Here is a 43,494-nt window from a genome sequence, read left to right on the forward strand (position 1 = left end):
CTCCGGATCATCCACATAGACCTCATCCGGGCCGTCGCGGTTGTCGAGACGGTAACAGGAGGGGCTGGCGCCGAGGTGCTTCTTGAAGAGGCGGGAGAAGTAATAGGGATCGGAAATACCGACCATGGCGGCCACTTCCTTCACCTTGCGGCCCGAGGACAAGAGGTTCATGGCCATTTCCATGCGTTTGCGCTCCTGGAACTTCTGAGGCGTCTGGCCGATGCGGGCGCGGAAGGCACGGCGGAAATAATCGCTGTTGAAGGGTACGGAGCCGAGAGCCTTTTCCAGCGCCGCCTCGCTCAAGGGATCAGCGGCAATGCGGGCCGCAACCAGCATGATCTGCACCGACAGTTGATCGGGACTGTCCAGCGCCCCGCCCGCCCCTTCCTTCCAGCCAAGGAACGCGCTCTCGATATAGGCAAGCAGGATCACCATGAAGAGATGATGCTGCGCCAGCGTCGTCATGGAAAGCGGCGCCATCTCGCGGTAATGCGCCACCATGGCGCTGATGGCGTGCCATTCCCGGAAGGCTGCGACAGGCTGAAGGTTCATCTGGCCAATGAGATCCACCGAGCCGAACAGCGTCAGCGTGAAATGCTGGGCAACGCCAGTGTAAAGCTCGTCCGAAAGGGATTCACCTACAAAGCGGCTGCCCGCCGGGATCAGCATGCCCATGCCCGGAGCCAGAGACTGTTCCACCCCGTCGAGCTCGTAGCGCGCAGACCCGGTCAGGCAAATCACCAGATCATGCACCGCGTTGGACTTGTCGACGCGCCAAGCACGCGAATGCTGCATCTTGATGGCCGAACGGGCCAGAGCCAGCGTCAGCGCGGCGGGCGACAGACCGGCGAGTACATCACCTACGTTTTTGTCCATCTTTTTATTTCAGTCCGTCAATTTCGGCCAGCTTGCCGGTTAGAATATCGTCTCTGTCACAAAATGACTATCGCAACCCTTGCGAGACGCACCATGGGAGGAGGCGGCTTTGCGGGCGGGAGCCCTGCGCCCTTGCGCAGCCTTGCCCCTTCGCCGGATCGGCATTTGAAAACATCAGAAAACCCTATCAAAACGGCCTGTTCCGGCGCGAATCTGACCGCTCTTGCGGCAGCAGATGCAGCGTCAGGTCTTGCAATCCGGGGCACAACCAGAGCGGAGGCCATCTGACATGGGTGGAGAAAACCGCTTCCTCGGCCTGGCCTATGTCACGCCCTATGTCTTCGGCCTGCTGCTGTTCACGGCAGTGCCCTTTGGCGCGTCGCTCTATCTCGCTTTCACGGATTACAATCTGGTCAGCAGTCCCAGCTGGATCGGGATGGACAATTTCGAAAAGCTGCTCACCCGGGACCGCACCTTCACGCGCTCGCTGAATGTCACCCTGCTCTATGTGGGCCTGACGGTGCCGCTGAAGCTGGCCTTTGCACTCTTCATCGCGGTCATCCTCAATTACAAGCTCAAGGCGATCAACCTGTTCCGCACGGCTTACTATGTGCCGTCGATCCTGGGAGGTTCCATCGCCATCGCGGTGCTGTGGCGCTATCTCTTTTCCACCGAAGGCCTCGTCAACATGGCGCTGGCGGTGGTGGGGCTCGGCCCGGTCAACTGGTTCGGCGACCCCACCAATGCGCTCTTCACCATCACGCTGCTGCGCATGTGGCAGTTCGGTTCGGCCATGGTGATCTTCCTCGCAGCGCTCCAGTCCATCGACAAGTCGCTCTATGAAGCGGCGGCCATCGACGGCTCGGGCCCCTGGTCCACCTTCCGGCACATCACCCTGCCGCTCATCACGCCGGTGATCTTCTTCAATCTGGTCATGCAGATGGTCCAGGCCTTCCAGGAGTTCAACGGCCCCTACATCATCACCCAGGGCGGCCCCCTCAAGGCCACCTACTTCCTGCCGCTCTACATCTACGAGCTGGCGTTCAAGAAGTTCGACATGGGCTATGCCTCCGCTGTCGCCTGGGTCCTGTTTATCATCATCATGGCGCTGACCCTCGTGGCCTTCTGGTCCTCGAAAAAGTGGGTCTATTACGCCGGCGACAAGAGGAGCTGAGATGTCCCCGTCCTTCGTCGCCCCCGATGCAGGCGCGGCCGCCTTTGCCGCCCGCCAGCGCCGCAGCCAGCGGATCTCGGCCATCATCCGCTACACCCTGCTGACGCTGGTCGGCGTGCTGATGCTCTATCCGCTGGTCTGGCTCATCGGGGCCTCGTTCAAGCCGAATTCCGAGATCTTTTCCAGCGCCGGATTCTGGCCGCAGAACCCGACCCTTGATGGCTACATCAAGGGCTGGCAGACCTCGACGCCCTACACCTTCGGCCATTTCTTCCTGAACACGGCCTGGATCATCATCCCGAAAGTCATCGCCACGGCGGTGTCCTGCACGGCAGTGGCCTACGGCTTTGCCCGTTTCGACTTTCCGGGCAAGAAGATCCTGTTCGTCACGCTGATCGCCACGCTGCTGCTGCCGAATGTGGTGACCCGCATCCCGCAGTACCTGCTGTTCCGCGATTTCGGCTGGCTCGACAGCTACCTGCCGCTGTGGGTGCCCTCGGCCTTTGCAGGAGACGCCTTCTTCGTCTTCATGCTGATCCAGTTCCTGCGGGCCATCCCGCGCGACATGGAAGAGGCGGCCCGCGTCGATGGCGCCAACTCCCTGCAGGTGCTCGTCTATATCGTCGTGCCCATGCTGGCCCCGGCCCTCATCTCGGTGTGCCTGTTCCAGTTCATGTGGACGATGAACGACTTCCTCGGACCGCTGATCTACCTGTCCTCCATCGACAAGTACCCGATCAGCCTGGCGCTGAAGCTGTCCATCGACACCTCGGAAGCATTCGACTGGAACCGCATTCTGGCCATGTCGGTCCTGGCGATCACGCCCGCGCTCGTCGTGTTCTTCCTCGCACAGAAACATTTCATTGAAGGCATCTCCAGCGGTGGGGTGAAAGGCTAATGGCACGTTTGCAGATCCAGAACCTGGAAAAGGTCTACGGCAGCGGCTTCAAGGCGGTCCATGGCATCAACCTGGACGTGGAGGACGGCGAGTTCATGGTGCTGGTCGGCCCGTCGGGCTGTGCCAAGTCCACCACCCTGCGCATGATTGCGGGCCTTGAGACGGTGACGGGCGGCGCCATCCGCATCGGCGATCAGACCGTCAACGACCTGCCCCCGGGCAAGCGCGGCATCGCCATGGTGTTCCAGAACTATGCGCTCTATCCGCATATGAAGGTGAAGAAGAACCTCTCCTTCGGCCTGCGCCTGCAGAAGAAGAAGACGGCGGAAATCGATGCCGCCACGGACGAGGTGTCCGGCATTCTGGAAATCGGTCAGTTGCTCGACCGGCTGCCGAAGCAACTGTCCGGCGGTCAGGCCCAGCGTGTGGCCGTGGGCCGGGCGCTGATCAAGAAGCCAGAAGTCTTCCTGTTCGACGAGCCGCTGTCCAATCTCGACGCCAAGCTGCGCGCTTCCATGCGGGTGCGCATCACCGACCTGCACAAGCAGCTGAAGGCAAACGGCCTGTCCTCGACGGTGGTCTACGTCACCCACGACCAGACTGAAGCCATGACCATGGGCGACCGGATCTGCGTGATGAAGGACGGCCACATCATGCAGGTGGCCGATCCGCACACGCTCTACAACCGGCCCGCCAATGCCTTCGTCGCCGGCTTCATCGGCATGCCGGAAATGAACCTCTTGCCCGCCACGCTCAGCGGCAGCGGTGATGGGGTGACGCTGACGCTGGCAGGCCAGACGCTCGGCTTCGGGCCGGAGCTTGCCCGCCGTCTGACGGCCAAGGCCGGTCCCGTCACCCTCGGCATGCGCCCGCAGCATCTCGGCCTGCTGCCCGCCGGCACGGAGAATGCCGTAACGGGCACAGTGCAGACCATCGAGTTCCTTGGCCACGAAATGAACCTGCATGTGGATCTTGGCGGCACCACGCTCGTGGCCGTGCTTCCTGCGGCGGAGGTACCGCAGGGCCTGAAGCGCGGCGATGCGGTGGCGGTGCGGCCCATCGAGAGCAACCTGCATATTTTCGATGCGCAAAGCGGCGAGAACATCTCGCTGGCCCCGCTCGGCTGAGGCCGCAGCAAGTGATCAAGCCTTTCTGGAGCGGGGTTCAGACGCCCTGCTCCGGCGGAAAACGGGAGGAGAAAACCATGAGAAAGACAGCAACTGCCCTTGTGAGCCTTGCGCTCGCCTCGACCTTTGCAACGCCCCTGCTGGCGGCGGACCTGCGCATGTCCTGGTGGGGTGGCGACAGCCGCCACAAGGCGACGCAGGAAGCGCTGAAAGTCTGCGGCGAAAAGCACGGCCACACCATTGCGCCGGAGTTCACCGGCTTTGACGGGCACCTCGAGAAGCTGATGACGCAGATCGCCGGCCGCACGGAAGCCGACATCATGCAGGTGAACTGGCCCTGGCTGCCGCTGTTCTCGATCAAGGGCGACGGTTTTGCTGACCTGAACGATTTCAGCGAATACATCGACCTCAGCAACTGGACGGAGGACCAGTTGGCGTCGGGCAGCATGAACGGCAAGCTGAACGGTCTGCCCGTTTCCACCACGGGCCGCGTGTTCTTCTTCAACACCACCTCGTTCCAGAAGGCCGGGCTGCCCCTGCCCGCCACCTGGGATGATCTCTTCGCCGCCGCCAAGGTGCTGAAGGAGAAAACCGGCCCGGACGCCTATCCGATGAACGCCATCAAGGAGACCGCCGTTCTGCTCGTCTCGCTGCGCGCCACTCAGGCGACCGGCAAGGACCTGATCGACCCGGAAACCACGACCGTGGCCTGGACGCCGGAAGAGCTGGCCGCGGCCATCGATTTCTACGGCAAGATGGTCGAAGGCGGCGTGGTGATGTCGCAGAAGGATGCGGCGGCAGAAGGCAACATCAACCTGTTTGAAAGCCCGAAGTGGGCCGACGGCCGGATCGCAGGCTCCTATGAATGGGATTCCACCTATTCCAAATTTGCCGATCCGCTGCAGGAGGGCCAGAAGCTGGAGGCCGTCAAGCTGCTGGCCAGCCCGGATGCCAGGACCGAAGGCGTCTACCGCAAACCCTCCATGGTGTTTGCGATCTCCAAGAACTCGAAGAACCCGCAGGCGGCCGCCCAGATCGTCAACTGCCTGCTGAACGAGCCGGAAGGCATCAAGGCCCTCGGCAGCTCGCGCGGCCTGCCCGCCAGCAAGACGGCGGCCAAGGCTCTGGCTGATGCCGGTTCGACCGAGATGGAACTGATCGTCGCCAACGCGATCGTCACCGCAGGCGCCGGTCCGACCGTATCGCCCTTCAACGAGCACCCGGAAGTCCGCAGCATCTTCATCGATACGCTGGAGGAATTCGCCTACGGCCAGATCGATGCGGAAGGTGCCGCTGAACAGATCATCGAAGGCGTCAATGACGTGCTGAAGAAGTTCCGGTCCTGAGAGGGAATGCCGCCGGGAGTTAGCTTCCCTGGACTGCCAGTCAGGCTCCAACTCCTCTCCCCCCCCTGAGGGGGAGATGCCCCCGGCAGGGGGCAGAGGGGGGTAGCGGACTGTCCATTCATACGCGAGGCAGAGCCTTGTTGAAGCGCTGATACCCCTCTCTGTCTGCTGACGCAGACATCTCCCCCTCAAGGGGGGAGAGGGGGCTGCGGCGAGACGGCAGGCGCTTCGGGAAAAGCTCCGGCCGCCGGTAAAGCCGCGCTCCATCACAAAAACTGCCGGGAGGCATCAGGTCTCCCGGCCGCCACAACGCAGGAATACGCCCGCCATGTCTACCGAACCCGCAACCGGCTCCCTCTGCCTCAGCGCGATTTCCCCGCGGCACATCACGCTGCGCTATCACGTGCCGGGTGCGCGCTATCACCTGCCGGAGCCTGCTGCCTGGGTTCTGACGGACCAGGGCAGCGGCGAAACACGGCAAGGGATTACCGGCAGGGCGGTGTTTTCGATCTTCGGCCTTACACCCGGCGCAGACTATGTTCTTGCCATTGAAGGCGTAGAGCCTCTGGCCATCCCCATGCCGAAGTGCTTCGGTCTGGTCGACGCCCGCGACCATGGCGCCGATCCGGCGCTTGAGGATAACGGCACAGCCCTTGCCCGGGCGATTGCAGCAACGCCCTCCGGCGGCACGCTGCGCATTTCCGGCGGCACCTACCGCACCTCGCCGCTCATGCTGAAGTCCGGCATGACCCTGCAGATCGATGCAGATTCAGGCCTTGCCGCAATCCACGACCGCAGCCACTGGCCCATTCTGCCTGCCCGGGACGAGGATGGCATGCCCCTGTCCAGCTGGGAGGGTGTGCCGGAAGCGGCCTATGCCAGCCTCATTACCGCAACCTCCTGCACATGGCTGACCATCTGCGGCGAAGGCTTTCTTGATGGCGGCGGGGCGGAAGGCGACTGGTGGAGCTGGCCGAAGGAAACCCGCAACGGCGCCCGGCGCCCGCGCACGCTTTTCCTCAGCCGCTGCACCCATGTGACGCTGGCAGGAATAACGGTGCGCAACTCCCCCTCCTGGACCGTGCACCCGCTGTTCTGCAATGGCGTGACCGCGTCTGACCTCAGGATCTGGAACCCGTCCGACTCCCCCAACACAGACGGCCTCAACCCGGAAAGCTGTGAGGATGTCTGGATCGAGGGTGTGCATTTCTCGGTCGGCGACGACTGCATCGCCATCAAGGCCGGCAAGCCGGAGCCGGAAAGCGGCGCGCGCGATCACCTTGCCCCCACCCGTAATGTTTCCGTCCGCAATTGCCTGATGGAACGCGGCCACGGCGGTCTTGTCATTGGCTCTGAAATGGGCGGCGGCGTGCATGATGTGACCGTGGAGCATTGCAGCTTCCGCCAGACGGACCGGGGCCTCAGGATCAAGACCCGGCGCGGTCGCGGCGGGGCGGTCGGCAATGTGCGCTTCTCCGATTGCGACATGGACGGCGTGGACACAGCTTTCGCCGCCAATGCCTTCTACTTCTGCGATGCGGACGGGCACTCGGACCTTGTGCAGTCCCGCAAGCCTTACCCCGTCACCGGCGAAACGCCTTCCATTGGCGCAATCACCATCGAGAACATCAAGGTCACCAACCTGCGTCTGGCGCTTGGCGTCTTCCTCGGCCTGCCCGAAGCGCCGATGGGGCCAGTCCGGATCTCCGGCGTCGAAACCTCCTATGATCCTTCGGCGAAAGCGGACGTGCCGGTGATGGCCGATCACGTGCCCGCCATGCGCCATGAGGATCTGGTGTTCGAAGGCGCGCATGTGGAGGACCTGCGCCCTGCCCGCGCCAGCCCGGCGGCCTAGCTGCCCCTTCCCGCCAGCCCCGCGAAGGCTGGCCACAGATTTCGCAGCGCCGGATGGCCTGCATCACACTTCCAACCGGAAAGACGGACACGGCTTCTGTGCCCGGATGCTTTCCCTCGCAGTCAGGACGGCCCGATGACCCCGCGCTATTTCAAGGAATATCTCGCCCGCTACACCTACGCCAAGGACGGCAGCTGGTGCTACGAGGACGGCTGTGTCTACCGCGGGCTGGCGCTGCTGCATGACCAGCAGCCGCAGGAGATCTGGCGGGATGAGCTGCTGCGGCTGATCGGACCGCAGGTCGGCGAGGATGGCGCACTGGCAGGCTACACGCAGGATGAGTTCAACATCGACCACATTCTGGCCGGGCGCGTGCTGTTCTTCCTCGAAAAGGCAGCCCCCGGCGCCCACTGGAGCCTTGCCATCGAGCATCTCGCCGGGCAGTTGACCCGCCACCCGCGCACGGCCGGCGGCAACTACTGGCACAAGAAGCGCTATCCGCAGCAGGTCTGGCTCGACGGCCTCTACATGGGTCTGCCGTTCCAGATCGAATACGGCCTCTCCCGCAACAAGCCCGAGATGGTGGAGGATGCCCTTGCCCAGCTGAACCGGGCGCTGGACCTGACCCATGTGGCGGCAACCGGCCTCTACGCCCATGCGATCGATGAGGCCCGGGCGCAGGACTGGGCCGATCCGCAAACCGGCCTCTCCCGCGCCCACTGGGCCCGCGCCCTTGGCTGGCTGGCGATGGCCCTGGTGGATGTGACCGGCCTCATCGGGCCGGAAAAAGCCGCCTCATCCGGTCTTGCAGAGCGGGCGTCCGCCCTGCTCACCCGCATCACCGCCCTTGCCCGGCCGCAAAGCGGGCTGTGGCTGCAGGTGATCGACCAGCCGGAGCTTCCCGGCAACTATGAAGAATCCTCCGCCAGCGCCATGTTTGCCTATGCCCTGATGAAGGGCGCCAGACTAGGCCTGGGAGGCCAATTTGCAGCGCCCGGCCTGAAGGCGCTTGCAAGCCTCGAAACCACCCAGCTTTACGCCGGAGATGACGGCATCGTCCGCCTGCAGAATGTCTGCGAGATGGCCGGTCTCGGCGGCTTCGGCGGCCGCGTGCGCGACGGCTCCCCCGCCTATTACCTCAGCGAGCCCCTGCGCCCCGACGACCACAAGGGCACCGGTGCGCTGATGATGGCCTATGCCGAACGGCTGGCCTCAGCCAGCGCCGAAGCGCGGCGGGCCGCGAGCTGACAGGCAGAATCACAAAAGGGCCGCAAGCGATTGCGGCCCTTGAGGTTTTGGGAGAGGTGGCATTGGTCTTGCCGCCTCCTCAGAAGAATATCCACTCACAAGCCTATAATTCTTCGTCATGCCATGACTTGATCATGGCATCCATTCCCTGACCTATCCATAAAGACAGCCTCTGAATATGCATTTCCAGGACCTGGCCTCAATCTCCAGCATGTGAAAAGCGAGAGGTAATGGCATGGATGCCATGATCAAGTCATGGCATGACGGAGTTATGGGGAACGAAATACTGTAGAGAAGAGGACTTACCTCCCCTCACCTGATCCGTCTGCCCGACTCATCTGCCGTGAAATACATCGCCTGCGCCGGATCGAAGCTGATACCGGCCTGATCGCCTGCACGAAGGCCCATGTCCTCGCGCTGCTCGACAATCAGCTTGCTGCCGTTGGCGGCCATCAGATGCACGTAGGAAACGCCGCCCAGCGCCTCCACCATGTCCACCTTGTGCGTGGTGCCGGAGCGCTCGATGCGCAGATGCTGCGGGCGCAGGCCGAAGGTGACCGGGCCATCGGCAACAGACGCCGCCGGACGGGCAAAGATGGCGTCACCAAGCCCCGGAACCTTGAGCCCCTCGCCGCTGACGCTCGCCTCAAGGAAATTCATGGCCGGTGAGCCGATGAAGCCTGCGACGAAGCGGTTGTCCGGGTCGTTGTAGAGATCCAGCGGCTTGCCGGCTTGTTCGATACGCCCGGCGCGCAGAACCACGATCTTGTCGGCCAGCGTCATTGCCTCGACCTGGTCATGGGTGACGTAGATCATGGTTGCGCCGATTTCCCGGTGGAGACGGGCAATCTCGACACGCATCTCGACGCGCAGTTCGGCATCAAGGTTCGACAGCGGCTCATCGAAGAGGAAGACTTCCGGCCCGCGCACGATGGCACGGCCGATGGCAACGCGCTGACGCTGACCGCCGGAGAGCGCCTTGGGCTTGCGAGCCAGCAGCGGCTCCAGCTTCAGGATTTTCGCGGCCGCCGCCACCTTCGCCTCGATTTCCGCCTTGGGATGGCCGGTCATCTTGAGGCCGAAACCCATGTTCTCCGCCACCGTCATGTGCGGATAGAGCGCATAGGTCTGGAACACCATCGCCACGCCGCGTTCGGCCGGATCAAGGGCGGTCACATCACGCGCACCGATCCGGATTGCACCGGAACTGGTGCTTTCCAGCCCCGCCACCATGCGCAGCAGCGTGGACTTGCCGCAGCCCGAGGGGCCGACGAAAACACAGAATTCGCCATGCTCGATGGTCAGGTCCACCCCATGGATGACCCCGACTTCGCCAAACTTCTTGACCACATGCTCGAACGAGACGCCGGACATGGATTTCCTCCCTCAGATCTGCTTGCGTTCCGGAAACCGCCAGGCCTCCACGTCTGCAGCAATGGCGCTGGCGCAGGCCTTGAGCTGCGGGGCCAGTTGCTCCAGCCCGTCGAGGCTGTTCCGGGTTGTTGTGGATGTGACCGAAAGCGCACCCAGCACGCTGCCACCCGACGACAGAACCGGCACGGCGAGGCAGATGATGCCCGGCTCGTGCTCCTCCCGGTCGAAGGCGTGGCCGCTCTTGCGGATTTCCCCAAGCTCGGCGAGAAGCTCCTCGCGCGAGCCGAGGGTCTTCGGCGTGAAACGATAGAAGGACTGGCGCGCAACGGCCTGCTGCTTTGCCGCCTCCGGCAGGAAGGCGAGCATGGCCTTGCCGACACCGGTGCAATAGGCAGGCCCGACCTTGCCGGCCTGGCTGAACATTTCCACGGGCCGGGCGGCGTTGCGCTTGTCCACATAAAGCACCTGCCCCTGATCCAGCTGCGCCAGATGCAGGGTTTCGCCCAGCTCTGCCGACAGTCTGTCGAGCCAGGGGCGTGCCAGAGGTGCAAGAGAACTCTGCGACCAGGCTGCATGGGCCAGCCGCACCAGCCGCACGCCCAGCGCATAATTCTGGCTGTCCGCGTCATAGGCGAGCATGCCCTGATGGGTCAGGGTCTGCAGCAGGCGGTAAAGCGTGGCCTTCGGATAGGGGCTGATCGCCAGAATATCCGTGAAGCGCACCGGCCGGCCCGCCTGCGCCACAAGATCCAGCACGGCCAGCGCCTTGCCGACGGTGCCATCACCGCCCTGCTCCGCATCCGCCCCGCTGATGCCGGGCCCATCCGCCTTTGCCTGTTTCGTGCTCATCGTCTTGCGACCCTTCGCCCGGCCCACCAGTGTGCGCCTGCTGCTTGACAGTCCTAAAGCTTCGCATCATAGTTTTCAATATGCAAGACAGTGTTCCATTATTTGGAACAAACTTGCCAAAGAACGCAGTCCGGGAGGAGACAAGATGACTGTTACACCGCTCAAGCTGGCGGCCTTTGCCGCTGCGCTGATGATGTCCGGTTCGGCGCTGGCCGCACAGCGGACCCTCGTTTTCAACACCGACATGTCGGACCCGGCGCCCAAGGCGGCGCTGGAAGAGCTGATCACCATGTTCGAGGCGGAAAACCCGGACGTGAAGGTGAAGGTCAACATCTTCGACCATGAGGGCTACAAGACCGCCATCCGCAATTTCATGACTGCAGATGCGCCGGATCTGGCCAGCTGGTATGCGGGCAACCGTATGGCGCCCTTCGTCAAGGCCGGGCAGTTCATGGATGTCAGCGATGTCTGGGAGAAGAACGGCCTCGGCCAGAAGCTCTCGGCCTCCAAGGCTTCTATGACCATCGACGGAAAGCAGTGGGGCGTGCCCTATACCTATTACCAGTGGGGCATCTACTACAACAAGGACGTCTACAAGCAGGCGGGCGTTTCCGAGCCGAAGACCTGGGACGAGTTCATCGCCAATTGCGCCAAGTTCAAGGCGGCAGGCATCGATTGCGTCACCACCGGTTCCAAGGCCCTGTGGCCGGTTGCAGGCATCTTCGACTATCTGAGCCTGCGCACCAACGGCTATGAATTCCACATGGACCTGACCTCCGGCAAGATTGCCTGGACGGATGACCGGGTGAAAGCCGTCTTTGCCGAATGGGCGAAGCTGGTGGAGCCGGGCTATGTCACCGCCAATCACACGGCGATTGACTGGCAGGATGCCGTTTCCCTTCTGGTTCAGGGCAAGGCCGCCAACTATGTCATGGGCAACTTTGCCGTCGCCGCCTTCAAGGACGGCGGGATGACCAATGACAACCTCGGCTTCATGGTCTTCCCCGAGATCACCGCTGGCCTGCCGCGTGCTGAAGAGGCCCCGACGGACACGATCCACATTCCGGCAGGCGCCAAGAATGCGGAGGACGCCAAGACGTTCCTCGCCTTCGTCACCCGTGCCGATGTGCAGACCGCCCTCAACAAGCGCCTCGGCCAGCTGCCGGTCAACAACGAGGCCACGGTGGATGCGGCAGATCCGTTCCTGAGCCAGGGCTTTGAAACGGTGTCGACTGCTTCGGCCGTTGCCCAGTTCTTCGACCGTGACGCCCCGGCCGAGATGGCCAAGGCTGCCATGGAAGGCTTCCAGGAATACATGGTCAAGCCCGACCGGCTGGAGCGGATCCTCGACCGTCTCGAGAAGGTGCGTCAGCGCGTTTACTGAGCCCCGCACCGCCGCCAATTGCAGGCGGCACTCCCAGAAACGTCCTCCGGAGCTGATCCGGGGGACATGTACCCGAAAGATCCGAGGCCGAGATGACCGCCTTCTGGAAAGCGCGCCAGCGCATGCTTGCCCCGTGGCTTTTCCTTGCGCCCGGCGCCCTGATGTTCGTTTTCTACGTGATTGCGCCGGTCTTCCAGTCGGTCAGCATCTCCTTCTATGACTGGGACGGCATCGGCACGGCCCGGTGGATTGGCGCTGACAATTACACCGAGCTGCTGGATGACGAGGCCTTCTATGTCTCGCTGAAGAACAACGTCATCTGGCTTGCGCTCTACATGCTGGCCATTCCGGCAGGCCTGATGATCGCGATTTTCCTGAACCAGACGGTCTGGGGCATCCGGGTCTACAAGTCCCTGTTCTTCTTTCCCTTCGTCATCAGCCAGGTCGTTGTCGGCCTGATGTTCTCCTGGTTCTATGCCCCCAATTTCGGCCTGTTCTACAAGCTGATCGAGGCGGTGACCGGTCAGGGCGTTGCCATTCTGGCGGAAGAGAACCTCGTCACCTATGGCATCATCGCTGCGGGCCTGTGGCCGCAGATCGCCTATGTGATGATCCTTTATCTCACCGGCCTCAACAACGTGGCGCCCGACCAGATCGAGGCAGCGCGGCTGGACGGGGCCAAGGGCTGGAAGATGCTGTGGTACGTCATCCTGCCGCAGCTGCGCCCGGCCACCTTCATTGCCGTCATCGTCACCGTCATCGGCGCGCTGCGCTCCTTCGACCTTGTGTCGATCATGACATCCGGCGGCCCCTTCGGCTCCTCCCGGGTGCTCTCCTTCTACATGTACGAGCAGGCCCTGTCCGAATACGGCTTCCGCATGGGCTATGGCGCGGCCATTGCCGTTGTCCTCTTCGCCATCATGATGATCTTCATTTCCGGCTTCATCTGGAAGATGTGGCGCGACGAGAAGGAACACTGAGCATGTTTCCCCGTCCCATCCAGCAACTCCCGGCCCCGGCCCGGGCGCTTTACAAGGCGGCCCTGCCGGTTGCGCTCGTTCTGTGGCTGCTCCCGCTTCTGGGCGTAGCTCTCACCTCGCTGCGCCCCTCCTCCGATCTGGCGTCCGGCAACTATTTCGGCATGCCCTCGTCCATCGCCTTCGACAACTATGTCACCATCTTCCAGAACTCGCCCATCGCCGCCTACATCCTCAACAGCTTCAAGGTGACGATCCCCACTGTCATCGGCGCTGTGGCGCTGTCCTGCATGACGGGCTTTGCGCTCGCCATCTACAATTTCCGCTCCAACCTGCTGGTCTTCTTCCTGTTCGTGGCGGGCAACTTCGTGCCCTTCCAGATCCTCATGGTGCCGGTGCGCGACCTGACGCTGCAGATGGGGCTTTACGACACGATCACCGGCCTTGCCCTGTTCCACATCGCCTTCCAGACCGGCTTCTGCACCTTGTTCATGCGCAACTTCATCAAGGCCCTGCCCTATGAGCTGATCGAGGCGGCGCGGGTGGAGGGCGTGAGCGAAGTGAAAATCTTCTGGTACGTGGTCATGCCCCTGATGCGCCCGGCCATTGCCGCCCTGTCGGTGCTGATCTTCACCTTCATCTGGAACGACTATTTCTGGGCCATGGTGCTGACCACCGGCGCCGACACCCAGCCGGTCACCGCCGGACTCAACTCGCTCAACGGCCAGTGGATTGCCGCCTGGCATCTCGTTTCCGCCGGGTCGATCGTCGCCGCCCTGCCGCCCGTTCTGATGTTCTTCCTGATGCAGAAGCACTTCATCGCCGGCCTGACGCTGGGAGCCGTGAAATGACCGGGAACACCGCACAGCACTGGCGCCTGGACTGCGCCAACCAGAGCCTTGTCCTCACCTCCTCCGGCGGCGTGCCGGAGGCCATCTACTGGGGCCCGGCCCTGCCGCAGGAGGAGGATCTTGCCGCTCTCGTGGCTGCAAGCCGCTCAGACCTCACCGGCGGCATGCTGGATGCCCTGCCCCCGCTCAGCCTCTGTCCGGTGCAGGGCAATGATTGGCAGGGCCAGCCGGGCCTCGTGCTGCGCTCTGCTGAGGGTGAGCTGCTGCAGCCCCGCTTTGCCTTCCATGAGGCCCGACAGAGCGCCGGACGGCTTGAACTGATCTCCACCGCAGCAGGCCTCACAGTTACCCATGAGATCGAAGCGAAAGAGACCGGCGTTTTCGTGCTGCGCACCCGGCTGGAGTCCCTTGCGCCCGTCCGCGTCGGCTGGCTCGCCGCGCCCGTGCTGCCAGTGCCGCAAAGCGCAGAGCGGATCCTTGATCCGGCCGGCAAATGGATCGGCGAATTCCGCATGCAGTCCACCCCCTGGACCACAGGCATCCGCCAGCGCGAAGCCCGCACCGGCCGTTCGGGGCAGGAACACCCGCCCTATGCGCTGTTCACGGAACCGGGCTGCCGCAACACCTCAGGCGAAGTCCGCGCCCTGCATTACGCCTGGCCCGGCGGGCACCGCTTTGTGGCCGAAGAGCTTTACGACGGGCGCAGGCAGGTGCAGTTCGGCCATGCCAGCGGGAGCGAGCGCGAGGCCGGAACCTGCTTTGAAACGGCGGACCTCATCGCCGCCGTCTCCACCTCCGGCCTCAACGGCATAGCCACTCTCTTCCAGCGCGACATCCACGACCGGGTGGTGACATGGCCCGATCCGGCCCGCCCCCGGCCCGTGCATTACAATTGCTGGGAAGCCATCTACTTCCGTCACGAGCTGGGCGCCCTGACCGAAATCGCCGCCAAGGCGGCCGCCATCGGGGCAGAGCGGTTCGTGCTGGATGACGGCTGGTTCGGCCGGCGCGACGATGACACCACGAGCCTTGGCGACTGGACCGTGGACCTGCGCAAGTGGCCGGAGGGCCTGACGCCGCTGATCGAGGCCGTTCACAGACTGGGAATGAGTTTCGGCCTGTGGTTCGAGCCGGAGATGGTGAGTGAGGACAGCGACCTTTACCGCGCCCATCCGGACTGGATTCTCGGCCCGGCGGACCAGACTCGCGGGCGCAATCAACTGGTGCTGAACATGGCGCTGGAGCCGGTGCGCGATCACCTGTTCGGTGCGATCTCTGCCCTGCTCTCCACTTACGCCATCGACTACATCAAGTGGGATCACAACCGCCTGCTTCCCGTGGTGGACGCAGCGCAGGCACGCGGCACACTGGCTCTTCTGGCACGGCTGCGTGCCGCTCATCCGGCGGTCGAGGTCGAAAGCTGCGCCTCCGGCGGCGGGCGGATTGATGCCGGCATCCTCACCCACACCCAGCGGGTCTGGCTGTCGGACAGCAACGACGCGCTGGAGCGGCTGCGCATCCAGCATGATGCAGCGCTGTTCCTGCCCGCCTCCGTCACCGGCAGCCATGTGGGCCCGCGCCACTGCCACACCTCTGGCCGGGTTCTGTCCATGAGCCTGCGCGCCCGCGTGGCCGCCCAGCGCCATATGGGTTTCGAGATGGACCTGCGCGAGCTTGATGCACAAGAAACAGCCGTTCTGACCGCCGTCACCGGCTGGTGGAAGGCCAACCGGGACTGGCTGATGCACGCAGACATCCTGCGCCTTGATGCGGCGGACCCGTCCGTCACCGCCGAACTGCAGCTGGCGCGGGACGGCAGCCGCTTCGTGCTGTCCTCCGGTCAGGCGGCAGCGCCTGCACAGGCCCTGCCCCGCCCGCTGAAGCTGTCCGGGCTGGATCCGGCGGCGCGCTACCGGCTGACGCTGCTCAACCCGGAAGATGTGCCGCCCCAGTCGCGCGGGGCCTGCGCCCTGAAGCACGGGCCGGTGACGCTCTCCGGGGCCGCGCTGATGCAGCAGGGCATCATGCTGCCCGTGGCATGGCCGGGCACACTTTTCACGGTGGAAGGAACCCGTCTGTGAGGCTGGACGGCTTGTCCGGCCGGTCTTTCCTTTCGCATAAAGGCATGGACTGAAATATCAGAGGCGGTAAGCGCAGCAGCGAAGTCCGCCCGCAGGAACCTGAAGGGGCTACATCATGAACGCACAGCCGGTCTTTCCCGATCTCAAGGGCGCATCCGTCTTCATCACCGGTGGCGGCTCCGGCATTGGCGCCAGCCTGACGGAAGCCTTCCTGCGGCAGGGCTGCAAGGTGGCCTTCGTGCAGCGCTCCGATGCCTCCGGCTTCTGTGACGAGATGGAAGCAAAGACCGGCAGCCGCCCGCTGTTCCTGCCCTGCGACATCACCGACATCGGCGCCCTGAAGGGCGCGATTGCCAAGGCAGCGGAAGCCCATGGCACGATCACGGTTCTCGTCAACAACGCCGCCAACGACCAGCGCCACAACACGCTGGACGTGACGCCGGAGTACTGGGACTGGGCCATGGCCATCAACCTGAAGGCCTATTTCTTCGCAGCACAGGCCGTCATCCCCGGCATGCAGAAGGCTGGCGGCGGTTCGATCATCAACTTCAGCTCCATCAGCTACATGATGGGCAACGGTGGTTTCCCGGCCTACACCTCCGCAAACTCCGCCATCAACGGCCTGACCCGCAGCCTTGCCCGCGATTTCGGCCCCGACCGCATCCGCGTCAACGCGCTTGCTCCCGGCTGGGTGCTGACGCAGAAGCAGAAGGACCTCTGGGTAACGCCCGAAGCCCTTGCAGGCCACGTGGAGCGCCAGTGCCTGAAGGACACGCTGGAGCCGGAAGACATCACCGGCGGCTGCCTGTTCCTGGCCTCTTCCGCCTCGAAGATGATGACCGGGCAGGCGCTGGTCATCGACGGCGGCGTGGTGGTGACGGGATGAGCGCGCCGCTCTCTCCCGAATGGATTGCCGCCGACTGGGGCACCACGCATCTGCGCGTCTTTGCGATGGAGGGGAGCCGCGTTCTGGCGCAGGCCTCCTCGCCCAAGGGCATGGCAAGTCTTGCAAGAGACGAATTCGAGGGCGCGCTGCTGGAACTGATCGCCGATTGGCTGCCAGTGGGGCGCAAGACGCTGGTGATTGCCTGCGGCATGGTGGGCAGCCGTCAGGGCTGGGTGGAAGCGCCCTATGCCGCAGTGCCCTGCCCGCCGCTGCAGGCCAGCGCCATGGTTGAAGCCCCCGTTTCTGATCCACGCCTGTCGGTCTGGATCATTCCGGGCCTCAGCCAGACCATGCCTGCCGACGTGATGCGCGGCGAGGAAACCCAGATCGCCGGTTTCCTCGCCGGCAATCCCGGCTTTTCCGGCACGCTCTGCCTGCCCGGCACCCACAGCAAATGGGTGCAGATCGAGCGCGGCACGGTCACGTCCTTCAGCACTTTCATGACGGGCGAACTCTTCGCGCTTCTGTCCAAATCCTCCGTACTGCGCCATGGCATGGCCGATGACGGCTGGGATGCGGCGGCCTTTTCAGGCGGCGTGACGGCCAGCCTTGCCCGGCCGGACATGCTGGCTGCTGCCTTCTTTTCCCTGCGGGCAGAGGGACTGCTGCATGGGCTTGTGGCAGCCTCCGCCCGTGCGCGCTTGTCCGGCCTCATCATCGGCGCGGAGATCGCAGCGGTGCGGCAGGACGTCTCAGGAGACGTCACGCTGATCGGCGCCCCGGCGCTTTCGGCGCACTATCTGGCGGCGCTGAAACTGGCGGGCCTTGACGGACGCACAACGGCGGGCGAAAGCCTGACACTGGCTGGACTTGGGCTTGCGCGCCGGGTCCTCACAGAAAACCAGAAAGGCTGACTGATGCGTCCTTTGATTGCCATTCTGCGCGGTATCACTCCCGCCGAAGCCCTGCCGGTGTGCGAGCGCCTGATCGCCGCCGGTTTCACCCGCATCGAGGTGCCGCTCAACTCGCCCGATCCCTTCACCAGCATCGCCGCCATGGTGCGCGAGTTCGGCGACAGCGCCATCATCGGCGCAGGCACCGTGCTGACGGTGGAGGACGTGATGAAGCTTTCCGACACCGGCGCCCGCATGGCCGTGTCGCCGAACTGCGATCCGTCCGTCATCCGCGCCACCAAGATTGCCCGCATGCAGTCCTTCCCCGGCGTGATGACCCCGACCGAGTGTTTCGCCGCCCTGCAGGCGGGCGCCGACGGGTTGAAGCTCTTCCCGGCCGGTCTTCTGGGCTCTGAAGGCGTCAAGGCCATCCGCGCCGTGCTGCCCAAGGAAACCCGGCTTTATGCGGTGGGCGGCGCCGGGCCGGACAATTTTGCCGATTGGCTGAAGGTGGGCGTTGATGGCTTCGGCATCGGCACTGCACTCTACGTGCCGGGGCTGACGGTCGGAGACGTTGAAACTCGCGCCCGCGCCATGGTGCAGGCCTTCGACATTGCCAAGGGAGGCGCAAGATGAGCGCTGCTGCTTCCTCCGTCTTTGATGCCACCGTCTTTGATGCCACTGTCTGCGAACTGGGCGAAGGCCCGCTGTGGCACCCGCTGCGCCGCCAGCTGTTCTGGTTTGACATCGTCAACAAGAGCCTTCTGACCCAGGAAAACGATCACACCCGCATCTACCGTTTCGAGACGCTGGTGTCGGCGGCTGCATGGGTGGATGAGCGCAAGCTGCTGATCGCCAGCGACCGGGAGCTGTTCTCCTTCGACGTGGAAACGGGTGCAGCCCGCACGGTCTGCGCGCTGGAAGCGGACAATCCGGCCACCCGCTCCAACGATGGCCGCGCCGACCCCTATGGCGGCTTCTGGATCGGCACCATGGGCAAGAACGCCGAAAAGGATGCCGGCGCGATCTACCGCTGGTACCGGGGTGCAATGCGCAAGCTGTTTGCGCCCATCACCATTTCCAATTCCATCGCTTTTGCCCCGGATGGCGAGACGGCCTTCTTCTCCGACACGGTCACCGGCCGTGTCATGCGCGTGGCGCTGGATGAAGCCGGCTGGCCGAAGGGCGAGCCGGAGGTCTTCCTCGACCGGACCTCCGAAGGCCGCAATCCGGACGGGGCCGTGGTGGACGAAAGCGGTCTTCTGTGGCTGGCGGAATGGGGCTCGTCCCGCGTTGCCGCCTATGCGCCGGACGGCAGTTTCGTACGGGCCATCACGTTTGATGCGCCCCATACCAGCTGCCCGGCCTTTGGCGGGGATGACCTTGGCACCTTGTTCTGCACCAGCGCCCGTCAGGGCCTCGGCGCCAGTGCAAGGGCTGCAAAGCCGCTTTCCGGCATGACCTTTGCCGCCGCCAGCGGGGCGCGCGGCCAGAAAGAGCATCGAGTGAACCTGTGACCGACCGTACCCGCGCCCTTGGCGTCTGCTACTATCCGGAACACTGGCCCGCTGCCCAGTGGGCCGAAGATGCGGCCCGCATGAAGGAAATCGGCCTCACCTATGTGCGCATCGGCGAATTCGCCTGGGCGCGCATCGAGGCCGAGCCCGGCGCGCTGGACTGGGCCTGGCTGGACGAGGCCATTGAAGTTCTGGGCAAGGCAGGCCTCAAGGTGGTGCTGGGTACGCCGACCGCAACGCCGCCGCGCTGGGTGCTGAACCGCCATCCGGACATGATCGCGCTGGATGCGCAAGGCCGTCCGCGCGGCTTCGGCTCGCGCCGCCATTACTGCTTCTCCCATGAGGGCTACCGGCAGGAATGCGCCCGCATCGTCACGCTGATGGCCGAACGCTATGGCCGCAACGAACATGTGGCCGCCTGGCAGACCGACAACGAATACGGCTGCCACGACACGATCCTCAGCTATTCCACCGCTGCCCGTGATGCCTTCCGCAATTGGCTGGCGCGCAAATATCAGTCGCCGCAGGCGCTGAACCGGGCCTGGGGCAACGTGTTCTGGTCGATGGACTATGCGGGCTTTGAGGAAATCGAGCTGCCGAACCTGACCGTGACCGAGCCGAACCCGGCCCATGTCATGGACTTCCGCCGTTTCTCTTCCGATCAGGTTGTCAGCTTCAACCGGCTGCAGACGGACATCATCCGCCGCCACTCCGATGCCCCCATCGCCCATAACTACATGGGCCGCATCGTCGAATTCGATCATTTCGCCGTGGGCGCAGATCTCGATATCGCCAGCTGGGATGCCTATCCGATCGGCTTCCTGTCCGACCGGCTGGAAGCAAGCCCCGAGCACAAGCGCCGCTATCTCCGTCAGGGTGACCCGGACTTTCAGGCCTTCCATCACGATCTCTACCGCGCCGTCGGCAAGGGCCGCTGGTGGATCATGGAGCAGCAGCCCGGCCCGGTGAACTGGGCGCCCTATAACCCCGACCCGCTGCCGGGCATGGCACGGCTCTGGGCCTGGGAGGCCTTCGCCCATGGGGCGGAAGCGGTGTGCTATTTCCGCTGGCGGCAGGCCCCTTTCGCACAGGAGCAGATGCACGCCGGCCTGCTGCGCCCCGACAGTGCCGCCGCCCCCGCCTATCATGAGGCAGCGCAGGTCGCAGAGGAACTGAAGGCCCTGCCCGTCACTGCCGTGGCGAAAGCGAAAGTTGCGCTCGTCTTCGACTACGAAAGCGCCTGGGCCTGGACCATCCAGCCGCAGGGCAAGGATTTCGATTACTTCGCCCTGCTGTTCCATGTCTACAAGGGCCTGCGCCGTCTCGGCCTTTCCGTCGATATCCTGCCGCCCACGGCGCAGGATTTCAGCGGCTACAGTCTTGTGCTGGTGCCTGGGCTTTTCACTCTAACGGAAGCGCTGAAGACCGCGCTCACCGCTTCAGGTGCCGCCGTGATCGCCGGGCCGCGCCTCAATTCCAAGACGCCCGACTTCACCATTCCCGTGCCGCTTCCGCCCGCCCTGCCGGGGCTGGACTGCCTCGTGGCACGCGTCGAAAGCCTGCCGCCCACGGCACCCGTGCCGCTTGTCGCGGGCGGTGCCTTCACCGGCTGGCGCGAGGTGCTGGAAGGCACTGCCGAGGTGGTGGAAGAAGCCGTGGACGGCACGCCTGCCGCGATGCGCGCGGGCAATTTCACCTATCTCGGCGGCTGGCCGGACGAGGAAGCCCTCGACCGCATCCTGCGCAGCGCCGTCATTGATGCCGGGCTGAAGGTCACGGACATGCCGGAAGGCATCCGCCAGCGCGACACGGCCACGCACCGCTTCCTCTTCAACTACGGCCCTGAACCGGTCCACTTCGCCGGCCACCACATTCCGGCAGCCGGTGCGGTCTGGATGCCGCTTGGGTAAGACAAAGACCCTGCCGAGAACCTTCGGCGGGGCGATCATTCTGTTTGAAAATCTGTCTTCTGGTTGTGTGGCGGCCGGCGCGGGGCTGCCAATCCGAGGAGGCCACTCATCGGGCAGACACCGCGCCGGCCATGCCCCACGGACCCAGGAGATGCGGCGGACCCAGGCGTCCCGTAGGGTATTCAGATCAATGACTTGAAACATGTGCCCTGCTTTCCGCAGGTGCCCTTTAAATACAGGAATTACAGTAGCGAATCGGCATGGGAAATCAATCAGCGCAGCTGCCGCACCAATGAAATCGTAAAAAGTTAGTAAACTTGTAACCTTAATTCACGCGCCAGCCCTTGCGGAAGCCCTTGAGCCTCCGCAGCAGCCGCAGAAAGGCGTGAGGATCACGCCTCTCCGAGATAGGAGCGCACCGTCTCCAGGAACTTGGACACGGAGATCGGCTTGGAGATGTAGGCCTCGCAGCCCCCCTGCCGGATACGCTCTTCATCGCCCTTCATGGCGAAGGCGGTGACGGCGATGACCGGGATGGTGCACAGGTCGTCGTCTTCCTTGATCCATTTGGTCACTTCCAGCCCCGACACTTCGGGCAGCTGGATATCCATGAGGATCAGGTCCGGCCGGTACTTGCGGGCCAGCTCCAGCGCTTCAATGCCGGTGCGGGTCTGCAGCGTGCCATAGCCATGTGCTTCCAGAAGGTCGTGAAACAGCTTCATGTTGAGTTCGTTGTCTTCAACGATCAGCACGGTCTTGGACATGCAAAACAGCCTTCGCCGGTCACGGCACGGAGGGAAACGGCAACAGGAGAGATGACGGCGCAGCACCGATTGGCTGGCGTCTCTCCCCTGCCCGCATTACTTAAGAACAAATGGTAGCGCGGATTCGTTTCGGAAAGGCAAAAATGCAATGGCAATTCCTGAGTCTCGGAGCATGAGCTTTGAAAAAGCAGAAGAAATGGCCCTGGACGCGCTTTTGCACCTGACGCGCGACCCGGAATTGACGGGCCGGTTCCTTGCGCTCTCCGGTATCGGGCCGGAATCGATTCGCTCTGCGGCTGCGGAGCCCGGATTTCTGGCAGGTGTTCTTGAGTTTTTCATGACCGATGAGCCGCTGCTTCTGGCCTATTGCGAGAATTCCGGCGTCCGCCCCACCATGATCGCCGCCGCCCGCTATGTGCTGGCCGGTGATCCGGACGCCTGAGCGCACCATGTCCACACTAGCCGCCCCCGGCCGGGGTGTCCTCGACCAGATTGCCCTGCTGCCCCGCTCCACCCGCCCGCTGATCATCTGCGACGTGGACGAGGTGGTGCTGCATATGATCCTGCATCTGGAGGAATTCCTTGCCGCGCGCGGCCTTGCCTTCATCGCCTATAGCTACAGGCTGACCGGCAACATTGCCGAAGAGGCGTCCGGCCGGGTGCTTGGGGCAGAGGAAGTCCACCGTCTGGTACAAGGCTTCTTCGAGGATATCTCGGACCGGCAGACCATCGTCGATGGGGCGGCCGCGGCCCTGACCCGCCTGTCGGAAGCCTTCGAGATCGTCTTTCTGACCAATCTGCCGGGCGTTGCCAACAAGCCCTTGCGCGAGAAGCTGCTGGCTGCCCATGGGCTGAGCTTTCCGGTCGTCACCAATTCCGGCCCCAAGGGCGGAGCTGTTGCCGCGCTCTCTGCCGGGCGCGGCCAGCCGGTCGTCTTCATCGATGACAGCCCGCAGAATCTTCAGTCGGTGGCGCAGGCGCTGCCTTCGGCGCGGCTGATCCAGTTCGTGGCCGATGCGCGCTTCCGTCAAGCGCTCGATCCCCTGCCCGGCCTTGATCTTGTCTCCGGTGACTGGCTTGAGACAGAAGCCCATATCAGGACTATGATCGCCTCCCGGTAGGATCAGGGCCAAAGGCATGGGTGAAGCGGGCAGCACAGACGCAACAGCGGCGGGGCAGCGCCCCCGGCCGCTTTGCCGTGACTGCGGCGCAAGGCCGGAGCCCGGCCGCCAGCGCTGCAAGGCCTGCGGCAGCCCGCGCCTTGTCAGCCATCCGGAGCTGGACCAGCTCGCAATCGCCCATATCGACTGCGACGCCTTCTATGCGTCCATCGAAAAGCGCGACAATCCGGAGCTGCGTGATCTTCCAGTCATCGTCGGCGGAGGCCAGCGCGGCGTGGTCTCCACCTGCTGCTACATCGCCCGCATCCATGGGGTGCGCTCGGCCATGCCCATGTACAAGGCGCTGGAAGCCTGCCCGGACGCTGTCGTGATCAAGCCCAACATGGCCAAATACGCCGAAACAGGACGGCTGGTGCGCGAGCGGATGCTGGCGCTGACGCCGCTGGTGGAGCCGATTTCCATCGACGAAGCGTTTCTTGATCTCACCGGCACCGAGCGGCTGCACCACGCCACACCTGCCGAAGTGCTGGCCCGCTTCATCCGCGATCTGGAAAGCGAGGTGGGCATCACCGCCTCCGTTGGCCTTGCCCCAAACAAGTTCCTCGCCAAGATCGCTTCCGACCTCGACAAGCCGCGCGGGTTTTCGGTGATCGGCGCGGCGGAGGCCAAGAGCTTTCTGGCGGAACGGCACGTGGGTCTCATCTGGGGCGTCGGCAAGGTGTTTCAGGGCAAGCTTGCCAGCGACGGCATCACCACCATCGGCCAGCTTCAGGCCATGGACCCGTCCGATCTCATCCGCCGCTATGGCACCATGGGCCTGAGGCTGGCAAAACTCTGCCAGGGCGTGGATGACCGCACCGTCTCGCCGGAACGGGAGACGAAGAGCATCAGTGCCGAAACCACATTCGACAAGGATATCGCCCAGGTGCCGGTGCTGCGGCCCATCCTGCGGGATCTTTCGGAAAAAGTGTCGCGGCGCATGAAGAAGGCGGGCTTTGCCGGGCGCACCGTGACGCTGAAACTGAAGACCGCAGACTTTCGCTCCATCACCCGCTCACGCCAGCTGTCCAGCCCGACGCAGCTTGCCGGACGCATCTTTGCGCTTGGGGACGAGCTTCTGGCAGAGGCAGCCAAAGGCCAGCATTTCCGCCTCATCGGCATCGGCCTGTCGGACCTGTGCGATGCAGAGCTTGCAGATCCGGCTGATCTCGTTGATCAGGACGCCGGCCGTCAGGCAAAGGCCGAGCGGGCCATCGACGCCTTGCGCGAGAAATTCGGCCTGACTGCCGTCGAAACGGGCCTCACCCATGCAGCCAAGCTGAAACGGCGGCCGGAGGTGGAGTAAACCAGCCCCTTCCTGCAGCCTGAGTAAAGCACCCAACCCCTCTCGATCGTCTTCCCGGACGCGCTTGCGCGATCCGGGACCGGTGAGCCGGGGTGTTGGTTGGATTTTGGCGGAACCAGAACCGAAAGGCCTTGGCTCACCGGTACCGGATCTTCGCTTCGCTTTCGTCCGGTATGACGAAGGAGAGGTTGTAGCTGCCTCGCAGGCGACTCTCCTCCGCGCTCACTTCTTGCAGGGAGCAGCTGCCGGGAGGGCCTCGAAGTTGGTCAGCTTGCCTTCCAGCTTGAAGTCGCCGTAGTCGAGCTTCAGCTTGCGGCTGACGCCGTTTTCATAAAGCAGGAAGCTGATCTGGTAGACGGGCGTTGCCTCGCCGCCGTGATCCAGATCCGGATCGAAATAGGCAATGGTCACCGGCCAGCGCTGCCCCGCGCCGATGCCGGTCACGGCCTTGGCTTCTTCCTCGCCCGGCGCATCCTCACCCGATTGCGGCGCACCGATGACGGCTGCGGTGCCATAGACCTTCTCGCCCGTCTCCGCCCCGTCGAACACATCCGCCTCGAAGAAGGAGCCGCCCTCTCGGGCCGCGTTGATCAGCGCCTGAATGTGAGAGATCGGGTAATAGACATCCTTGCCCGTCTCGACCTTCTTTTCCTCGGGCTCGGTGAGGCTGATGGTCAGACGGTTGTCCTTTTCCTCGGCCGTGCCCCGGGTTTCGACGGTCAGCGTCTGGCCGGAATAGGTCTGGCTGAGGAACTCCAGCGTGTTGGCTTCCGGCTCCTCGAAGGTGGAGTTGCGCAGATCGGTGATGCTGGAGGTGCCGCTGTCATCGACAAAACGGGTGACGATGCGCAGATTGACCGCGTACCCCTCGCAGGCCGAACCAGTCATTTCATAGACCATGCGCCCGGTGATATCGGAAATGCTGACGCCATCGCCCGCATCCGAGAGCTTCATGTCATAGACGGCACGGTGCGGCATCAGCGGCAGCGGGCCGGACTGGGCGGAAGCGGCGGCGCTGCCCGCCCCGGCAAGGCCGATCATGCCGGACAGAAAGATTGGCCAGGCGCGCCAGGATCCCTTGAAGATAGGAACGGCAGCTCTTTTTCCCGACATCAATCACTCCTCATCGAACCCATGAACTGTCAGCCAGCAGCCCTTTCCCTAGCACACTCGCTGGCAATTCGGGCAAGTTTGAAGCAGCGCGGGACAAGTTTGCCCCCAAAGATGCTGCAAGTCAGCTTCCTGCCCTCAGTTTCGGACGGCCGAAGGCCCGGAAGCCCTTGCCGGGCGTGCAAATTTGCGCAATCACTGGCGCCGGTTCCCGCCCCTTTTCAGAGGAAGATTCCATGTCTGGTACCATCGAAGCCCGCCTCGCCGAACTCGGCGTCACCCTGCCGGTTCCCGTTGCTCCGCAGGCCAATTATGTTCCGGTGGTGCGCACCGGCAACCTGCTGTTCATTGCCGGCCAGATTCCGATCGGCCCGAACGGCATCGAATATGTCGGCAAGGTCGGCGCGGAATTCAGCGTTGAGGAAGGTGCCGCCTGCGCCCGCCTGTGCGCCATCAACATCCTCGCCCAGACCAAGGCTGCCATCGGTGACCTCGACAAGGTGGTGCGCGTCGTCAAGCTGACCGGCATGATCAACTCCACGCCGGACTTCATCCAGCAGTCGCAGGTCGTCAACGGCTGCTCCGACTTCATCGTCGAGGTGTTCGGTGACAAGGGCCGCCATGCCCGCACCTCCGTCTCCGTCGCCTCCCTGCCCTTCGGCGTTGCCGTCGAGGTCGAGGCTGTCATCGAAGTCGAATAATCTTCGGCTAAAGCTCCGGGCGGGCTGCCTGCCCGGAGCTTGTTTTCCCTTGCTGCGGCGATTGCCGCCATTCCGGATCATTTCCCATGACCGACCATTCCTGGATCGTTTCCCGCCCGATTGCCCACCGCGGCTTCCACACGGCTTCCGCCGGCATCATGGAAAACAGCCCCACCGCCATTGCCGAGGCGATGACGCGCAATTACGCCATTGAGGTGGACGTGCAGGAAACCGCCGATGGCAGGGCGCTCGTGTTCCATGATGATGACCTGGACAGGCTGGCAGAAGGCACTGGTCCCGTTCTGGCCCGCACGGCTGGCGAACTGACCGCCATCCGCATGCAGAAGGGCACGGACCGTCTGTGGCTGCTGGAAGAGCTTCTGGAACAGGTGAACGGCAAGGTGACTCTGGTCGTCGAGATCAAGTCGCTGATGAAACCGGATGCCCAGGCAGATTTCGTGCGCCATGTTGCCGATACGGTGCGCGGCTACAAGGGCCCGCTGGTGCTGAAGTCCTTTGATCCGGACATGCTGTCCGTGCTGCGCGAGCATGCGCCGGAAATTCCGCGCGGCATCGTTGCCGACAGCACGCCCAACAAGGGCGAGTACCGCCAGCTGACGCGCATGCAGCGCTTCATCCACCGCCACCTGCTGCACGCCCCGCGCACGAAGCCGCATTTCATCTCCTATCACTACAAGGACTTGCCGATGATGGGGCCGAGCGTCCTGCGCAAGTTCTTCAACCTGCCGATCATGGCCTGGACCGTGCGTGACCCAGCCGACCGCCAGCGCGCGCTTGCCTTCGCAGACCAGATCATTTTTGAGGGCTTTGACACCGACAAGGTGTGAGGGCAGCCGCAGTCAGGGCACATACCTGCAAAATCTGCCCAAGCCCCCTTGCACTGCGCTCTACAGGCTCTACCCTTTGAGCGAGGCGCAAACCTCCTGCGCCAGTCAGCCTTGAGGATAGCGGTCGCATGAGCGGCAACACACCGGCAGATCAGGACGGCGGCCTTGCGGTGACGCTGCGCATTGCCAATGGCCTTGGCGGCGTAGCGGCAGAGGACTGGGACAGGCTCGCCAATCCCGGCTGGAGCCTGGGTCCAGGCGGCCACCTCAAGCCTTCAGAAACAGAATCCGGTGCGGACTTCAACCCATTCATATGCCACGCTTTTCTGCAGGCGCTCGAAGAAGCGGGCTGTGCCACGGCCCGTACCGGCTGGGCGCCACATCATCTGCTGCTGGAAGCCGAAGACGGAAAGCTGCTGGGCGCAGTTCCGGCCTGGCTGAAAAGCCATTCGCAGGGCGAATATGTGTTCGACCACGGCTGGGCGGAAGCGTTTCACCGTGCCGGCGGCGAGTATTATCCCAAGCTTCAGGTGAGCGTGCCCTTCACGCCCGCGACGGGGCGCCGTTTTCTTACTCATCCCGATCTCGACCGGGAAACCGGCATCGCCGCCCTGTCGCAGGGGCTGGTGGAGGTCTGCCGCCAGTCGGGCGCGTCCTCCGTCCACGCCACGTTCCTGACCGAACCGGAATGGAACCAGATGGGCGATGCCGGCTATCTGCTGCGCACCGACCAGCAGTTCCACTGGGAGAACCGGGGCTACGCAAGCTTTGACGGCTTCCTGGAGGATCTGGCCTCGCGCAAGCGCAAGGCCATCCGCAAGGAGCGCAAGGAGGCCCTGTCGGCCGGCATCGAGGTGGAATGGGTGACGGGCCGCGACCTGACCGAGGCCCATTGGGATGCCTTCTTCGCCTTCTACATGGACACGGGCGCACGCAAATGGGGCCGTCCCTATCTCAACCGGCGCTTCTTCTCGCTGGTGAGCGAGCGCATGGCGGAGCGCATCCTGCTGGTCATGGCCAAACGCGAGGGGCGCTACATCGCCGGGGCGCTGAATTTCATCGGCTCGGACACGCTGTTTGGCCGCAACTGGGGCTGCACGGAGCATCACCCCTTCCTGCATTTCGAGCTTTGCTACTATCAGGCCATCGACTTTGCCATCGCCCATGGGCTGAAGGTGGTGGAGGCGGGAGCGCAGGGCGAACACAAGCTGGCGCGCGGCTACCTGCCCCGGCTCACCCGCTCCGCCCACTGGATCGCCCATCCGGGCCTTCGGGCCGCCGTCGCCGATTATCTGGAGCGGGAGCGGCGGGCGGTGGAGATGGATGCCGCCATCCTCAGCGAACACGCCCCCTTCCGGAAGGGCGGCCAAGATCAGGCGCCGGAGGCCGCATGTGACGCAGAGTCCTCAGAGAGTTGAGAACCGCGTTTCACACACTGAGTCAGCGGCTTCACAAACAGAATCAATGCCCCGCAAATGCCCGTTGCCCGGCTGCAAGGGGGCAGCTAGGGTGCCCGCAAACACCCTTGAACGGAGAGACTGATGACCAGCCCTGCCTATGACGACAGCAACGTCTTTGCCAAGATCCTGCGCGGCGAACTGCCCAGCCACAAGCTCTATGAAGACGGCAAGACGCTGGTGATCATGGACATCATGCCCCGTGGCGACGGCCATGTGCTGGTGATCCCCAAGGCGCCGTCGCGCAACATTCTGGATATCGCAGAGGAAGACCTCTTCGCCGTCATGGCCACCGTGAAGAAGATGGCACAGGCCGTGATGAAGGCCTTCAGCGCCGATGGCACGACAATCCAGCAGTTTTCGGAAAGCGCCGGCGGCCAGGTGGTGTTCCACACCCATTTCCACGTGATCCCGCGCTTTGAAGGCATAGCCCTTCGCCCCCACACCAGCGCCATGGCCGATCAGGCCGTGCTGGCCGAACAGGCAGACAAGATCCGCGCCGCACTGGCGTAAAGACAAGAAGCTGCTGGGTTGCTCCCTTCACCCCAGCAGCAGCCAGCCGCCGATGAGAACAGCTTCGGCGGCAAGAACACCGGCGAACACGGTCTGCCGGGCGGCATGGAAGGCGGCAAAGCCGCTAACTGCGGCGGCCACACGCAGCCAGGCGGAGGTCTCGGCCAGCGCTCCGCTCGGGAAAAGGATCAGCTTCGAGATCACTCCTGCCACCAGAGCCGTAGCGATGGAGCGCACGAAGATCAGGATCTCGCTGTCCTCGCGCAGGTTTCCTGCCGCCAGCACCCCCAGCCAGCGCCAGATATCCGTCGCCAGCCATCCGGCGAAGATGATCATCACATAGGGCCACCACGCTGTCACGCCCTGCATGAAGGCTGTATCTGCCGCCATCATTCGGCCCCCCATCCTGCCCGGCGGGCAATCCGGACCGCCAGATAGGCCGCTGTGCCGCCCACCGCGCCGGTGATCAGCAGGTCCGGCCCCGGCATGAGCCAGTAGAACAGCGGCCCCAGCACGAGGCCGAGGACCATCGCCAGCTTGTCGGTGGGCAGGCGCCCCGCCGTCCACAGCGAGCAGAGGAAATAGACCGGTGTCAGCAGGAACAGCGCTCCGGCCACCATCGGCGGCATGTTGTCGACCAGAACATAGGAAACACCGGTCACCACCGTCACCGTGCCGGTGAGGAAACAGGCAAAGCCGAGGAAGAACGGCAGCCGCCCGGACCTTGGCAGATCCGGCAGGTTTCGCATGGCAAAGACCCAGGCGGTGATGGCGACGAAATGCGAGGCAAAGAGCAGCAGCCAGGTTGGCGCTTTCTTCTCCGCCCGCAACACCGGCATCAGCGCCACCGTCATCGGCATCAGGCGCACGGAGGCCAGAGCTACGGCAATGGCCGCCGGGATGAGCCCCATACCGGAGGCAATCGCCCCGGTCAGCACCACGATGCTGGGCAGCGCCCAGACGAGGCCGGCCATCATCAGCGTCTGCGGCAGCGTCAGCCCGCTTTCCCGCGCCAGCCCCGCATAGCCGACGAAGGCCGCAGCGAGAATGAAGCCCGGAATGGAAATGGCGGCCCGGACGCCCCTGAAAGCCCAGACCCGCGCCGGAAGAACCGTCTCAGTCTCCGGTGCAGGGGCTGCCCCTGTTCCCGTTCCGGGAGGCGGCATGTCTGATTGCGTCATGATCCGTGATCCGTCCGGATGGACCACGGCCGGAGCCAAGCACCCCAGACCACGGCAGCCCACCCGCTTGCAGAACATTGGCACACACGGAAGCAGTGTGCGGCAGGAGGCCTATTGGTAACACCGCCAAGCTGCATGAGCCAAGGCCGGGAGGGCGAAAAAGGGTTCGGTGTGGAGAATAACTTCTTTGCACACACTCAACGTCACCAAGACGAGAGACGGAATGCATAAGCGTCAACTGATCAGCGAGCTTTTCATAAGGAAAAGCGGATCGGGTTTGCTAAACCTTTTTTCTTTTGCAATCGTTTATTAAGAAAACGTGAGCGAACTGCATCATCAGCGACGACACCGGAAAACCGCCAACGATCCCCTACCTTTTCCCAAGAATTGACTTTAAAAACCTCAACAATGAACCCGCGATATTCAGACAAAGCAAACTTAATTTTCTTTGTTCTCCGATCGGCAATTTTCCAATTTCCGCGAGTTACATCATAGAATGATTTCGAAAATTTCGCCTCTCTGTAACTCTTATTTATGTTTATAATAACAATATCGTGATCAATATATTCAAGCGTCGGCGCCATATACCTTCTTTGAAGCTCTTCGACTGTCATAATTCCAAAATTCGAAGAATTCCACCCAGATGCAACGTTCGTCAACTGATAATCATTAAAATTCAAAAAATCAATTAAGACAGACTCAACCAAAAGACTTTGTGAATCGCTCATTCCGTGCCTAATTATAATATGCTCAACATTAGACCCTCGACGCATGATTGACTTTATTCGTTCAATTTTTTCAGTTACGGCATCTGATAAAACAGCACCTGCAGCGTGTGAGAATACCCGATTTCCTTTTCCCTTTCCTATATAGAATGGTTTTCCGGTCATCGGATCAATCAGCGCATAAACATAAAACCCAATATCTTCTTCAATACTACTGTCAAAATATTTCATCTTCACTCTCCCGACGCGATTTTAATCAAAATATTTCCTCGCGGGCCTCGGCAAGCATGCCGTCAAAGTCCATGTCAGAGGCACTGCCGCTGGCCTTGCCCTCCTGCCAAAGGCTTTTCAGGTGCTTGATATCCCCGCGCCGCTGTGCCCATTTGGCGGACCAGTCGCGCAGGGCCTCGCGGATGACCTCACTGCCGCTGGCATAGGCGCCGCTGGCAACGGCCTCGCGCAGCAGGTCGGCCTGCTGCGGCGTCATGGAAACGCTGATCTTTTCGACATTGGCCATGAAGCATCTCGCCGTTGGATTGGTGGTAAAGATTACCACCGCATATGGCAGGCTTCAAGTTTCCACACATGAGGGATGGCAAGACTCCCGGCCTTGAAGGATAGCGCCTCGCAAAGGCTCACAGCCGCAAGAAGATGCCGGTTCCCGGGGAGCTGGCCCGTCCGGGAACCGGAAGACTGCAAGCCATCAGCCGGTCAGCATTCCGGCAAGTTGACGGCGATGCCGCCCTGCGACGTTTCCTTGTACCTGTCGTTCATGTCCCTGCCGGTGTCACGCATCACCCGGATGCAATTGTCCAGCGGCAGGAAATGCGTGCCGTCGCCGCGCAAGGCAAGGCTTGCGGCTGAGACGGCCTTGATCGCGCCGAGGGCATTGCGCTCGATGCAGGGAACCTGCACGAGACCCGCAGCCGGATCGCAGGTCATGCCAAGGTGATGCTCCAGCGCGATCTCCGCCGCATTCTCGACCTGTTCATTGGTGCCGCCCAGCACCGCGCAGAGCCCCGCCGCCGCCATGGCCGAAGCCGACCCGACTTCACCCTGACAGCCAACCTCCGCCCCCGAGATCGAGGCATTGTGCTTGATCAGGCCGCCGATGGCGGCTGCCACCAGCAAATAGTCGCGGATCTTCTCCTGGTCCGCCCCGACGCAGTGATCGAGATAGTAGCGCCCCACGGCCGGCACGACACCAGCAGCGCCATTGGTTGGCGAGGTCACAACCCGGCCACCGGCCGCATTCTCCTCATTCACGGCCATGGCATAGACGCTGAGCCAGTCATTTGCCTGATGCGGCTGGCTGAGGTTCTGCCCGCGCTCCCCTTCCAGCTGCCGGTGAATCGAACGGGCCCGGCGGCGCACCTTGAGGCCGCCCGGCAGGATGCCTTCCTGCGTCAGCCCGCGTGTGATGCAGCCATTCATGGCGGCCCAGATGGCGTCGAGCCTCTCGTCCAGCCGCTCGCCCAGCCGCGCCTCCTCGTTGGCGCGCTTCATCTGGGCAATCGTCCTGCCGGAAGCTGCACCCATCTCAAGCATCTGTGCCGCCGTTTCAAACGGATATGGCACGATGGCAACGTCCTGAACGGGGGCCTCCCCCGCCTGAAGCCCTTCCAGCTCCGCACTGGTCACGACAAAGCCGCCGCCAACAGAGTAATAGGTCTGCTCGTGGCAAACCTGCCCCTCAACATCAAAGGCCTTCAGGATCATGCCGTTCGGATGGCCCGGTAGCGCCGGGCCGTAGTCAAAGATGAGATCGCGGTCCGGCTCGAAGATCAAACCGCCCAGCCCGTCCGGGTTCACGCGGCCGGTGCTGCGCACCTCGGCCTCAATCTCCTCGGCGCGGTTGGGTTCCATCGTGTCCGGACGCAGTCCGCACAGGCCCAGGATCACCGCACGGTCCGTCGCATGCCCCTTGCCGGTGAAGGCCAGGCTGCCATGCAGGCTCGCATAAAGCCGGTGCGGCCGGGGCATGCCAGTGACCTGGCCGCTCCCGCCACGCAGGTCGTCAAGGAAACGCGCAGCGGCAGCCATCGGGCCCATCGTATGCGAGGACGACGGGCCGATGCCGATCTTGAAGATGTCAAAGACCGAGAGGAACATTCATGCCCCGTAGATTGGAAAGCGATCGCACATTGCCTTGACTTCGGCGCGGATGGAAGCTTCGAGAGCCGCGTCCCCCTCCGGGTTTGCCCCCAGAGCACGCAGGACACGCAGGATCATCTGCCCGATCTGCCGGAACTCGGCCTCGCCAAAGCCGCGGGTGGTGCCGGCCGAGCTGCCGAGACGGATGCCCGACGTCACGAAAGGCTTTTCCGGATCAAACGGAATGGCGTTCTTGTTGCAGGTCAGGCCCGCCCGTTCCAGAGCGATTTCCGCCGCCTTGCCGGTGACGCCAAGCGGGCGCAGATCGCACAGGACCATGTGGCAGTCCGTTCCGCCCGAAACGATGCCGACGCCACCCTCAATCAGCGTATCTGAAAGCGCACGGGCGTTGGCGATGACCGCTTTCGCATAGTCCTTGAACGAGGGCTGCAGCGCCTCGCCGAAGGCAACGGCCTTCGCCGCGATCACATGCATCAGCGGGCCGCCCTGATTGCCGGGGAATACGGCGGAGTTGAACTTCTTCGCCAGATCGTCGTCATTGGTCAGAATGACGCCGCCGCGCGGGCCGCGCAGGGTCTTGTGTGTGGTCGAGGTGGTCACATGCGCATGCGGCACCGGGTTCGGGTATTCGCCCGCAGCAATCAGACCTGCGTAATGGGCCATGTCCACCATCAGATAGGCGCCAATCTCATCTGCAATGGCGCGGAAGGCGGCGAAATCCATGTGGCGCGGATAGGCGGAGGCGCCTGCCACGATCAGCTTCGGCCGCTCGGCCAGCGCCTTCCCGCGAACCTTGGCCATGTCGATGAGATGCGTGTCTTCTTCAACCTCGTAGGACACGACGTTGAACCACTTGCCCGACATGGTGACGGGTGAACCGTGGGTCAGATGCCCGCCATGGGCCAGCGACAGGCCCATGATCTTGTCCCCTGGCTGCAGCAGCGCAAGGAAGACGGCCTGGTTGGCCTGAGCGCCGGAATGCGGCTGCACGTTGACATGTGCGGCCCCGAACAGCTGCTTCAGGCGGTCGCGGGCAATATCCTCGACCTCGTCCACGAATTCGCAGCCGCCGTAGTAGCGCTTGCCGGGATACCCTTCGGCGTATTTGTTCGTCAGAACAGATCCCTGAGCCACCAGAACGTCAGGCGAAACAATGTTCTCCGAGGCGATCAGCTCGATCTGATCCTGCTGGCGCACCAGCTCGCGGGAAATGGCACCGGCGATGGCCTTGTCCGAAATCGCCTGGATATTGGTGTCGAACATGCGAAATCCTTTCTAGAGAGCGTGATGGCCCGCGGCCGGCAGGCCGCAGAAGCACATGTCAATGTGGTACGGCTCAGAGGCCGGCCTTGAGCTCGGCCGAGACCTTCGCCAGGATCGCCCGGACATGGGGCAGGAAACTGCGCCACACATCCATGCGGAAACTGTCCGGCCCGTCGCGCCACAGGATCACGGTCGCGCTGTCAAACAGCGTCCGTACAGCGCGGCCGGCCGGCAGCGCATCCACGTCACGCGGACAGGCCGCCGTCAGCGCGGTCAGCGCCTGCGGCCCGGACAGGCGCAGCGTGATCTCGCGGTCGCTGATCTCGACGAGGCTGTGCGGGATCCGGGCATAGGCCTCAGCTCCTGCAGCAATCAGGGCCTGACGCCCGGCTTCGGGCACAAGGATCACCCACTCGTCAGGGCCGGTGCACAGAACCTCGGTTCCCCCTGCACCGGACTTGTGGCTGATATGGTCCGGCAGCTCCAGCCCGAGGGCCTCAGCCAGCGCGGCGCGGTTCTCCTGCTTGACCCGCAGGGAGAACCGGGGAGACGAGCCCAGCTCTTCCAGCAGGAAAGGCCCGTTGGTGAAGTCATGGCGTTGTATGGTCATGTCGCGCTCCTCAGGCCTTCAGCCGTTCGCCTTCAGGGTCGTAGAAGTCCGTCGAAGTGATCGTAGCGCGCACCGTGCCATGCGGCATCGGAATATGCACCGTCTCACCCATACGGCCATGCCCGCCCGCAATCAGTGCCATTGCAATGGGCCGCCCGAGCGCAACCGAGTCGTAGGATGAGGTGACGTGCCCCACCATCGTCATCGGCAGCTTCTGGTTCGGATCCAGCACGATCTGCGCGCCCTCTTCCAGTCTGGAGCGGTCCTCGGTCAGAAGACCGACCAGCTGCTTGCGGTTCGGCGCGACGATGTCGGGACGGGCGAGCGAGCGCTTGCCGACAAAGTCCTTCTTGGCCTTGCCAACGGCCCAGTCGAGGCCCGCATCCTGCGGCGTCACCGTTCCATCCGTGTCCTGCCCCACAATGATGTAGCCCTTCTCGGCGCGCAGGACGTGCATCGTCTCCGTGCCGTAGGGGCAAATGCCGTAAGGCTGCCCGGCCTCGAAAATCGCCTTCCAGAGCGCCAGCCCGTGGCGGGCGGGAACGTTGACTTCAAACCCCAGTTCGCCGGTGAAGCTGACGCGGAAAAGACGCGCCGGGAAGCCTGCGACGGTACATTCGGCCACCGACATATGCGGGAAAGCCGCATCGGACATGTCCAGTCCATTGACCAGCGGCTCGAGCAGCTTGCGGGCATTCGGGCCGTTGACCGCAACGGTTGCCCATTGCTCGGTCGTGGAGGTCAGCCAGACGTTCAGGTCCGGCCACTCGGTCTGAAGGTAGTCCTCCATCATGTTCAGCACACGGGCAGCACCGCCCGTGGTGGTGGTGACATGGAACAGATCGTTCGAAAGCCGCCCGATCACGCCATCGTCCCGGATGAAGCCATCCTCGCCCAGCAGCAGGCCATAGCGGCAGCGGCCCGGCTGCAGCTTGGTCCAGGGGTTGGTGTACATGCGGTTCATGAACTCCACCGCATCGGGGCCTGCGACCTCGATCTTGCCGAGGGTGGAGGCATCGAACATTCCGGCGGAGGCGCGTGTCTCCCGGCACTCACGTGCGACGGCGGCGTGCATATCTTCGCCCGCTTTCGGGAAGTACCAGGCCCTGCGCCACAGCGAGACCGGTTCGAACACCGCGCCTTTCGCCTCGGCCCAGGGATCGATGAGCGTCTTGCGGGTCAGCTCGAAGGTGTCGCCCTTGTGATAGCCCGCAAAGGCGCCGAAGCTCGTCGGCGTATAGGGCGGACGGAAGGTGGTCAGACCCACCTCGGGCGGCGCCTTGCCCAGTGCGTCGGCGGCGATCATGAGGCCGTTGATGTTCGACATCTTGCCCTGATCGGTCGCCATGCCGTTCGTGGTATAACGCTTCACATGCTCGATCGAGCGCATGCCCTCCCGGACGGCCAGACGGATGTCCTTGGCCGTCACGTCGTTCTGGTAGTCAACGAAAGCCTTGGCCTTGCCCGCACTGCGGTCGGTCGGAAGCTCGGTCTGGCTGGAGCCTGTTCCAAGGCGGTCGCCCTCGACCCTTGCCGCCAGCGGCTGGCCGGTCCGGCCCAGCGCCTCTGCCACGGCAAGCCCGGCGCGCACGCCGTCTTCCAGCACCGGGCCATAGCCCCAGAGCCCGCGTCCTGCACCCGCAATCTGGCAGGCCTCAGTCTTGTGGCCCGGCAGGAAGGTGCGGCTCTCCTTGTCCCAGCTCAGCGAGCCCTTGGTGTGGGAGAAGAGATGCAGCGAGGGTGTCCAGCCGCCTGATATCAACAGGGCGTCACAGGCAATCTTGCGGCCCGCACCGGCCTTGCCGTTGTGGACGGGATTTACGCGCACGCCGTTGACGCGCAGACGGCCATAGGTGGCAGTCGCGGTGTGGCTGGTCAGCACTTCAATTCCACGGCGGCGTGCAGCCTCGACAAGATCAGGACGAACCTGACCACGCGTGTCGGCAATGGCGGCAATGCGGCAGCCAGCGTCCGCCAGATCGAAGGCTGCATACCAGGCACTGTCGTGGCTGGTCACCACTGCGGCGCAATCGCCGACCTTGACGCCATAACGGTTCAGGTAGGTCTGTGCCGCGCCTGCCAGCATGACGCCGGGGCGGTCGTTTCCGTCAAAGACCAGCGGCTTTTCCAGCGCACCCTGCGCCAGCACGACCTGACGGGCGCGAACCCGCCACATCCGCTCGCGCGGGGCATCCTTGGGGGGCTGGTCCAGATGGTCGGTCAGCCGCTCGGCCAGACCAACCATGTTCTGATGATAGTAGCCGATGGCCGTTGTCCGCGTCATCAGCGCGACACCCGCCGCACGCAGCTGCGAAAGCTGCTCGGAGAGCCAGGACCAGGCGTTCAGCCCCTCGATCTGCACGGCAGGATCGAAGAGCAGAGAGCCGCCCATTTCGGGGTTCTCGTCCACCAGCACGACCTTGGCGCCGGACTTCGCGGCGGTCAGTGCTGCCGCGATGCCAGCTGCACCGCCGCCGACGACAAGCACATCCGTATGCAGATAGCGCGAGGCATAATTGTCGGGATCTGGTTCGGACGGCGACTTGCCGAGGCCGGCGGCCGCGCGGATGAAGGGCTCGTAGACCTTGTCCCAGAAGCTGCGCGGCCACATGAAGGTCTTGTAGTAGAAACCCGCGGAAAAGAGCATGTAGGCGCGGTCGTTCACCGCCCCGATGTCGAACTTCAGCGACGGCCACTTGTTCTGGCTTTCCGCCACCAGCCCTTCGCGCAGTTCCTGCACGGTGGCGCGGGTGTTCGGCTCGAACCGGCCCGGTCCACGCGATGTGCCGATCAGCGCGTTCGGCTCTTCGGAACCGGCACTCACCGGTCCGCGAGGCCGGTGATACTTGAAGGAACGGCCCATCAGATGCACGCCATTGGCAAGCAGCGCCGACGCAACCGTGTCGCCGCGCAGACCTTCATAACGGCGGCCGTCAAACGTGAAGCTGACAGGCTCGGCAGGATCTGTCCGGCCCAGGCCGGGGACGCGATAGCGGCTCATTCCACGCCCTCCAGTTCAGTCTCTGCCGGACGCTCTTCGCCGGCCTTGTAGGTCTTCAGGAACCTGTCGCTGACCGTGTCGCGGCAGGCGTTGAAAAAGCGGCCGCAGCCATGGACATGGCGCCAGCGTTCAAAGTGCTTGCCGCGCGCATTCGTGCGGATGAAGAGGAAATCACGCCATTCCTCGTCCGTGAGGGCCGAGGGGTCTGCCGGGCGCGCGATATGGGCCTCGCCCGCATAGGCAAACTCGAGCTCGGGCAGGGTTTCGTCGCAGTAGGGACAATGGATCAGGAGCATCGGAAACCTCTCATAGCCAGGCTCTGGGATGCTGCCGCATCCCGCCTTGAAATTGCTCATGCGCCGCACGGGCTCATCAGTGCGCGACAGCGGCAGCGGCGGCCTCGTCGATCAGACGGCCGGTGGTGAAGCGTTCCAGGGTGAAGGGTGCATTGACCGGATGCGGCTCATCCTTGGCGACTGTCCAGGCCAGCGTGTGGGCAGCGCCCGGCGTCGCCTTGAAGCCACCGGTTCCCCATCCGCAGTTCACATAGAGCCCCTTGACCGGCGTCTTGCCGAGGATGGCGCTGCGGTCAGGCGTGACGTCCACGATGCCACCCCACTTGCGCAGCATCCGCATCCGGTTGAAGATCGGGAAGACCTCGCAGATCGCCGCCACGGTGTGCTCGATCAGCGGCAGGCCGCCGCGCTGGCTGTAGCTGGTGTACTGGTCGGTGCCCGAACCGATCACCAACTCGCCCTTGTCGGACTGGCTGATATAGGCGTGGACCGTGTTCGACATGACGACGCACGGGAAAATGGGCTTGACCGGTTCGCTGACCAGAGCCTGCAGCGGGTAGCTTTCCAGCGGCATCCGCACACCGGCGCTGTCCATGACGACACTGGTGTGACCGGCGGCCGAAACGGCAACCTTTTTCGCCTTGATGAAACCCTTGGCGGTTTCAACCCCGATGACGCTGCCATCCGGCCCGCGTCGGATCGCGGTCACCGGGCAGTTCTGGATGATGTCAACGCCGCGCGCTGCCGCCGCCCGCGCATAGCCCCATGCCACCGCATCGTGCCGCGCCGTGCCCGCCCGCATCTGCAGCGCCGCACCCATGACCGGATAGCGTGCGTCCGGGCTGATGTTCAGCGGCGGACAGAAGGCCTTGGCTTCGGCCGGCGTCAGCCAGCGGTTGTCCACCCCGTTGAGCCGGTTGGCGTGAATGTGGCGCTGGAAAGACTGCACGTCATGAACGTTATGCGCCAGCATCATCACGCCGCGCTTGGAATACATGACGTTGTAATTGAGTTCCTGGCTGAGGTTCTCCCACAAGTCCAGGGCATGATCGTAAAGCCGGGCGCTTTCGTCATAGAGATAGTTGGAACGGATGATGGTCGTGTTGCGCCCGGTGTTGCCGCCGCCCAGCCAGCCCTTGTCGATCACCGCGACATTGGTGATGCCATGTTCCTTGGCAAGGTAATAGGCCGCGCCCAGACCATGCCCGCCTGCCCCGACGATGATGACGTCATACTCGGCCTTGGGCTGGCTGTCCGGCCATTGTTCGCGCCAGCTCTTGTGGCCTGTCAAAGCGTTCTTGAGCAGGGACAAGGCAGAGAAACGTTGCATGGCGGGATCCTCTCAATCGCAGCTGAGTGTCACATTATGGTCTTGGATCGCACCTTGAATGTAGATTTGCGCCAGGTGTCATGTAGGATCGCGTCATGACAGCTGCCCGTACCATCCCCCCTGCCCGCCTGCGTGTTGCCTTCCTGCTGGCCGACCAGTTCACCCTGTCGGCTTTTGCCAATTTCGTGGATGTCCTGCGGCTGGCGGCGGATGATGCGGACAAGTCACGGCGGATTCTGTGCGACTGGACCGTACTGGCAGAGCAGATGGATCCGATCCGCTCCAGCTGCGGTGTCCGGGTGCAGCCGGACATGCCGCTGCGCCGGGCAGCGGCCTTCGATTACCTGGTGGTGGTCGGAGGGCTGATCAGCGACCGGGCAGCCTTTGGCCCGCAGGCGCTCGCCTTCATCGCGGAAACGGCGGCGCAGGGTGTGCCGCTGGTCGGGCTTTGCACCGGCGTGTTCACGCTGCAGGCAGCGGGCCTGCTGCAGGGCTACCGGTGCTGCGTCAGCTGGTTCCACCATCAGGACTTCATCGACCGTTTCGACAATGAAACACCGATTTCGGATCAGATCTTCGTGGTGGACCGGGACCGGCTGACCTGCTCGGGCGGGCACGGCGCGGCGCATCTGGCGGCGTTTCTGGTCCAGCGCCATGTCGGGCAGTCTGCCGCCACGAAAAGCCTCAACATCATGATGATCGAGGATGCGCTCAGCGGCCAGCGCGCCCAGCCCGGCCAGATGCTGGCAAGGCAGGCAAGGGACGAGCTGGTCAAGCGTGCCGTTTTGAAGATGCAGCAGAATATCGAGCAGACGCTGAGCATCGACCAGATCGCATCTGCCCTCGGGACCGCCCGGCGCACGCTGGAGCGCCGGTTTCAGGCGGATCTGGGCCAGTCGCCCCGGCGCATCTATCTGGAAATCCGGCTGGACCGCGCCTCGGCCCGGCTGCGCCGGACCGAGCAGTCAGTGACCGACATTGCACTCGCCTGCGGCTTCTGCGACGCGCCGCATCTGGCGCGCGCGCTGAAGACTGAGCGCGGGCTCACACCCGGCGAGATCCGCAGCGGCAGACTGGCAGGCGCCGGCGCTACGCCTCAAGAGTGACGGTGCCGCGCGGGTTCGAGCAGCAGGCAAGGATGTAGCCTTCCTCGATCTCGTCGTCGCTGATCCCGCCATTGTGGACCATGTGCACCTCGCCCGACAGCTTGCGGATGCGGCAACTGCCGCACACGCCCATGCTGCAGCCAAAGGGAATGGCCACACCGGCCGCGCGGGCCGCAAGCAGGACCGTATCCATGGTGCTGCAGTCGTGGGTGACACCAGACTCCTCGAAGACCAGCTTCGCCGTGTCTTCCACTGCATCGGAGCTCGTGCCCGTCTCGACCACAGGCACCTCACCAGCTTCAGGCGTGCCGAAGCTCTCCTGGTGATAGTGGGCCATGTCGAAGCCGAGACCGGCCAGCGCTTCGCTGACCGACTGCATGAAGCCTTCCGGCCCGCAGCAGAACACCTCACGTTCAAGATAGTCCGGGGCCATCAGACCCAGCATCAGCTGGTTGAAGCGCCCCATGTACCCAGTCCATGGCTGATAGATGTCGCTTTCCTGCACCACCCATTTGAGGTCAAGACCTTCAATCCGGGAGGCCATATGCTCAAGCCTGCGCTTGAAAATGATCTCGGACGGGCGCTTTGCGCAGTTGACGAAGACGATGTCACAGCTCCGGCCGAGATCGTAGATCTCGGTGGTCATCGACATCATCGGCGTGATGCCCGACCCGGCCGAGATGAAGAGGTACTTTTTCGCGGGGAAATGGGTGGACGTGAAACGCCCGCCCGGCCCCTTGACCTTCAGCCTTGTTCCGGGCCGCACATTGTTCATGATCCAGCGCGTTCCGATACTGTCCGGCTGCGCCTTGATCGTGATCGTCAGCGACTTCGGCCGCGTCGGCGAGGAAGAGATCGTATATGTCCGGTAGATCGGGCCGCCCGGCACCGGCAGTTCCAGCGTGAGGAACTGACCGGCCAGAAACACGAAGGGACGGCCCGACGGTGCCTGAAAGCAGACCGTCACGACATCAGGGGCTTCCGGCAGGATCGAGACGCATTCCAAGAGTTCGTCATCGGTCCATTTTGCCGTCACGCTCTGCTGGGCATCAATCATATCAATCTCACTCCGCCGCGACTGCAAGGCCCGGCTGACGGGCCTTGAGGCGGTCCAGATACCAGTTCACGAACTGGATGACACCATCCTCGTGCAGGGTCGAATAGGGACCCGGTTCGTAGGCGGGCGAGCAAATGCCCTGCTGATTATGCTCGACGACGCGGCGGTCCTCGTCGTTCGTATGCTCCCAGACCGTGGTCAGGTTCTTCAGGTCGTAATCAACGCCTTCCACGGCATCCTTGTGGACGAGCCAGGTCGTCTGGACCTCGGTTTCCATCGGGCTGATCGGGGTCACGCGGAAGGTGATCGAGTGATCGGTCAGGAAGTGATTCCACGTCGTCGGATAGTGGAACAGCAGCAGCGTGCCTGCATCCAGGAACGGCACGCGGCCAAGCCGCTTCTGGACCGCGATCTTGCCATCGAGCGTGTAGCTTTCCGCCCCGTCCAGCAGCGGCATCCGGGCGATGCGGAACTGGCCGTCCGGCGCAATCTGGAAGCGCGAAGGGGCACCGGCGCCTTCCAGGCGGTTGAAGTGGTTCTCAACCTTTTCGGGGAAGGTTCCGTCTGGGCTCACGCCGGTGATCGAAGGGTCTTCCGGGTAGGTGCGGCACAGATCGGGATGGTTGCCCGCGCAGTGATAGCACTCGCGGTTGTTTTCCCAGACCAGTTTCCAGTTGCCGTTCTCGATGATCGTGGACTGGAAGGCGACCTTGGCATCGCTCAGATCGTGAACGCCAAGATAAGGCGTCACGGTGCTTCCAAATGCCTCGAAATCAGGCGCCTCCGCCGCAAGGCAGATATAGACCAGCCCTGAAACGACGCGGCAGTGGACGGGCTTCAGGCTGTGCTGCGACGGGTCGAAGTCCGCGCCCATGTCGCGCGCCCAGACCAGTTTGCCATCGAGGCCATAGGTCCACTGATGGTAGGGGCAGGTGAGCTTGGCCAGACGTCCCTGCGACGAGGTGCAGATGACCGAGCCGCGGTGCCGGCAGGAATTGTGAAATGCCCGGATGTTCCCCTGATTGTCGCGCACCACCACGACATCATAGGCGCCGATACGAAGACGCTGGTAGCTGCCCGCCTTTTCCAGCGCGCAGGCCGGGATTGCATAGAGCCAGTCGCGGAAGAAGATCGTTTCCATATCCTCGGCAAACACTTCGGCCGAAGTGTAGAAGGCCTGCGGCAGGCCATGGCCGGGCTTGTGCTGCGCGATCAGATCGGAGATGGGCTGGGAATAATGTCCTGGCATGGTGGGCTCCTGAAAAGCCGGGGGTTGATCTTCTTGCAACGAAGCCGGTCTGGCCGTTTCCTGACAAGAGAGGAAGTTCTCAGGCGGGATTAACCCAGCTAAATGCTTGCCGCTTCGTCACGGCAGCGACCGTTCCTGTGCCGGAAGCGACATCACGTCTGCACCTGAATTTCAGGTCGTGTGCGTCAAGTTCTGCAATTTGGGCGGCCATGAATCTGGTCATGCTGCTTTTCGGAGTTGGAGCTTTTTGTGCTCCTTGAGATCGTCCATGTTGATGTAGCGGTTGGCCTCCATCCAGTTTTCGTTGGTTTCGACAGCTAGGGCCCTGACGAGGCGCAGGCAGCTTTCGGTGTTGGGGAAGATGCGCACGACATAGGTTCGGCGTCTTATCTCCTCGTTGAGGCGCTCGAGCATGTTGGTCGACTTCAGATGCTTGTGGTGCTGGCGCGGCAGCCG

At 63.4% G+C, this 43,494-nt stretch carries 41 protein-coding genes (1 of these 41 cut by a window edge); 23 read left to right on the plus strand and 18 right to left on the minus strand.

Annotation, left to right across the window (positions count from 1 at the left end):
* Positions 1-876, minus strand: the 5' portion of a protein-coding gene (locus H163_RS0114065) for a helix-turn-helix domain-containing protein (RefSeq protein ID WP_019965239.1). The gene continues 18 nt to the left of window position 1, outside the view; only the first 876 of its 894 coding nucleotides appear in the window; it begins with the start codon at positions 874-876; its stop codon lies off the left edge, out of view.
* Positions 877-1,165: 289 nt separating this feature from the next.
* Here H163_RS0114065 and H163_RS0114070 point away from each other — a divergent pair, with 289 nt between their 5' ends.
* From H163_RS0114070 to H163_RS0114095, 6 genes are all read left to right on the plus strand, one after another.
* Complete coding sequence (locus H163_RS0114070; RefSeq protein WP_019965240.1) at positions 1,166-2,050, plus strand: carbohydrate ABC transporter permease; 885 nt, start codon at positions 1,166-1,168, stop codon at positions 2,048-2,050.
* A 1-nt stretch (position 2,051) separates the two neighbouring features.
* Positions 2,052-2,948, plus strand: a complete 897-nt coding sequence (locus tag H163_RS0114075) for a carbohydrate ABC transporter permease (protein ID WP_019965241.1) — start codon at positions 2,052-2,054, stop codon at positions 2,946-2,948.
* Entirely contained in the window at positions 2,948-4,075 is a 1,128-nt protein-coding gene (locus H163_RS0114080) for an ABC transporter ATP-binding protein (protein ID WP_019965242.1), read from the plus strand. The genes H163_RS0114075 and H163_RS0114080 overlap by 1 nt, the downstream gene beginning before the upstream one ends.
* 77 nt (positions 4,076-4,152) lie before the next feature.
* A complete protein-coding gene (locus H163_RS0114085) occupies positions 4,153-5,421 on the plus strand; it encodes an ABC transporter substrate-binding protein (protein WP_019965243.1) in 1,269 nt (422 codons plus the stop codon).
* A 328-nt stretch (positions 5,422-5,749) separates the two neighbouring features.
* Positions 5,750-7,276, plus strand: coding sequence for a polygalacturonase PglA (gene pglA / locus H163_RS22875; protein WP_019965244.1), 1,527 nt, complete (start codon positions 5,750-5,752; stop codon positions 7,274-7,276).
* Between the two features lie 135 nt (positions 7,277-7,411).
* Complete coding sequence (locus H163_RS0114095) at positions 7,412-8,524, plus strand: glycoside hydrolase family 88/105 protein (protein ID WP_019965245.1); 1,113 nt, start codon at positions 7,412-7,414, stop codon at positions 8,522-8,524.
* A 312-nt stretch (positions 8,525-8,836) separates the two neighbouring features.
* On the opposite strand, the gene H163_RS0114100 is transcribed toward H163_RS0114095, so the two are convergent.
* Both H163_RS0114100 and H163_RS0114105 read right to left on the minus strand, forming a co-directional pair.
* Entirely contained in the window at positions 8,837-9,898 is a 1,062-nt protein-coding gene (locus H163_RS0114100; protein WP_019965246.1) for an ABC transporter ATP-binding protein, read from the minus strand.
* 12 nt (positions 9,899-9,910) lie between these two features.
* Positions 9,911-10,747: an IclR family transcriptional regulator gene (locus H163_RS0114105; protein WP_019965247.1), complete on the minus strand. Its 837-nt coding sequence runs from the start codon at positions 10,745-10,747 to the stop codon at positions 9,911-9,913.
* A 145-nt stretch (positions 10,748-10,892) separates the two neighbouring features.
* Here H163_RS0114105 and H163_RS0114110 point away from each other — a divergent pair, with 145 nt between their 5' ends.
* From H163_RS0114110 to H163_RS0114150, 9 genes are all read left to right on the plus strand, one after another.
* Positions 10,893-12,131: an ABC transporter substrate-binding protein gene (locus tag H163_RS0114110; RefSeq protein WP_019965248.1), complete on the plus strand. Its 1,239-nt coding sequence runs from the start codon at positions 10,893-10,895 to the stop codon at positions 12,129-12,131.
* 92 nt (positions 12,132-12,223) lie between these two features.
* On the plus strand, positions 12,224-13,111 hold the full coding sequence (locus tag H163_RS0114115; protein ID WP_019965249.1) for a carbohydrate ABC transporter permease: 888 nt from the start codon (positions 12,224-12,226) through the stop codon (positions 13,109-13,111).
* A 2-nt stretch (positions 13,112-13,113) separates the two neighbouring features.
* The gene (locus tag H163_RS0114120) at positions 13,114-13,959 is read left to right on the plus strand and encodes a carbohydrate ABC transporter permease (RefSeq protein ID WP_019965250.1); all 846 of its coding nucleotides are present in this window, start codon (positions 13,114-13,116) and stop codon (positions 13,957-13,959) included.
* Positions 13,956-16,040, plus strand: coding sequence for an alpha-galactosidase (locus H163_RS0114125; protein ID WP_019965251.1), 2,085 nt, complete (start codon positions 13,956-13,958; stop codon positions 16,038-16,040). Before H163_RS0114120 ends, H163_RS0114125 begins: the two co-directional genes overlap by 4 nt.
* A gap of 115 nt (positions 16,041-16,155) precedes the next feature.
* Positions 16,156-16,926 carry an SDR family NAD(P)-dependent oxidoreductase gene (locus tag H163_RS0114130; RefSeq protein ID WP_019965252.1) on the plus strand — a complete coding sequence of 257 codons (771 nt, stop codon included), beginning with the start codon at positions 16,156-16,158 and terminating at the stop codon, positions 16,924-16,926.
* Positions 16,923-17,840 carry a 2-dehydro-3-deoxygalactonokinase gene (locus H163_RS0114135; protein ID WP_019965253.1) on the plus strand — a complete coding sequence of 306 codons (918 nt, stop codon included), beginning with the start codon at positions 16,923-16,925 and terminating at the stop codon, positions 17,838-17,840. Before H163_RS0114130 ends, H163_RS0114135 begins: the two co-directional genes overlap by 4 nt.
* Positions 17,841-17,843: 3 nt before the next feature.
* Positions 17,844-18,455: a 2-dehydro-3-deoxy-6-phosphogalactonate aldolase gene (locus H163_RS0114140; protein ID WP_081626031.1), complete on the plus strand. Its 612-nt coding sequence runs from the start codon at positions 17,844-17,846 to the stop codon at positions 18,453-18,455.
* Positions 18,452-19,336 carry an SMP-30/gluconolactonase/LRE family protein gene (locus H163_RS0114145; RefSeq protein WP_019965255.1) on the plus strand — a complete coding sequence of 295 codons (885 nt, stop codon included), beginning with the start codon at positions 18,452-18,454 and terminating at the stop codon, positions 19,334-19,336. The genes H163_RS0114140 and H163_RS0114145 overlap by 4 nt, the downstream gene beginning before the upstream one ends.
* Complete coding sequence (locus H163_RS0114150) at positions 19,333-21,246, plus strand: beta-galactosidase (RefSeq protein WP_019965256.1); 1,914 nt, start codon at positions 19,333-19,335, stop codon at positions 21,244-21,246. The genes H163_RS0114145 and H163_RS0114150 overlap by 4 nt, the downstream gene beginning before the upstream one ends.
* Before the next feature lie 392 nt (positions 21,247-21,638).
* On the opposite strand, the gene H163_RS0114155 is transcribed toward H163_RS0114150, so the two are convergent.
* Positions 21,639-22,010: a response regulator gene (locus H163_RS0114155; protein ID WP_019965257.1), complete on the minus strand. Its 372-nt coding sequence runs from the start codon at positions 22,008-22,010 to the stop codon at positions 21,639-21,641.
* A gap of 172 nt (positions 22,011-22,182) precedes the next feature.
* Here H163_RS0114155 and H163_RS0114160 point away from each other — a divergent pair, with 172 nt between their 5' ends.
* The 3 genes from H163_RS0114160 to H163_RS0114170 are packed head-to-tail and all read left to right on the plus strand — an operon-like array spanning position 22,183 to position 24,476.
* Positions 22,183-22,452 carry a DUF3572 domain-containing protein gene (locus H163_RS0114160; protein WP_019965258.1) on the plus strand — a complete coding sequence of 90 codons (270 nt, stop codon included), beginning with the start codon at positions 22,183-22,185 and terminating at the stop codon, positions 22,450-22,452.
* Between the two features lie 7 nt (positions 22,453-22,459).
* Positions 22,460-23,131, plus strand: a complete 672-nt coding sequence (locus H163_RS0114165; RefSeq protein WP_051105398.1) for an HAD family hydrolase — start codon at positions 22,460-22,462, stop codon at positions 23,129-23,131.
* A 16-nt stretch (positions 23,132-23,147) separates the two neighbouring features.
* Positions 23,148-24,476 carry a DNA polymerase IV gene (locus H163_RS0114170; RefSeq protein WP_019965260.1) on the plus strand — a complete coding sequence of 443 codons (1,329 nt, stop codon included), beginning with the start codon at positions 23,148-23,150 and terminating at the stop codon, positions 24,474-24,476.
* 222 nt (positions 24,477-24,698) lie between these two features.
* On the opposite strand, the gene H163_RS0114175 is transcribed toward H163_RS0114170, so the two are convergent.
* On the minus strand, positions 24,699-25,589 hold the full coding sequence (locus H163_RS0114175; RefSeq protein WP_019965261.1) for a cell envelope integrity EipB family protein: 891 nt from the start codon (positions 25,587-25,589) through the stop codon (positions 24,699-24,701).
* 233 nt (positions 25,590-25,822) lie between these two features.
* On the opposite strand from H163_RS0114175, the gene H163_RS0114180 reads away from it, so the two are divergent.
* The 4 genes from H163_RS0114180 (at position 25,823) to H163_RS0114195 (ending at position 29,105) form a co-directional block, all read left to right on the plus strand.
* Positions 25,823-26,287 carry a RidA family protein gene (locus tag H163_RS0114180; protein WP_019965262.1) on the plus strand — a complete coding sequence of 155 codons (465 nt, stop codon included), beginning with the start codon at positions 25,823-25,825 and terminating at the stop codon, positions 26,285-26,287.
* Positions 26,288-26,373: 86 nt separating this feature from the next.
* Positions 26,374-27,135, plus strand: coding sequence for a glycerophosphodiester phosphodiesterase family protein (locus H163_RS0114185; protein ID WP_019965263.1), 762 nt, complete (start codon positions 26,374-26,376; stop codon positions 27,133-27,135).
* Between the two features lie 128 nt (positions 27,136-27,263).
* The gene (locus H163_RS0114190; protein ID WP_019965264.1) at positions 27,264-28,553 is read left to right on the plus strand and encodes a GNAT family N-acetyltransferase; all 1,290 of its coding nucleotides are present in this window, start codon (positions 27,264-27,266) and stop codon (positions 28,551-28,553) included.
* 123 nt (positions 28,554-28,676) lie between these two features.
* Positions 28,677-29,105, plus strand: coding sequence for an HIT family protein (locus H163_RS0114195; RefSeq protein WP_019965265.1), 429 nt, complete (start codon positions 28,677-28,679; stop codon positions 29,103-29,105).
* A 27-nt stretch (positions 29,106-29,132) separates the two neighbouring features.
* On the opposite strand, the gene H163_RS0114200 is transcribed toward H163_RS0114195, so the two are convergent.
* The 10 genes from H163_RS0114200 to H163_RS0114240 all read right to left on the minus strand — a co-directional run bounded on the left by H163_RS0114200 (position 29,133) and on the right by H163_RS0114240 (position 39,626).
* Positions 29,133-29,498 carry an AzlD domain-containing protein gene (locus tag H163_RS0114200; protein ID WP_019965266.1) on the minus strand — a complete coding sequence of 122 codons (366 nt, stop codon included), beginning with the start codon at positions 29,496-29,498 and terminating at the stop codon, positions 29,133-29,135.
* The gene (locus H163_RS0114205) at positions 29,495-30,286 is read right to left on the minus strand and encodes an AzlC family ABC transporter permease (RefSeq protein ID WP_244296092.1); all 792 of its coding nucleotides are present in this window, start codon (positions 30,284-30,286) and stop codon (positions 29,495-29,497) included. Before H163_RS0114205 ends, H163_RS0114200 begins: the two co-directional genes overlap by 4 nt.
* A gap of 254 nt (positions 30,287-30,540) precedes the next feature.
* Positions 30,541-31,242 (minus strand): LEM-3-like GIY-YIG domain-containing protein, encoded by a 702-nt coding sequence (locus tag H163_RS24415; protein ID WP_147290409.1) that lies wholly within the window; start codon positions 31,240-31,242, stop codon positions 30,541-30,543.
* 25 nt (positions 31,243-31,267) lie between these two features.
* The gene (locus H163_RS0114210; RefSeq protein ID WP_019965268.1) at positions 31,268-31,528 is read right to left on the minus strand and encodes a type II toxin-antitoxin system ParD family antitoxin; all 261 of its coding nucleotides are present in this window, start codon (positions 31,526-31,528) and stop codon (positions 31,268-31,270) included.
* Between the two features lie 194 nt (positions 31,529-31,722).
* Positions 31,723-33,123, minus strand: a complete 1,401-nt coding sequence (locus tag H163_RS0114215) for an L-serine ammonia-lyase (RefSeq protein WP_019965269.1) — start codon at positions 33,121-33,123, stop codon at positions 31,723-31,725.
* The gene (glyA, locus tag H163_RS0114220) at positions 33,124-34,389 is read right to left on the minus strand and encodes a serine hydroxymethyltransferase (RefSeq protein ID WP_019965270.1); all 1,266 of its coding nucleotides are present in this window, start codon (positions 34,387-34,389) and stop codon (positions 33,124-33,126) included. It lies immediately after the preceding gene.
* Positions 34,390-34,462: 73 nt separating this feature from the next.
* Positions 34,463-34,999, minus strand: a complete 537-nt coding sequence (locus H163_RS0114225; RefSeq protein WP_019965271.1) for a sarcosine oxidase subunit gamma — start codon at positions 34,997-34,999, stop codon at positions 34,463-34,465.
* Between the two features lie 10 nt (positions 35,000-35,009).
* Entirely contained in the window at positions 35,010-38,000 is a 2,991-nt protein-coding gene (locus H163_RS0114230) for a sarcosine oxidase subunit alpha (protein WP_019965272.1), read from the minus strand.
* Positions 37,997-38,296 carry a sarcosine oxidase subunit delta gene (locus H163_RS0114235; RefSeq protein ID WP_026355860.1) on the minus strand — a complete coding sequence of 100 codons (300 nt, stop codon included), beginning with the start codon at positions 38,294-38,296 and terminating at the stop codon, positions 37,997-37,999. Before H163_RS0114235 ends, H163_RS0114230 begins: the two co-directional genes overlap by 4 nt.
* A gap of 76 nt (positions 38,297-38,372) precedes the next feature.
* Positions 38,373-39,626: a sarcosine oxidase subunit beta family protein gene (locus H163_RS0114240; RefSeq protein WP_019965274.1), complete on the minus strand. Its 1,254-nt coding sequence runs from the start codon at positions 39,624-39,626 to the stop codon at positions 38,373-38,375.
* Positions 39,627-39,721: 95 nt separating this feature from the next.
* On the opposite strand from H163_RS0114240, the gene H163_RS0114245 reads away from it, so the two are divergent.
* On the plus strand, positions 39,722-40,732 hold the full coding sequence (locus H163_RS0114245; protein WP_019965275.1) for a GlxA family transcriptional regulator: 1,011 nt from the start codon (positions 39,722-39,724) through the stop codon (positions 40,730-40,732).
* On the opposite strand, the gene H163_RS0114250 is transcribed toward H163_RS0114245, so the two are convergent.
* The 3 genes from H163_RS0114250 to H163_RS0114260 all read right to left on the minus strand — a co-directional run.
* Positions 40,716-41,789: an FAD-binding oxidoreductase gene (locus H163_RS0114250; protein ID WP_019965276.1), complete on the minus strand. Its 1,074-nt coding sequence runs from the start codon at positions 41,787-41,789 to the stop codon at positions 40,716-40,718. The two genes, H163_RS0114245 and H163_RS0114250, sit on opposite strands and share 17 nt — an antisense overlap.
* 7 nt (positions 41,790-41,796) lie before the next feature.
* Positions 41,797-43,038, minus strand: coding sequence for an aromatic ring-hydroxylating oxygenase subunit alpha (locus H163_RS0114255; protein WP_019965277.1), 1,242 nt, complete (start codon positions 43,036-43,038; stop codon positions 41,797-41,799).
* Between the two features lie 219 nt (positions 43,039-43,257).
* The coding region (locus H163_RS0114260; protein WP_026355861.1) for an IS256 family transposase at positions 43,258-43,494 on the minus strand (237 nt) is incomplete at its 5' end.

Source organism: Pannonibacter phragmitetus DSM 14782, from assembly GCF_000382365.1.
Classification (GTDB): Bacteria; Pseudomonadota; Alphaproteobacteria; order Rhizobiales; family Stappiaceae; genus Pannonibacter; species Pannonibacter phragmitetus.

Excerpts from the sequence above, each read along its gene's own strand:
- H163_RS0114105 (WP_019965247.1), bottom strand. The coding sequence starts at position 10,747 with ATGAGCACGAAACAGGCAAAGGCGGATGGGCCCGGCATCAGCGGGGCG.
- H163_RS0114200 (WP_019965266.1), bottom strand. The coding sequence starts at position 29,498 with ATGATGGCGGCAGATACAGCCTTCATGCAGGGCGTGACAGCGTGGTGG.
- H163_RS0114215 (WP_019965269.1), bottom strand. The coding sequence starts at position 33,123 with ATGTTCCTCTCGGTCTTTGACATCTTCAAGATCGGCATCGGCCCGTCG.
- H163_RS0114225 (WP_019965271.1), bottom strand. The coding sequence starts at position 34,999 with ATGACCATACAACGCCATGACTTCACCAACGGGCCTTTCCTGCTGGAA.
- H163_RS0114100 (WP_019965246.1), bottom strand. The coding sequence starts at position 9,898 with ATGTCCGGCGTCTCGTTCGAGCATGTGGTCAAGAAGTTTGGCGAAGTC.
- H163_RS0114180 (WP_019965262.1), top strand. The coding sequence starts at position 25,823 with ATGTCTGGTACCATCGAAGCCCGCCTCGCCGAACTCGGCGTCACCCTG.
- H163_RS0114185 (WP_019965263.1), top strand. The coding sequence starts at position 26,374 with ATGACCGACCATTCCTGGATCGTTTCCCGCCCGATTGCCCACCGCGGC.
- H163_RS0114140 (WP_081626031.1), top strand. The coding sequence starts at position 17,844 with ATGCGTCCTTTGATTGCCATTCTGCGCGGTATCACTCCCGCCGAAGCC.
- H163_RS0114070 (WP_019965240.1), top strand. The coding sequence starts at position 1,166 with ATGGGTGGAGAAAACCGCTTCCTCGGCCTGGCCTATGTCACGCCCTAT.
- H163_RS0114120 (WP_019965250.1), top strand. The coding sequence starts at position 13,114 with ATGTTTCCCCGTCCCATCCAGCAACTCCCGGCCCCGGCCCGGGCGCTT.
- H163_RS0114190 (WP_019965264.1), top strand. The coding sequence starts at position 27,264 with ATGAGCGGCAACACACCGGCAGATCAGGACGGCGGCCTTGCGGTGACG.
- H163_RS0114205 (WP_244296092.1), bottom strand. The coding sequence starts at position 30,286 with ATGACGCAATCAGACATGCCGCCTCCCGGAACGGGAACAGGGGCAGCC.
- H163_RS0114085 (WP_019965243.1), top strand. The coding sequence starts at position 4,153 with ATGAGAAAGACAGCAACTGCCCTTGTGAGCCTTGCGCTCGCCTCGACC.
- H163_RS0114210 (WP_019965268.1), bottom strand. The coding sequence starts at position 31,528 with ATGGCCAATGTCGAAAAGATCAGCGTTTCCATGACGCCGCAGCAGGCC.
- H163_RS0114175 (WP_019965261.1), bottom strand. The coding sequence starts at position 25,589 with ATGTCGGGAAAAAGAGCTGCCGTTCCTATCTTCAAGGGATCCTGGCGC.
- H163_RS0114160 (WP_019965258.1), top strand. The coding sequence starts at position 22,183 with ATGAGCTTTGAAAAAGCAGAAGAAATGGCCCTGGACGCGCTTTTGCAC.
- H163_RS0114255 (WP_019965277.1), bottom strand. The coding sequence starts at position 43,038 with ATGCCAGGACATTATTCCCAGCCCATCTCCGATCTGATCGCGCAGCAC.
- H163_RS0114245 (WP_019965275.1), top strand. The coding sequence starts at position 39,722 with ATGACAGCTGCCCGTACCATCCCCCCTGCCCGCCTGCGTGTTGCCTTC.
- H163_RS0114235 (WP_026355860.1), bottom strand. The coding sequence starts at position 38,296 with ATGCTCCTGATCCATTGTCCCTACTGCGACGAAACCCTGCCCGAGCTC.
- glyA (WP_019965270.1), bottom strand. The coding sequence starts at position 34,389 with ATGTTCGACACCAATATCCAGGCGATTTCGGACAAGGCCATCGCCGGT.
- H163_RS0114145 (WP_019965255.1), top strand. The coding sequence starts at position 18,452 with ATGAGCGCTGCTGCTTCCTCCGTCTTTGATGCCACCGTCTTTGATGCC.
- H163_RS0114170 (WP_019965260.1), top strand. The coding sequence starts at position 23,148 with ATGGGTGAAGCGGGCAGCACAGACGCAACAGCGGCGGGGCAGCGCCCC.
- H163_RS0114135 (WP_019965253.1), top strand. The coding sequence starts at position 16,923 with ATGAGCGCGCCGCTCTCTCCCGAATGGATTGCCGCCGACTGGGGCACC.
- H163_RS24415 (WP_147290409.1), bottom strand. The coding sequence starts at position 31,242 with ATGAAATATTTTGACAGTAGTATTGAAGAAGATATTGGGTTTTATGTT.
- H163_RS0114080 (WP_019965242.1), top strand. The coding sequence starts at position 2,948 with ATGGCACGTTTGCAGATCCAGAACCTGGAAAAGGTCTACGGCAGCGGC.
- H163_RS0114110 (WP_019965248.1), top strand. The coding sequence starts at position 10,893 with ATGACTGTTACACCGCTCAAGCTGGCGGCCTTTGCCGCTGCGCTGATG.
- H163_RS0114075 (WP_019965241.1), top strand. The coding sequence starts at position 2,052 with ATGTCCCCGTCCTTCGTCGCCCCCGATGCAGGCGCGGCCGCCTTTGCC.
- H163_RS0114095 (WP_019965245.1), top strand. The coding sequence starts at position 7,412 with ATGACCCCGCGCTATTTCAAGGAATATCTCGCCCGCTACACCTACGCC.
- H163_RS0114125 (WP_019965251.1), top strand. The coding sequence starts at position 13,956 with ATGACCGGGAACACCGCACAGCACTGGCGCCTGGACTGCGCCAACCAG.
- H163_RS0114115 (WP_019965249.1), top strand. The coding sequence starts at position 12,224 with ATGACCGCCTTCTGGAAAGCGCGCCAGCGCATGCTTGCCCCGTGGCTT.
- H163_RS0114250 (WP_019965276.1), bottom strand. The coding sequence starts at position 41,789 with ATGATTGATGCCCAGCAGAGCGTGACGGCAAAATGGACCGATGACGAA.
- H163_RS0114155 (WP_019965257.1), bottom strand. The coding sequence starts at position 22,010 with ATGTCCAAGACCGTGCTGATCGTTGAAGACAACGAACTCAACATGAAG.
- pglA (WP_019965244.1), top strand. The coding sequence starts at position 5,750 with ATGTCTACCGAACCCGCAACCGGCTCCCTCTGCCTCAGCGCGATTTCC.
- H163_RS0114230 (WP_019965272.1), bottom strand. The coding sequence starts at position 38,000 with ATGAGCCGCTATCGCGTCCCCGGCCTGGGCCGGACAGATCCTGCCGAG.
- H163_RS0114130 (WP_019965252.1), top strand. The coding sequence starts at position 16,156 with ATGAACGCACAGCCGGTCTTTCCCGATCTCAAGGGCGCATCCGTCTTC.
- H163_RS0114165 (WP_051105398.1), top strand. The coding sequence starts at position 22,460 with ATGTCCACACTAGCCGCCCCCGGCCGGGGTGTCCTCGACCAGATTGCC.
- H163_RS0114195 (WP_019965265.1), top strand. The coding sequence starts at position 28,677 with ATGACCAGCCCTGCCTATGACGACAGCAACGTCTTTGCCAAGATCCTG.
- H163_RS0114240 (WP_019965274.1), bottom strand. The coding sequence starts at position 39,626 with ATGCAACGTTTCTCTGCCTTGTCCCTGCTCAAGAACGCTTTGACAGGC.